This is a genomic window from Bradyrhizobium sp. (genome assembly GCF_004799445.1).
In the GTDB taxonomy this organism is placed as follows: domain Bacteria; phylum Pseudomonadota; class Alphaproteobacteria; order Rhizobiales; family Xanthobacteraceae; genus Bradyrhizobium.
The window spans coordinates 1-57,671 of record NZ_SSNA01000099.1 but is presented as its reverse complement, the minus strand read 5'-3'; the positions used below and the strand labels follow the sequence as shown (position 1 = coordinate 57,671).

The window sequence follows — 57,671 nt, the reverse complement described above, 5'->3', positions numbered from 1 at the left end:
CAGCGTTTTGCCTTTCTCGGGCGCGGTCTGCTTCCGCTCGGCAATTTCTTCTCGGCATTGCCGCTGGTAGGTGTCGCGCCCATCATGGTGATGTGGTTCGGCTTTGACTGGCCATCGAAGGCCGCCGTCGTCGCGCTCGTGACATTCTTCCCGATGTTGGTGAATACGCTGGCCGGATTGTCCGCGGCCGGGCATATGGAGCGCGATCTGATGCGGTCCTACGGAGCCGACCATCGGCAGACGCTGAAAAAGCTTTATTTGCCAGCGGCACTGCCTTTCATCTTCAACGCCTTGAAGATCAATGCCACGCTGGCATTGATCGGCGCGATCGTGGCCGAATTCTTCGGAACGCCGACGCAGGGCATCGGCTTTCGCATCTCGACGGAGGCGGGGCGAATGGCGATCGACATGGTGTGGGCGGAAATCGCCCTCGCGGCGATCGCGGGAATGGCCTTTTACGGACTTGTCGCGCTCGCCGAGCGCGCGACCACTTTTTGGCATCCATCCTATCGAACCTGACTCGGCGGGTTCTTAAAGCTTCGGAGTATTATCGCATGAAAAAAGTATGGGCACTCGCGACAGGCATGACGATGGGCTTGTCGTTGGCGACCGCGCAAGCGGCGGACACGGTCACCATCCAGCTGAAATGGGTCGCGCAGGCCCAGTTCGCGGGTTACTTCGTGGCCAAGGAAAAGGGCTTCTACAAGGATGCCGGGCTCGACGTCACGATCAAGCCGGGTGGTCCGGACGTCGCGCCGCCACAGGTGATCGCCGGCGGCGGCGCCGACGTGGTGGTTGACTGGATGCCCTCGGCATTGGCATCGCGCGAAAAGGGCGTGCCGCTGGTCAACATCTCGCAGACCTTCAAGAAGTCCGGACTCGAGCTGACCTGCCGCGCCGAAACCGGCATCAAGAAGCCCACCGATTTCAAGGGCAAGACCATCGGTGTCTGGTACGGCGGCAATGAATATCCCTTCTTGTCCTGGATGTCGAAGCTGGGCATCAAGACCGACGGTTCTGCCGGCGGCATCAAGATCATCAAGCAGGGCTTCAATGTCGATCCGCTGCTGCAGAAGCAGGCCGATTGCGTTTCGACGATGACCTACAACGAGTATTGGCAGGTGATCGACGGCGGCTACAAGCCGAGCCAGCTGGTGGTCTTCAAATATGAGGACGAGGGCGTCGCGACCCTGGAAGACGGCCTCTATGTGCTGGAAAAGAACCTCAAGGACCCGGCGTTCGTGGCCAAGATGGCGAAGTTCGTCAAGGCCTCGATGAAGGGCTGGGACTACGCCAAGAACCATGTTGACGAGGCGGTGAAGATCATCCTGGCTGGCGACTCCACCGGTGCAAAAACCGCAAAGGACCAGACGCGGATGATGACGGAAGTCGGCAAGCTGCTTGGCGCCACCGACGGCAAGCTGGACGTCAAGGATTACGACCGAACGGTTGCGACCTTGATGTCAGGCGGATCGGATCCCGTCATCACCAAGAAGCCGGAAGGCGCCTACAGCTTCGCAGTCTATGACGCCATGAAGTAATCAAAACCGAAGTATTGATACCAGGCGGGCGGCCGGCCAAGTCCGGCCGCCCACAGGTCGGCAAGAATCGCTGGCGACAGTTGCGTGGACCTCGTGGAGATCGCCTATCGGGAACGCACTGCCGCAGCGTCGGCGGTGAGTTAGACCGAGCATGCATCCCGATAATCGAAGCAGAACCTATTTTGTCGTCGTAAGCCGGCGTGGGAGCGGCGCAAATCCCTTTGGCTGGGAGATCCAGCGCCGAAAACAGGCCATGGGCGTGAAGGTTTCGGGCGCCGGCTATCGCTCGCACCGGGCGGCCCCGGGAGGCTGGGAACAGCGCGCTGGACAAACTCCTGAACGATCTTTCCAGAGAGGCCGAGACAAACGGCTGACCCGGCGATCGCCGCGTTTGCCGGCGATGGCTAGTTTGCCGGCCGCGCGGGTGTCGGGCCATCCTGCGGTTGCAGCAAAGACAACTCCCCGGTCGGGGTCCATCCGCCGCCCAGTGCCTGAAACAGGCTGCTGGCCGCGAGCAACTTGGTCAGCCGCACCTGCGCCAGCGTGTTCTCGGCGATGAGAAGCGTTTGCTGGGTCTGCAGCACCGTAATGAGATTGACCGTGCCGGCGCGCAACTGGGTTTCGGATACCTCAAAAGCCTTGCGGGAATTGGCCACGGCTTCGATCTGGAGGCGCTCCTGCAAGGTGGATTGCGAGAGCGCAACGAGCGCCTTTTCGACGTCAGCGAAGGCCGACAGCACCGCCTTGCGATAGGCCTGCAGATTTTGCAGTTGCACGCCTTTCGCCTGCTTCAGTTGGCTCTCCAGCAGGAAGCCATCGAACAGCGGCTGGGTCAGCCCCGCGGACAATGTATAGAACCATGCGCCCGGTCCAAACAGGGATGCGAGCGCCGCGCTCTGGACGCCGGTTTGGGCCGTCAACTGTATCTGGGGGAAGAACGCGGCGCGCGCCGCTTCGACGCTGAAATTGGAAGACGCAAGCAGCGCTTCGGCCTGACGGATGTCTGGCCTTTGGTTGAGCAGCTCTGAGGGCATCCCCGGCGTGACGCGGGGAATCGCAATCTGCGTCATCGTTCCGCCCTTCACCATGAAATTCGCCGGTGCTCGTGCGACCAGCAGGGCAAGGGCCGCGATGTTCTGCCTCAAGATGATCTCAAGAGGGGGAATGGCGGCGCGCTCGGTCGACACCAGTGCTTCCTGTTGCGACAGGTCGAGCTGCGATGCGGTGCCGCCGGCAAACTGCTGCTTGATCAGTGCAAGAATCCGCTCGGCCGCAGCGAGGTTCCGGCGCGCGACGCGCAGCTCATCCTGTGCGGCGAGAATCTGGAAATAGGTGTTGGCGACGGTCGCGATCGTTGTGAGCGTCACGACTTCGCGATTGTACCGGGCCGAGGTTGCATTCTCCTCGGCAGCATAGAGCGTAGCGCGGTTCTTGCCCCAGAAATCGATCATGTAACTTGCGGTAAGCCCAAGGCTGTACTGCGAGAACGTCGTCGAAAAGCCACTGCCGCCACCAAAATTGGAGGACACGCTGCGGATCTGCTCAGCCGTTGACGTTCCGGTGGCCGACGGCAGCAGGGGGGCCCCCGCGACGCCCACCTGGGCGTCGGCCTGCACGATCTGGGCAATCGCCACCGCGACGTCGAGATTGTAGATTTGCGCCGCGTCCATCAGCGCGGTCAGCTCGCTGGAGCGGAAGCCGCGCCACCAATCCAGTGCCGGAACATGGGCGTCGGGCGCACCGCGGCCTGCTTCGCGATACCCTGCGGGCACCTCGAGGTTGAGGTCGGGCCGTTCGGTCCCAAGGATGCAGCCGGACAGCGCCGGAGCGAGCAAAAGCGCGAAGACAGCCATGCACGCCCGGTGGCCAAGCCGCGCCGGGGCGACCGAATTCGGCGCCACCTTGCGCGTGGGTTCCCGAAATGCGAATTCACGCAAGCTACGTTCGAGAACCTTACCGATCATGGGTGTGACTACTGCCATCTACTCGCCCGGTTGCAGCGTGGCATCAGGCGCCAGCGGTGTTGTACCGCCGCCCCGGAGACGTCGGCTCCATGACCGGAACCGGTCCATATACAGGTAGATGACCGGCGTTGAATAGAGCGTCAGCACCTGGCTCAGAATGAGTCCACCGACAATTGCGATACCCAGCGGCTGTCGAAGCTCGCCGCCATCGCCGATGCCGATGGCAAGGGGCAGGGCGCCGAGCATGGCCGCCATGGTCGTCATCATGATCGGCCGGAAGCGGAGCATGCAAGCTTCGTGGATGGCATCAAGCGGGCTGAGCCCACGTCTGCGCTCCGCGTCGAGCGCAAAATCGATCATCATGATGGCGTTCTTTTTTACGATTCCGATCAGCAGAATGACCCCAATCAGCGCCATAATACTGAATTCGGTGTTGAACGCCATCAAGGCGAGAAGCGCGCCCACCCCGGCGGACGGCAATGTGGACAAGATCGTCAGGGGATGGACGTAGCTTTCGTACAGCACGCCGAGCACGATGTAGATCGTGACCAGAGCCGCCAGGATGAGATAGGGCTGATTGCTGAGCGAATCCTGAAACGCCTTCGCGGTACCCTGGAACGTCCCGCGAACTGTTGCGGGAACGCCGATCCGGTTCATGGCGGCCTCGACCGAGGCGACGGCCGTGCTGAGCGATCCGCCTGGCGGCAAGTTGAACGAAATGGTGTTGGCGACCAGCAGGCCTTGATGATTGACAGCGAGCGGGGTCGCCCCCCGCGTGAAATGCGCGACAGCCGACAGCGGTATCATGGTTTCCTGGTTTGTGCTGACCGCCGAGCCGGTGGAGGCCACTCCCTTGCCGGTGGCGCCAATCGAATTGGTCGCGAGATTTCGGGCGGCCTGGGCGTTGGCGGAGGTGGCCGAGGCTGACTTTGCCGACGTCGCGACGGTTCCCGCCACCGCATTGGTTGCCTGCGACCCGCCGACCGCGGCGCCGGATGTGCTGACGTAAACGTCCTTCAGCGTTTCCGGATTTTGCCAGTATTGCGGCGCGACCTCCATGATCACATGATATTGGTTGCGGGCTACATAGATGGTCGATACCTGGCGCTGGCCGAACGCGTCATAGAGCGTGTTGTCGATCTGGCTGACGGTGATCCCCAATTGAGCGGCAGCGTCCCGGTCAATGACTAGATCGGACTCGAGCCCCTTGTTTTGCTGGTCGCTGTTGACGTCCGTGAGGTTCGGATCGCCCTGCAGCGCGGCCGCGATCTTCGGCGACCATTCGTTGAGTTCCTCAAAGGTGGGGCCCTGCAACGTGAATTGATACTGCGCATTGCTGGCCCGGCCACCGACGCGGATATCCTGCACGGCCTGCAGAAACAGGGTTGCGCCCGGAACAACCGCCATTTCACGCCGCAACCGCCCGATGACTCCGTCCGCGGAGATCTGGCGTTCGCCGAGCGGCTTCAGCGAAACGAACATGAAACCGGAATTGGTTTGACCCCCGCCGGTGAACCCGACGACGGTTTCGACCGCGGGATCGTTCTTGATGATGGTGACGAATTGCGTCAGCTTTTGCTGCATCAGCTGGAACGAGATGCTCTGGTCCGCCTGGATCGAGCCGACCAGACGCCCGGTGTCCTGCTGCGGGAAGAAGCCCTTGGGGATGACGCCATAGAGATAGAAATTGAGACCCAGCACCGTGGCGAGAATCAGCATCATCGAGCCGGGATGCTGGAGCGCGATGGTCAGGGTCCGCCGGTAGGCGTTCAGCATTGCCTCGAAGAAGCGTTCGCTGGCGCGATAAAGCCGTCCATGCCTCTCGCCGCTATCGCTGCGGAGCAGCACGGCGCACATCATCGGCGTGGTCGCCAGCGAAATCGCGAGCGAAATCATGATCGATATCGAGATCACCATCGCAAATTCGCGGAACAGGCGACCGACGATGCCGCCCATCAGCAGGATCGGAATGAAGACGGCGATCAGCGAGATGCTCATCGAAAGCACGGTGAAGCCGACCTCGTTGGCCCCCTTCAGCGATGCTTCCAGCGGGGTCATGCCGTTCTCGATATAGCGGGTGATGTTCTCGAGAACGACGATGGCATCGTCGACGACGAATCCGGTCGCAACCGTGAGCGCCATGAGCGACAGATTGTCGAGACTGTAGCCCATCAAATACATCACGGCGAATGTCGCGATCAGCGATACCGAAACGGCCACAACCGGCACCAGCGTCGCGCGCAGGTTTCGCAGGAACGCGAAAACCACGACGATCACCAGCAGCACGGCCAGTATCAGGGTCCGTTCGACGTCGCGCAACGAGGTGCGAATGGTCGTCGAACGGTCGACTGCCACAGTGACGTCGATGGCGGGTGAAATCGACGCCCTGAGCTGAGGCATCAGCGCCTTTACCAGATCAACGGTGCTGATGATGTTCGCGCCCGGCTGTCTGTAGAGGATGATCAGCACGGCCGGCTTTCCGTTCGACAGCCCGGCGTTTCGCAGGTTCTCGACCGAATCGGTTACATCGCCGACATCCGAGAGATGGACCGGCGCGCCATTTCGATAGGCGAGGATCAGGGATTTGTAGTCGTCGGCCTTGTTGGCCTGGTCGTTGGCATAGATCTGGTAACGCTGACCTGCGACGTCGATTCCGCCCTTCGGGCTGTGCGCATTGGCGCTGGCGAGCGCGGCCCGCACGTCCTCCAGACCAATGCCGTATTTGTAAAGCGCCTGCGGAATGAGTTCGGCTCTCACCGCGGGCAGCGAGCTGCCGCCGACCACGACTTCGCCGATCCCCTCGACCTGCGACAGCTTCTGCGCCAGGACGGTCGATGCCGCGTCATAGAGATCGCCGCGGGTCTTGGTGTCGGAAGTCAGGGTCAGGACCATGATCGGCGCGTCGGCGGGATTGACCTTGCGGTAGGTCGGATTGGTTCGCAGGCTGGTCGGAAGGTCGGCGCGCGCCGCGTTGATGGCGGCCTGCACGTCGCGCGCCGCGCCGTTGATGTCGCGGTTGAGGCCGAACTGCAGGGTGATGCGGGCGGCTCCCACCGTGCTCGACGAGGTCATCTCGGTGACGTCGGCGATCTGCCCGAGGTGACGCTCAAGCGGGCTGGCGACGGTGGTCGCGACATCCTGGGGGCTCGCGCCCGGCAGGGTCGCCTGTACCGAAATGGTCGGAAAATCGACCTGCGGCAGCGGCGAGACCGGCAGCTTGAAGAACGCCACGGCGCCCGCCGCCGCTAGACCGAAGGTCAGCAACGTCGTTGCGATCGGCCGGCGGATGAAGGGCGTTGACGGGCCCATGGCTCAGGTCAATTCGTTCGCGGGGCCGGCTTCGCCCGACGGTCCTGCAAACCGCGTCGCCAGCCGATCGAACCAGAGATAGATCACCGGCGTCGTAAACAGGGTCAGCAATTGGCTGACCAGAAGGCCGCCGACGATGGAAATCCCGAGGGGGTGCCGCAATTCGGAACCCGCACCCGTTCCGAGCATCAGCGGCAATGCGCCCAGCACGGCCGCCATTGTCGTCATCAGGATCGGCCGGAACCGCAGCAGGCAGGCCTGGTAGATCGCCTCCCGCGGCGGTTTGCCCTCCTGGCGCTCGGCGTCGAGCGCGAAGTCGATCATCATGATCGCGTTTTTCTTCACGATGCCGATCAGAAGGATAATTCCGATGATGGCGACGATGGTGAGCTCGTCGCCGGCGGCCATCAGCGCCAGCAGCGCGCCGATTCCGGCGGATGGCAGCGTCGAAAGGATGGTGAGGGGATGGATGAAGCTCTCATAGAGAACGCCGAGCACGATATAGACGGTGACGATCGCCGCCAGGATCAGGAAAAGCTGATTTGACAGGGAGGACTGGAACGCCAGCGCGGCGCCCTGAAAGCTGCTGATCACGCTGAGCGGCAGGCCGATCTCGGCCTGCGCCTGCTTGATAGCCGTCACCGCCTCGCCGAGGGAAGCGCCCGGCGCCAGGTTGAAGGAAACTGTGGATGCGGGAAACTGCCCGAGATGCGAGACCTGCAGCGGCGCGGTTTCCTCGCGAAACTTGGCCATGACGGCCAGCGGCACCAGCGTGCTGCCGACGGAGGAAGGAAGATAAATATCCGACAGCGATTGCAGGGATTTTTGCAGGCTCGGATCGGCCTCGAGGATGACGCGGTACTGGTTCGAATTGGTGAAGATGGTGGAGACGATGCGCTGGCCATAGGAGTCGTAGAGCGCATTGTCGATTGTCGCCGGCGTAATCCCGAAACGCGCGGCCTGATCGCGATCGATTTCAACGTAGATCGATAGCCCCTGATTGGAGATATCGCTGGCGACGTCTCCAAGCTGCGGAAGCTGCCTCAGTTTGTCGACCAGTTTGGGGGTCCATTCGGCAAGCTGGACCGGATCTGCGTCCTGGAGGATGAACTGGTATTGCGTCTTGCTGACGGTGCCCTCGATCGTCAGATCCTGAACCGGCTGCATGTAGAGCGTGACGCCTGTCAGCGCTGCGGTGCTGTTCTGAATGCGCCGCATGACGGTCGCTATGTCGGACTTGCGGGCGTCACGTGGTTTGAGATTGATCAGGATCCGGCCGCTGTTGAGGGTGGTATTTGTTCCGTCCACGCCGATAAAGGAAGAAAGACTTTCGACATCGGGATCCTTGAGGATGGTGCTGGCGAGTTGCTGCTGGCGTTCCGCCATCGCCGCGTAGGAGACGGATTGCGGCGCCTCGGAGATCGCCTGGATGACGCCGGTATCCTGAAGCGGAAAGAAGCCCTTCGGAATGACCACGTAGAGCAGAGCGGTCAGGACGAACGTGCCGAGCGCGATCATCAGTACGAAGGTCTGACGGTCGAGCACCCAGTTGAGCATGCGGCCGTAAATCTCGATGATCCGGTCGAACCCTTCGCGGCTGTAACGCTGAAAGGCGTTTTCGTGCGCCTCCGTCTCGGGCTTGAGCAGCTTGGCGCAGGCCATCGGCACCAGCGTCAGTGAGACCACCGCCGAGATCAGAATGGTGACCGAAAGCGTAATGGCGAATTCCCTGAACAGCCGGCCGACCACATCTCCCATGAAGAGGAGGGGGATCAGCACCGCAATCAGCGACACCGTCAGCGAGATGATGGTGAAGCCGATCTGTTCGGAGCCGCGAAGTGCTGCCTGCAACGGGGTGTCGCCCTCTTCGAGGTAGCGCGAGATGTTCTCGATCACGACGATGGCGTCATCGACCACGAAGCCGGTGGCGATGGTCAGGGCCATCAGCGAGAGATTGTTGAGGCTGAAGCCGAACAGATACATGGCGCCGAGCGTGCCGACCAGCGACAGCGGAACCGAGAGGCTCGGGATCAAGGTGGCCCGCGCATTGCGCAGGAACACGAAGATCACCAGCACCACCAGGATCACCGCGAGCGTCAGCTCAAACTCCACATCCTGCACCGAAGCGCGGATGGTGATGGTTCGGTCGGTCAGAATGTTGACGTCGATCGCGGCCGGCAGCGAGGCCTGCAGTTGCGGCAGCAGCGCCTTGATGCCCTCGACCACCGAGATGACGTTGGCGCCGGGCTGCCGCTGGATATTCAGGATGATCGCCGGCGTTTCGTTCATCCAGGCGCCGAGCTTGTCGTTCTGCGCGCCATCGACGACCTCGCCGACGTCGCTGAGCCGTACCGGCGAGCCATTCTTGTAGGCGACGATCAATGTCTTGTAGTCGTTGGCGTTCCTGATCTGGTCATTGGCGTTGATGGTGTAGGCGCGCATCGAGCCATCGAAGTTTCCCTTTGGCGTATTGATGTTGGCGTTGCCAAGGGTGGTGCGCAGATCGTCGATATTGAGTCCGTAGGCGGCCAGTTTGCGGATATCGGCGCGAACGCGTACCGCCGGTCTTTGGCCGCCGCTGAGGCTGACGAGCCCGACGCCGGGAAGCTGGGAGATCTTCTGTGCCAGACGGGTGTCAACGAAATCCTCGACCTGCGTCAGCGGCATCGTTTTCGAGGTCAGTCCCAGGGTCAGGATCGGCGCATCGGCCGGGTTCACCTTGGCATAAATCGGCGGCGCCGGCAGGTCGGCGGGAAGCAGATTGCCTGCGGCATTGATCGCGGCCTGCACCTCCTGTTCCGCCACGTCGAGGGAAATCGTCAGCCCGAACTGCAGGGTAATGACGGACGCTCCCGCCGAACTCACCGAGCTCATCTGGTTGAGATTCGGCATTTGCCCGAACTGCACCTCCAGCGGAGCGGTGATGGACGATGTCATCACGTCCGGACTGGCGCCGGGATAGAAAGTCTGGACCTGGATGGTCGGGTAGTCCACCTCCGGCAGTGCGGCGACCGGCAGGAACCTGAACGCCAGCATGCCGGACAGCATGATGGCGATCATCAGCAAGGTAGTTGCCACCGGCCGTAAAATGAACGGCTGCGACGGGCTCATCGTTTCTGTCCGCTTTCGGAACGCCGCTTCTTGGCGCCCGACTTATCCGCGTCTGAAGGCTGACTTGGGACAGTCTCCGAGCGCACGTTGATCTTGGCGCCGTCACGCAGTTTGTCGGCGCCATCGATCACGATGCGCTCGCCCGGCGTCAAGCCGGAGCGAACCTCGACACGATCGCCATCGGTCACACCGAGCTGGATCGGGCGCACCGATACCGTGCTGTCGGCATTGACGAGGTAGACGAACGTGCCCGGCACGCCGCGCTGGATACCTGCCGTCGAGATCGTCGTAACGTCCTTGTGGGTGTCCAGCAGCAGCCGGATGTTGACGAACTGATTTGGGTAGAGTGTTTCGGTTTCGTTCGAAAACTGCGCCCTTAGCTTGATCGTTCCGGTGGTCTGATCGATCTGGCTGTCGAAGGTCTGGAGCGTGCCGTCGGCGATCTTGGTGGCGCCGCTGCGATCATAGGCGGCTGCGGGCAGTGCGGCGCCAGCCTGGATGCGCTTCGAAATGGCCTGGAGGTTATCCTCGGGCACCGTGAACAGGACGCTGATCGGCTTCAACTGCGTGATGACAACCAGGCCGCTGGCGTCACCGGGCGTCACATAGTTGCCCTGGTCGACCTGGCGTAGCCCGACGCGGCCGTCCAGCGGCGATACGATTCGGCAATATTGCAGATTCACCTCGGCGGACTTCACCGCTGCGCGGTCGGCTTCGACCGTTCCCTGGTCCTGCGCGACCAGGGCGATTTGGGTGTCCAGCGTCTGATGCGGCACGGCGTTCTGCGCCGCCAATCCCTGGTAGCGGGTCAGATCGACCTGTGCGCCTTTCAGCATCGCCTCGTCGCGCGCGAGTTGCCCCTTGGCTTGCGCCAGGGTCGCTTCATAGGGCCGGGAATCGATTTCGGCGAGCAGATCGCCTTTCTTGACTTCATCGCCTTCCTTGAAGACGACTTTCATCAAATAGCCGCTGATCTGGGTCCTGATGGTGACAGTCGCGAGCGAGCTCACGGTGCCGAGGGCATTGAGGTTGATCCCGATATCGCCCTTGCCGACAACCTCGGGCACGATTGACATCGGCGCGGCATTCCGGCCGCCGCCGGCCTGCTGTGGCGCACTGCCTTGCCTGCTCCACCAGACGATGCCGGCGAGAATCAGCAGAGCCAGGATGGAGGACAGAACCAGCCGTCGGCGGGATCGGGGCTTGGCAATCTGTGAAGGCCCAATGGAGGGCGCTTCCTTGAGAGATTTTATCGGTTGGTTCATGAACCTGCCATCGGATGGGTGTTTTGTGCGGTCGCAGCGATTTCCCGCAATGTGTCGTCAGCGCTGGCACCGAGGTTCTCGGCGAACCGCATTTGAACGCCTCCGCCTGAAGTTGTCGCATTAACAATCGGAAAGGATTGCACTTTTCGGTTCAGACCAAGGCTGCCAGCCAATCCGCAAACCTCCCGGAGCGCTTCATCGCCGGGGGCGATCAAAAGGCGTATTTGAGCCAACATCGCGTATTTTGAACCTATCCAACGTCCGCCACAAGGCCGCGCCGGAGCGCAGATTCGGGGTCTTGGGGCCGAGGTATTGGCTCCAGTGAGGGTGGGAACGGTTCGGAGGGCTTGGGCGGGATGTGGACCCATGGACTCCCGTCGGGCGGGCCGAACGACAAGAGTCGGGCGAGACCGGGTCAAATTCTCGCCGCACCGGCAGGAACGGCGTCGGCGGCCACCAGGATGGAGTTCGGCAATGGTCGAAGCCGGGAATGGCCGAACGTCAGGCCGCTACGTCCCATAATCGCGACGAGCCCCTGATCAGGACCTTGCGTCCCTTCGGCGTAATGACCGGCATGTTGTCGCTCACCGCCGCGAGGCCGAGTGCGACGAGATCATTGAGCACGAATCGATTCAGCGCAGAAAGTCGCGATGTCGGCGCACGAAGCCCCTTAAGCGTTTCCCATTGGTCCGGCGTGAGGTTGAAGTCGATTTCGTCGTTCATGCTGCCTCAAAGAGGTTGGCTTATCGCGGATTTCTTACAAAGCCGGCGTGAACGCGGTGCGACCACAATGCGTCGAGATTTCGGTCACCGCACAACTATTCTTGAATCGCCAGGCGCAAAAAATAATCAGTAACGCGGCTGTCACATCAACGTGTCAATGGACGGTATCGATCACCCCGAATCAGACGGCACGATATTTGATGTCGCTGGCCGAACGGATGAACGTCCTGAAAGTCACGGTGCTGCCAAAGCCGCCCGGCAGCGGCGCCAGGCTGAAGGGCCTGGGTATCGTCCTCAGCATTGCCATCGCCGCGGCCGCCATTTATGCGCTGACGCACACGCTCAGGAACGTCGACTACAACGACGTGTTCGAGGTTATCCGGCACACCAATGCCGGCCTCATCGCGCTGGCCGCGATGCTGGTGGTCACTTCATACGGTAGCTTGACGCTCTATGACCTGTTGGCGCTTCGCACGATCGGCCGCAGCGACGTTCCGTATCGGATCGCGGCTCTGGCGAGTTTCACCAGCTATCCGATCGCGCACGGCGTAGGTGCGGTTTCGCTGGTTTCACCCATCATCCGTTATCGAATCTATTCGCACCATGGCCTTGGCGCGTTCGATGTGGCGAACATCTGCTTTCTGACCGGGCTCACCTTCTGGCTGGGCAATCTAACGACCCTCGGATTCGGCCTGCTTTGTGCCCCCGACGCCATCAGCGTGATCGACTTCCTGCCGCCGCAGGTCAATCGATGCCTGGCAGCCGCGCTGCTTCTCGGGGTGGTCGGTTTCCTCGCCTGGTGCTGGTTTTCTCCCAGGACACTCGGGACAAGACGCTGGCCGGTGCGGCTTCCCTCCGGACCGATAGTGCTGCTGCAGATCGTGATCGGGATTTTCGATCTCGGCGCGGCGGCGCTTGCCATGTATGTGCTGATTCCGGCCGGACCGAATATCGGGATTCTCCCGATCATGGCCGTCTTCATTGCCGCCACTTTATTGGGCTTCGCGAGCCACGCGCCGGCGGGAATCGGTGTATTCGATGCAACAATTCTGATCGGGCTTGGCGGCGACGACAAGGAGCCGTTGATTGCGGCGCTTCTCATGTTCCGGCTGTTGTATCATTTCCTCCCTTTTGTGATCGCGCTCGGTCTGTTCGGCGGCGTGGAAGGGTGGCGAAGTTTGCGCGCGAGGCGAAATTTGTAGATTTTTATTTTGACGCGTTTTCTTTGCGCGAACCGGTATCCACTTCGCTCGAAAACGCTATAAAGTCGCTGCGGCGTCTCATACCGGCGAATTGAGCTTGAGCCCCACCATCCCGGCGACGATCAGCGTCAGGCAGATGATTCGAACGGGATCGGTGGGCTCGCTGAAGATCACCATTCCGACAATGATGCTGCCGGCGGCACCGATCCCCGTCCATATCGCATACGCCGTTCCAAACGGCAGTGACCGCAATGCAAGCGCCATCAGGGCGAAGCTGAGCAGGATCGCGACCACGGTTGCGGCGGTGGGCCAGAACCGGGTGAGACCGTCGGAATATTTCAAACCAAATGCCCAGGCGATCTCAAGAAATCCGGCTGCAATTAATGCGAGCCACGGGCTCACGGTGTCCCCGGCTCCGCCGGAAATGTCAGCACGCCGTACTGGGCATAATCACGGAACGGGCGTTCGAACCTCAGTTGGGCGCCGGAGCGATCGGCCATTGCCGACAACACCTGCTCGAGATCGTCGCGCGGCGTAACGTCGAACATCGCAAGCCATCGCCGCAGCAGCAGGCGGGCAATTCCCGGCCATTGCCGTTGACGGCCGAAATCGACGACGTGCAGACGGCCGCCAGGCTTGAGATGAACAGCGGCCGCGCCGAGCACGCGGCGCCAGTCGGGGATCATCGAAAGGCTATAGGAAATCATCACGTGGCCGAACTGGGGGATGCCTAACGAGCGCTGCGGATCAAACGCCGATCCATCGCCATGCGCGACGCGAACGCGGCGGTTGAGGCCGGCACGCGAGATGGCTGCGATGGCGGTAGTCAGCATTTCGGTCGAGACATCAATGCCGAAAAATCGTGCATCGGGGTAAATCCGGGCCGCCAACACCAGGTTTCTGCCGGTTCCACAGCCGATTTCCAGCACGCTCGCGCCGGCCTCCGGCCGCAGGCGCGATATCATCTGGTCACGGCCGAGCAGGTAGTAGCGCCGCGTTCCGTCGTAGATGTGCCGCTGCCGGCGGTACATCCGGTTCATGCGGCGCGTTGCTTCGACCGGCCACGAGGAATCTGCGCCGATATCCTGGAAATACGCAGGCATCCATGCACCTCATCTCGCTTGTGATCGCTCACTCCATGCGATGTTCGCGCGACAGGGGTGTGACAATGGATAGGCAACACAGGGGCCCGCAAAAATACCGGCAGGCGGCTCAATCCCCACCGATGTTGACATCCGCCTTCTGTCGCAAAACTGCAGCGAGCCCGCGATACGTTTGTCAGATTGTTGATTCGGGGGATGGATGAACACGCAGCTCATCGCGGATGCAGTCCGCAACAGCAGAGGCGAGGCTGAAGCAACGGTCTGGGACAGGCTTTTCGCGTTCTGGTTTCGCCGCCTGGTCTATACCCAGATCTGGGAGGACCCGGTCGCCGATCTGGCGGCGTTGCGATTGCCGCTGGGATCGACCATCGTCACCATCTCGTCCGGCGGGTGCAACGCGCTGTCGTATCTCACCGCGCAACCGGCTCAGGTCTACGCGGTCGACCTCAATGAAGCGCACCTTTCGCTGCTCAAGCTCAAGCTTGCCGGTATTCGTGCCTGCTCCAGCTATGCCGAATTCTGGCAGTTTTTCGGCGAGGCTGCCTCGCTTTCCAACACCGGACTCTATCGGGAGCGGCTGCGGCCGATGCTTGACGGGGAGGCGCGCGCTTACTGGGACAAGCGCAACGTCATTGGACGTCCGCGGTATGCCTATTTTACAGACGGGTTCTATCGCCATGGCATGCTCGGCCGCTTCATCGGCCTTGCCCATTTGCTGGCGAAATTCGCCGGGATCGATCTTGCGGCGCTGTTGAACGGCAAGCCGGACGCGCCCGAGCGCATTGAGGCGCTGAACCGTCTGGATCGCCTGTTTCACGGGTCACTGGCCCGGCTGATCACGGGCACCCCGGCCTTGCTGTTCAGCCTCGGCATTCCGCCGCAGCAGCGGGCTCTGCTGGGCGGCGGCGCGCCGCTCAACGAGGTGCTGCACCAACGGCTGCTGCGCCTGATCAACGGTCACCCCAACGAGACGAATTATTTTGCCTGGCAGGCGCTGCATCGCGGCTACCCCGGTCCCGGCGATCGCTGCCTGCCGCCTTATTTGCAGGCTTGCCAGTTTGAGCGCATGCGCAACGGTGCCGGATTGATCATTCCGGTCCACGCCAATTTACGGCTGTTCCTGGAAAGCCTCCCGGCGCGGGAGGTCGATGCCGTCATTCTGCTGGACTCGCAGGATTGGATGGCGCCGGAGGAGATCCGCTCGCTGTGGAACGCGATCGATCGCACCGGCAGCGACAACGTTCGCGTGATCTTTCGCACCGCCGGCGTCGAATCTCCGCTGGAGAACGCAGAGCTCGCGTCATTGCGGCAGATCTGGCGTCGTGACGAGGAGCGAAGCGCGGTCGGCTTTGCGCAGGATCGATCGGGAATTTATGGCGGCTTCCACTGCTACGGAAGGCGTTGACCGCGCCTCTTGCGGGCACGGTGGCCGCCCGCCCTTTATTTCGCGCCGGCTCCAAGCCATGCTGCGATCAGCGCCCGCTCTTCACCGGTCATCTCGGTTACATTGCCCGGCGGCATCGCGCTCGACCACGCCGCGTTACGCCCGATCAGGCGGGCGTTGCGGCGGATATGATCGGATTGGTCGAGCAGGATTCCTCTTGGTGCGGTGACGATCGATTGCCAAACCGGCTCCGCGCCGTGGCACATACTGCAGCGTGACTGAACGATCTCTTCAACGTTGGCGAAGGTCGGTGCGATCGACAGCGAGCCGGTCTTGATGTCCCGCGGACCGGCCGCGGAAAGCAACGCGATGGCGATCATGCCGGCACCGGCGACCCCCCACACCCACCACGGCGATTTTCGGTCCGCATGCCGCTCATTGAAGAAATGCCGGATGATCGGACCGAGCGCCAGCACGATCGCAACGATCAGCCAGTTGTAGCGTGTGGCGAACAGCAGCGGATAGTGATTGCTGATCATCAGCACGATCACCGGCAAGGTCAGGTAATTGTTGTGAACCGATCGCTGCTTGCCTTGCATGCCGAGGTTCGGGTCGGGCGTCTGACCGGCAAGCAGGGCCGCGACGACCTTCTTCTGGTTTGGAATGATCACCACGAATACGTTGGCGACCATGATGGTCCCGACGATCGCTCCGATCTGATTGAACGCGCCGCGGCCGCTCAGGACGTGGGTGAATGCATAGGTGAGGACGACAAGGAACACGTAACCGCCCAGCGCAAAGGGCAGTTCGTGCCGCGCCAACCCCGATCTGCACGCGCCCTCATAGAGCAGCCATGCCAGGACCAGGCTGCCCAGGCTAAACATTCCAGCCTGCAGGGGAGTGAGGTTCAGGATCGATTTGTCGACCAGGAATAATTCCGCGTCGAGATAGTAGACGACGACCATCAGAGCGAAGCCGGACAACCACGTGGTATAGGCTTCCCATTTGAACCAGGTCAGCTCGTCGGGCATTTTGGACGGCGCGACCAGAAACTTCACGATCCGATAAAAGCCGCCGCCATGGACCTGCCAGGCATCGCCGTAAGCCCCCTCGGGCAGATCGCTGCGCTTTTTCAGGCTAAGGTCGAGGTGAATGAAATAGAATGAACTGCCGATCCAGCCGACGGCCGCCACCACGTGCAGCCAACGCAAGATCAGGCTTGCCCATTCCGTCAGTATCGATTCCCACATCATTGTTGTTTTGCTCTCGAATACTGCGCCAGTGAATGCCGATACGTCATCAAAACAAGAAACCTCGATGGATCAATCGAAAAAATGCTCACCAACGATAAAAGCCCGGCCCTTGACATACAATATAATAGTGTCTCCGTTCTGGCCGTGATCCAATATGCGGTGTCGATGACGAATTGAGCACGATGCAAACCGAACGTGCAATGGTTACGCGGCGCGACCTGCTCGCTTTGATCGGAGCGGTGTCAGGCAGCGCGGCGATGTATCATGCGATGACGAGTCTCGGGTTTGCGTCGGACTCTGGATACAAAGGTCCGATCAGGCTCGAGGGCGACCCGAGGGGCGCCTCCGTGCTCATCCTCGGCGCCGGACTTGCCGGCATGACGGCGGCGCTGGAGTTGCGCAAGGCGGGATACGACGTCCGGGTGCTGGAGTTCAACAGCCGGGCAGGCGGCCGCAACTGGACGCTGCGGGGCGGGGATTCGTTCACGGAACTCGGCGGCTTCCGGCAGACCTGCGAGTTCGAACAAGGTCTCTATATCAATCCCGGGCCATGGCGGATTCCCTATCACCACCGTGCGCTTCTCGATTACTGCAAGCGCCTCGGTGTCACGCTCGAGCCGTTCATCCAGCTTAATCACAACGCATACCTGCATGCCGCCGGGGCTTTTGCCGGCGTTCCGCAGCGCATCCGCGACATCAAGACGGATTTCCAGGGCCAGGTTTCCGAATTGCTCGCCAAGGCCACCCAGCAGGGCAGGCTTGACGAAGCCGTGTCGAAGGAAGACCGCGAAATCCTGATGCAGGCGCTGCGAAGTTGGGGCGCGCTCGACGGCGACTATGCCTACAAGGCCAACCTCATTTCCGGTGACTTTCGCGGCTATGCCCGAGCGCCAGGCGGCGGCCTTGGCGCCGAGCCGGTCCCGGGCGAACCCGTCGATCTCTCGGAAATCCTCAAATCGCGGCTCTGGCGCTATCTGCAGAATTTCGCGCTGCATACCTTCCAGGCCACGATGTTTCAGCCGGTCGGTGGCATGGACATGATCGGCAAGGCATTTGCCAGGGAGGTCGGCGACCTCATTCGCTACGGCGCGAAGGTGACCCGGATTCAGCAGGACGACCGCGGCGTCACCGTGACCTACACCGATCCCGATGCGCCGGCGACACCCCGGCAGGCCAAAGCGGATTGGTGCGTCTGCACGATTCCGCTCTCGATCTTGAGCCAGCTTCCGATCGACGTGGGCCGCCGCATGAAAGCCGCCATCGACGCGGTGCCCTATTCGGCATCCGTCAAGATCGGCCTGCAGTTCAAGCGCCGTTTCTGGGAAGAGGATGAGGCGATCTACGGCGGCATCAGTTACACCGACTTGCCCGTCCGGCAAATCGCCTATCCAAACACCGGATTCAATGGCGCCGGCAAGGGCGTGCTTCTGGGCGCCTATCTGTTCGACGGTCCCAACGCCTATGAATTCACGTCAATGTCGCCGGTCGAGCGCGTCGCGCGCGCCGTCGAATTCGGCGCGCGCATTCATCCGCAATACCGGACCGAATACGACAACGGCATCGCGGTTGCGTGGCATCGGGTGCCGTTTGCGTTGGGCTGCGCCGGCCGCTGGACCGACGAGGCGCGGGCGCAACATTATGACAACCTTTGCCAGATCGATGGCAGGATCGTTCTGGCGGGCGAGCACGCCTCCTACATTCCGGCATGGCAGGAGGGAGCCATTTTGTCGTCGCTGGATGCCATCACCCGGTTGCACGATCGCGTGGTCAAGCAATAGACGCTGTCTTCAGCGTGGGAATGGCGGGAGCAGTTCAAATGACGCGGGAAAACACCAGCTTTCGTGCAGGCTTCGCCGTCGCGATGTCGGCGGCGTCCTTGCTGCTGTCGTTCCCCGCATACGCACAAGGCAGCGGGCCTTCAGTGCCAGAACCGGCTCTCAGCGCAGGCTTCAGATTCGCCGAGAACAGCGGCGAGGAATTATTCGCCAACATCTGCCAGGGCTGCCACATGTCCGACGGCAAGGGCGCGACCGGCGCCGGAACATATCCATCGCTCGCCGGCAACAGCAATCTCGAAGCCGGCGGATATCCCGTCAGCATTGTGGTCAACGGGCAGCGCGGAATGCCGCCATTCGGGGCGATGATGAGCGACGATCAGGTGGCCGCCGTTGTGAATTATGTGCGGACGCATTTCGGCAATCGCTACCTGGATGCGGTGACATCAGAGGACGTGCGCGCGGTCCGCCGCTAAAGAAAAACGCGCAGCATGGAAAAGCCGGAAGCGGGCGTCGGCAACGATGCCAAATCGGATGGCTGAGCCGCAACCGAGCCTGGTCGGATCTCTTGCCAGCGAAGGGATTACCTGTCTGAATTCCTGTGGCGTCAGCGGCTTTGTCGGGAGAGCAGGATGTTCGGAGCCATCGGACCTGGAAGCCTCACTTCGCGGAACGGCGTTTGGATCGCATTCCTGGCCGGCTGGATTTCGATCTTGCCGGCGCTGCCGCGCCCGGCGGCCGCGGAAGGGTTAAGCCCGCAACAGCAGCTTGCCTTCGACATCTACAAGGAGCTGATCGAGATCAACACCGTGACCGCGACCGGCGACACCGCGCGCGCCGCCGAAGCGATGGCGGCGCGGCTGCGGGCAGCCGGCTTTGCCGACGCGGACGTTCACGCGTTCTCGCCGGCGCCGCGCAAGGGCAATCTGGTCGCCCGGTTGCGTGGTTCCGGCGCGCGCAAACCGATCCTGCTGCTGGCGCATCTCGACGTGGTGCCGGCCAACCGCGAGGACTGGTCGGTCGATCCGTTCAAGTTGACCGAGAAGGACGGCTATTTCTATGCGCGCGGCAGCGGCGACGACAAATACATGGCGACCGCATTCATCACCAATCTCATCCGCTACAGGCAGGAAGGCTACAAGCCCGATCGCGATATCATCGTCGCGCTGGAGACCGACGAGGAAATCCTCGACCGCGATGCGCTGGGCATTCAATGGCTGCTCAAGAACCATCGCGACCTGATCGACGCGGAGTTTGCGCTGAATGAGGGCGGCGGCGTCGGCCTGAAGGACGGCAAGGCGATCAGGAACAGCGTCCAGACCAGCGAGAAGGTCTCGCTGAGCTATCAGCTTGAGGTAAGGAACAAGGGCGGCCACAGCTCGGTCCCGACCAGGGACAATGCGATCTATCGTCTGGCGGAGGGGCTGGTGCGGCTCTCCAAATTCAGCTTTCCATTGAAGCTCAACGAAACCACGCGGGCTTATTTTGAGCGCACCGCGCAATTCGAGGGCGAGCAGACCGCGGCCGATATTCGCGCGGCGTTGTCAGACAAGCCCGATCCGGCGGCGATGTCGTTTGTCCGATTGGCGGCCAATCCGGTCTATAACGCCCAGCTGCGCACCACCTGCGTCGCGACGATGCTCGATGGCGGCCATGCGGTCAACGCGTTGCCGCAATTGGCGAGCGCGAAGGTCAATTGCCGGATCATGCCGGGCGAGCCGGTCGAGGAGGTCAAGGCGACGCTGGAGCGCGTGCTCGCGGACGACCAGATCACCGTCACGCAGCTCGATCGGCCGGTGTTGAGTGCGCCGTCCGCGCTGCATGAGGAGATCATGGGATCGATCGGGAAATTGTCGCAGGAATTCTGGCCCGGCGCTGTCGTGCTTCCGACCATGAGCGCGGGCGCCACCGACGGGAGTTATCTGCGCAACGCCGGCATTCCGACCTACGGCCATTCCGGACTTGCCGGCGATATCAACGACATCCGCAGCCATGGAAAGGACGAGCGGGTTCTCGTGAAATCGTTCTATGAAGGCGAGGAATATCTGTACCGGCTGGTCAAGTTGTTGTCCGGCGGCGGTGCGTAGCAGCAGCCGACGCGCTTGAATCGCAGGCCGGATAGAGAAAGTCCTGCCATTGAACCGGACGAGCCGCCGCTAACCCGCCAGTTCCGAATAGGGCGTGGCCGGCACCTGGGCCTCGATGGCCTTTTCCTCCTCGATGACTTTCGGCTTGCGCAGCCAGACATAGATCTGGGCAGCGACCAGCACGACGCAGATGAGAAGGAAGAACGCGCTGATCGGGCGCTCGATAAAGGTCATCAGGTCGCCGCGGGAGATCAACAGGCTGCGCCGGAAGTTCTCCTCGAAGCGCGGCCCGAGCACGAAGCCGAGCAGGATTGGAGCGGGGTGGAAATCCAGACGCAGTAGGATGTAACCCACGACGCCGATCACCAGCGTCTCGCCGACCTGGAACATGTCGTTGCTGGCGGCGTAGACCCCGATGCAGACGAAGAACATCGCGCTCGGATAGAGATAGCGGTAGGGAATGCTCAGGAGCTTCACCCAAAGGCCGATCATCGGCACGTTGAGAATGACCAGAAGGATATTGCCGATCCAGAAGCTCGCGATCAGTCCCCAGAAGATATCCGCGTGCTGGCTGATCAGCTGCGGGCCGGGAACGATGCCGTGAATGATGAGCGCGCCCAACAGCAACGCCATCACCGTGTCGCCGGGAATGCCGAGACTCATGGTCGGGATGAAGTCGCCCTGCACCGAGGAATGCGTCGAGGCCTCGGGGCAGGCGACGCCCTCGATCGCACCGTGACCGAAACGCTCCGGCGTCTTTGATATCTTCTTCTCGGTGGCATAGGACACAAAGGAGGCGATGGTCGGACCGGTGCCGGGGATCAGCGCGCAGAGGCTGCCGATAAAGGTGCCCCGGATCATCGGCCAGAACGCCAGTTTGAGGTCTGCCTTCGACGGAAACATGTCGGAGATTCCGACCTTGGCGTATTTCATGTCGACGGCTTCGGTATTGTTGATGCTGTTCATGAACTCGGCGATACCGAACATGCCGAGCGCCAGCGCGATGATCTCGACGCCGTCGAACAATTCAGTAATACCGAACGTAAAGCGCGGCTGCCCGGTCTCGATGTCGGATCCGACGATGCCGACCAGGAGGCCGAGAACGGTCATCGCGATGCCCTTGAGCGGCGAGCCCTTGGCCAGAGTCGATCCGGCAAGCAATCCCACCAGCATCAGCGAACATACCTCGGCGGGCCCGAATTCGAGCGCCATCTTGACCAGGAACGGCGCAAGGAAAATCATCTCGGTGATGCCGAACGAGGCGCCGATGAAGGCGGCGATGATGGTGATGCCCAACGCCGTTCCGCCCTTGCCCTGCTTGGTCAGCGGAAACCCATCCAGACACGTCACGGCGTGAGGCGGATGACACGGCAAGTTCAGCAGGATCGAGCAGATCGCGCCGCCATACTGGGCGCCATAGTAGACGCCGGAAAGCATCAGGATCGCAGGCACCGGCTGCATCCCGAAGGTCAGCGGAAGCAGAATCGAAATCGTTGCGACGGGCCCCATGCCCGGCAATACGCCGACCAGGTTGCCGACCAAGACGCCGAGGAAACAATACATCAGGTTGTGCGGCTCAAGCGCGACGCCAAAGCCGTACCAGAGATCGGTAATCGCGGTTGAGATCACAGGTTCACCCCGCGCAGCAGCTGAAACGGAATGTTCAGCAGATAATGGAACAGCAGCACGCCGAACACGGTGACACCACCCGCCAGGACGAGCGATGATTTATAGGTGGCGGTCTTGTCTCCCAGCGCGCAGACAAAGACGCAGGCGAACACTGCCGGGATCATGCCGCCATAATGCCCCAGGATGATGAACAGGACGGGACCTGCGAGAATGCAGAACCAGCCGAACCATTGCGGGTTGGGCGGCAGGAATTTTTTGTCGTCGGGTTCGGACGACCCCAGCGCGGTGCCGGCGATCAAAATGCCAAGGAATGCCAGGACCACACCGAGCACGACCGGCATGAAGCCAGGGCCCATTCTGGCCAGGGTGCCGAATTTATAACCAGAGCCGGTCACCGCGGCTCCCACTCCGAGCAGAAGCATCAGGCCGCCGGCATAGTAATCACGCTTCAAGGTGAACTTCTCCAACAACAGCGTTTCTCCGGATCGTTTTTTGGGTTGCCGACCCTACCCCGTAGTGACGAGGCCTGTCGATATGGCCCAATTGCACTTTTGTAACGGGGGACGGACCGCCATTTGCGGAAACCCTATCCCAGTTTATCGGGCGATAAAATCGGCAAATTTGGCGCAGCCGGCTATCCATGCGCCATCCAAGCCAGGCAGCGATGTGATGGAGCCTCGAGCCGTTTCGAATGGCAGGCTGAAGTGAACATGGTGGGTGGGCGGCGTGGCTAATCTTGTGGCAAAGCCGGGTGCGCCCAGGATCCATTACCGGGAATTACCAACGGCCCTGCCATCTACCTGAAGGAGAGGCGCGGACGCTTGGTGATTGGCGCGAAAACGCGAGGCAGATCAATTCCGATACGAGATATCGACCCGATCGAGCTTCCGTAGCAGCGCCGGCCAGGCCAGTTCGCCATTGCGGTTGGGCAGCTCCGGCCGCGGCTTCATCTTTTCGAAGGTCTTTTCCAGCACGTCCTGTGGCGGGAAAGTCAGCTTGGTATTGCAGGACAGCGCCATCACCTGCACCTCGCAGGCGCGCTCCATGCGAAACAGCAGGTTGAATGTCGCAGGAATGGTCCGCCCGACGACCAGCAGTCCGTGGTTGCGCAGGATCATTGCTTCGTGGTTGCCAAGGTCGCGCACCAGCCGCTCGCGCTCGCCGATATCGTCGGCGATGCCCTCGAAATCATGATAGGCGATGTGGAGAAACCGCATCGACGTCTGCGCCAGCGGAAGCAGTCCGCATTCCATGGCCGAGACCGCCATGCCGGCCGGAGTGTGGGTATGCGCCACGCAGTCGACATCGCCCCTCGCCATGTGGATCGCGCTGTGAATCACAAAGCCGGCGGCGTTGACGCCATAGTCCGTGGCATTGAACAGCGTGTTGCCGTCGAGGTCGACCTTGATCAGGCTCGAGGCATCGATTTCCTCGTACAGCATCCCATACGGATTGATCAGGAAGTGGTCATGCGAGCCGGGGACGCGGCAGGAAATGTGGTTGGCGATCATCTCGGTCATGCCGTACATCGCGGTGAGGCGGTAGCAGGCGGCGAGATCGACACGGGTTTGCCATTCCTCCGCGCTGACCTGTTCGCGGACCGATTTGACGACCTTGATGGCGGGAGAGTTCACGGGGGGCATGGCGTTTCTCCGACAGAACGGTTCATTCAAAGCGCGTTCTAGACAAAATACGTGCAATTGACGGCGCCGCAAGTCGGATCAGGCAATCCTGCGGAGCAGCGCCGAAAACAAGAGCCGGTCGCCGCGGACGACCGACCGTGGCGTCGAACGCGACCGTCACTGACCCGCGGGCGCTGCCGGCGTTGACGGTGCAGATCGCGAGAAGGACATCCCGAATATTCCGCTGCGCTGCACTTCCGGCTCGGGCGGCGGCGCGACTTCAGCCTGTGGAGGCGGTGGCGGCGGTGCCGGAAGATTGTCGCACTTCATCGAGTAGACCAGTTGGCCGTCCGCCGTGCGGCCGATTGGCGCACAATTGTCGACGCGCGCGGTCACATTCTTGGGCGTCAGTTTCGTTTGAGCCCATGCCGGGGATGAGATCAAAAGAATTGCAAATACCAGCTTCTTCATCGGGGTCTCTCGCGAAACATGCGCTGTTCGGCCTCTATTGAACCGGATCGGCCTGGGGATGTCTATCGTGGTTATTTGGCGTCGAGGAGCAAGAAAGCCACGCAGACAGTTATGGCCATTTTCCGGTGCGAGCAACCAGTCCGCGCCGGAAGCGGGTTCCCAATCGGCCTTTGCTGGGAACCGGAAATGGCCCTAGAATTGGGCAGCCGGCTGGAATGTTCCTTGCTTTTGGCTGGTTCGACGGCCAGCCGCGGTCTACGTCTTCAAAGAATCCGACAAATGCAATCACAGGTATCATGAATGAGCCAACTCATTGTCCGCGCCGGCGACTTCACGTTCCAGGCCCGTTTCGAAGAACAACTTGCACCCAAGACCTGCGCGGCTTTCCGTCGGGCGATGCCGTTCGATAGTCAGGCTATCCACGTACGCTGGAGCGGCGAGGGGGTCTGGATGCCGCTCGGCGATCTCGATTTCGGCGTCAGCTATGAGAACCACACCAGCTATCCCGCGCCCGGTCAGATCATTCTCTATCCCGGCGGCATCAGCGAGACCGAGATTCTGCTGGCCTATGGCGGCGTGCACTTCGCCAGCAAGATGGGCCAGCTCGCGGGCAATCATTTCATCACCCTGACCTCGGGCCTCGAGAATCTGCCGGCGCTCGGCAAGACCGTGCTTTGGAAGGGCGCGCAGAAAATCCGCTTCGAGGAAGTCTAGATGGCCGAGGCCGGATATCCGAGGGATCTCCATGGCTACGGCCGCAATCCGCCCAACCCGCACTGGCCCGGCAATGCGCGCGTCGCCGTGCAGTTCGTGGTGAATTTCGAGGAAGGCGGCGAAAACAACATTCTGCACGGTGACCGCGCCTCGGAGGCGTTCCTCTCGGACGTGCTGGGTGCGCAACCCTGGCCGGGACAGCGCCACGCCAATATCGAATCGATGTTCGAATACGGCTCGCGCGCGGGGTTCTGGCGGCTGTGGCGGATTTTCACCGAGCGCAAACTGCCGACGACGGTATTCGGCGTGGCGACAGCCCTGAAACGAAATCCGAAAATTGTCGCGGCGATGAAGGAAGCCGGCTGGGACATCGCCAGCCACAGCCTGAAGTGGGTCGAGCACAAGGACATGTCCGAAGCGGAGGAGCGGGTCGAGATCGCGGACGCGATCCGTGTCCATACCGAGGTGACCGGACAACGCCCGCTCGGCTGGTACACCGGGCGGACATCGATCAACACCGTGAAGCTGGTGATGGAAGCCGGCGGTTTCCTCTATTCCTGCGACTCCTACGCCGACGATCTGCCGTACTGGATCAAGGGGCCGGCCGGGCCGCATTTGATCATTCCCTACAGCCTCGACGTCAACGACATGCGTTTCGTCAATGCGCAGGGCTTTGGTGACGGCGACCAGTTCTTTGGTTATCTCAAGGACAGCTTTGATGTGCTTTACGCGGAAGGCGAAACGTCGCCCAGGATGATGTCGGTGGGGCTGCACTGCCGGGTCGTCGGGCGTCCGGGCCGCGCGGCATCCTTGATGCGGTTTCTCGACTACATCACGGGTCATGAGCGGGTCTGGGTGCCGACCCGGCTGCAGATCGCCCAGCACTGGCACGCCAATCTTTCGCATCTCGCCGCCAGCGCGCCGCACGTCGGATAGTCAGAACAGATGTCCCAGAAATCGCTTTCCGATCTCAACGCCTGCAGCAAGGACGACTTTGTCGGGGCACTTGCGAATATCTTTGAGTATTCGCCGTGGATCGCCGAGCAGGCCGCGTCCGCACGGCCGTTCGCCGGTGTGAACCAGTTGTTCGCGGCGATGAAGGCCGCGGTCGATCATGCGACGCCGGCGCTTCGGCTGGCGTTGATCAAGGCGCATCCCGATCTCGCCAACAAGACCCAGCGCGCCGCAGGCCTTACCGCCGAATCCAGCGCCGAGCAGAACAGCGCCGGGCTGGATCGGTTGTCGGACGCCGAATATGAAGCGTTCGAGCGGGTCAACAACGCCTACCGCGCGAGGTTCGGGTTTCCCTATATCGTCTGCGTTCGCCGCCACACCAAGGATTCGATCCTGCGTGATTTCGAGCGCCGGCTGCCGAACGATGCCGACACGGAAATACGGAAATCTCTCGAAGAGATATGCAGGATTGCGGCGCTGCGCGTCGATCAGCTCGTGATCTCGGACGACCGACTAAAAGTGCATGGCCGCCTGTCGACCCACGTGCTCGATACCCACAGCGGCAGGCCGGCGGCCGGGATCACAGTCGAACTGGTCGAGCTATCGGAGCTTGGCGCGAACCGCGTCGTCACCCGCGCCATCACCAACGCGGACGGCCGAACCGATCCACCGTTGATCGGCGGGCGGCCGGCGCCGATCGGCAGATACGAATTGGTGTTCAGTGTCGGCAAGTATTTTGCGGAGCGGCAGGTGCCAATGTCGGATCCGCCGTTCCTCGATCAAATTCCGCTGCGGTTTTCGGTCAGCGAGCCCGAGGGCCATCTCCACGTACCGCTCCTGGTCACGCCCTGGAGCTACGCGACCTATCGGGGAAGCTAAAATCGTAGGGTGGGCAGAGCAGCGTGCCCACCCTTGAGAATTGGCGTTGCAGATCCATGGTGGGCACGGCGCAGATCGCCTTTGCCCACCCTACAGTTTCTGGAATTCTGCTGTCACGCTGACGTCTCACACATGCTGCGCCGACGAAGCCGTCGCCACCGCATCCGCCTCCGCGGCAGCCTTGCTGCCGACGCCGTTGAAAAATGCATTGAGCGTGACGGCAACCAGCGCGCAGAGCAGGATGCCGGATTCCAGCAGCGGCTGCAGATCGTGCGGCAGGTTGCGGAAGAAATTCGGCGCGGCGAGCGGGATCATGCCGAAACCGACCGAGATCGCGACCACGAACAGGTTGTAGCGATTGTTCTTGAAGTCGACATTGGTGAGGATTCTGGCGCCGGTGGCGGCGACCATTCCGAACATCACAAGGCCGGCGCCGCCGAGCACCACCAGCGGGACTGCTTCGACAAGGGCCGCCATCTTCGGCAGCAGGCCCAGCAGTAGCATGATGACGCCGCCCGTCACGGTCACCCAGCGCGAGCGCACCCCGGTGACGCTGACGAGGCCGACATTCTGCGAGAACGACGTATAGGGAAAGGTGTTGAACAAGCCGCCGAGCAACGTGCCGACGCCGTCGGCACGCAATCCGCGCGTCAGCGCGTCGCGATCGATGGCCTTGCCGGTGATCTCGCCCAGCGCCAGAAACATGCCGAGCGATTCGATCATCACCACGATCATCACGATGCACATGGTGATGATCGGTACCAGGTGGAATTGCGGCATTCCGAAATGAAGCGGAACCACGATGTCACCCCATGGCGCCGCTGCGACCTTCTCGAAATGCATGACGCCAAGCACGCTGGCCAGGATCGCACCGGCGATGATGCCGAGCAGCACCGAGACGTTGGCGAGGAAGCCGCTGCCCCATTTGATCAGGCCGAGAATGACCAGCAGCACGAATAGCGCGATGCCCAGCCCCTGCAACTGGCCGTAGCCCGGATTTGGAAACGCGTAGGAAACGCCTTCAATCACTTTGGTGAAGGTGGGTATTCCGCCACCGGCCCAGTTGATACCGACCCGCATCAGCGAGATGCCGATCACCATGATGATCGTCCCGGTCACGACCGGTGGAAACAGCGGCAACAGCCGGCTGATGAAAGGTGCGGCAACGATGCCGAAGATTCCGGCAGCGATGACCGAGCCATAGATTCCGAGCAAGCCGATCTCGGGCGCCGCGGCCATCGACAGCATGGGGCCAACGGAAGCGAAGGTGACGCCCATCATCACCGGGAGGCGGATACCGACGCCTGGAAAGCCGATGCACTGCACCAGCGTGGCGAGTCCGCAGGCGAACAGATCCGCGCTGATCAGGAACGCGACATCCTCGGGCGGCAGCTTCAGCGCCCGGCCGATGATCAGGGGGACCGCGACCGCGCCGGCATACATCACCAGCACGTGCTGCAACCCGAGCGCCAGCAGGCGAGGGGTTGGCAGGATTTGATCTACCGGGTGGATTTCGGTGGTCATGGACTGTCCTCGGCGTGGGCCTGTTGCCCGCTCATAACAAACCAATACAAGGCCCATGCCAAGCGGCAAGTCCACGAGTCGGCGCTGGCCGTGGCGCGCGGCGGTTAGCCAAACTTCTCCTGCAACGGCGGCCACAGCCGGTCCGGCTTGAACGGCACGGCGGTGAAGCGGATGCCGGTGGCGTCTGCAAGGGCGTTGCCGAGCGCGGCCGCCACGGGATTATAGGGACTCTCGCTCATCGATTTTGCGCCCATCGGACCCAGCGTATCGGCAGTATCGGCGAAGAATACCTCGGTGCGCGGAAGGTCGGCGAAGGAAGGCAGGTGGTAGTCGCGAAATCTGGGATTGCTGACGCGGCCGCCATCGTCGATCACCATTTCCTCGTACAGCGTTGCGCCAAGCGACTGCGCGACGCCGCCCTCGACTTGGCCACGGCACTGCATCGGATTGGCGACCCGCCCGGCGTCCGCGGCGTGCACGCTTTTCAGTATCCTGATTTCGCCGGTGCCCTTGTTGACGGCGATGCGAAAGCCCTGGACATTGAACGCGACCGACCGCGGCGTACCTTGCGAGCTGCCATTCGCGCTCAGGGTTTGGCCGCGCGCGCGCGCGGCTTGCCCGATCCGGCCGAACGGCAGCCGCTGCTTGCCGCAAACCACGGAATCGTTTTCGAGAATGCATGTGTCGGGGTCGGTTTTGGTCGCAGTGGAAGCAAACATCTTGAGATCTTCGGCCAGGTTTTCGGCCGCGGCCTGCGTCGCGCGTCCGGCGACGGAAGTTCCGGTACTGCCGTAGGCGCCGGTATCGTGTCCCCCATGCGCCGTGTCGGATTGCAGCAGACGGATCTGGTCGACGGTGGTTGCCAAAGCGGTGGCGGCGATTTGGCGATGCACCGTCGAGGTGCCGTTGCCGAACTCCGCCGTTCCGACGGTCAGCTCGAACCCGCCATCCTCGCGCAGCGAAATCCTGGCATCCGCGATATGCCCGTCCGGCGGAACGGTATCGATCATGGTGAGCGCGATGCCGTCGCCGATCAGCCAGTCCGCGGAGAGGTCGATCGTCGGCCCCTCGGCCTGCATCGCGCGCTCGACCCAATCGAGGCACTGGTCAAGTCCGTAACTGCCGTAGATGATGTCGTTGTGGCCGGAACCCGGGGGCGACAGCATCGGGTCGCCCGGCTTCACGATGTTGCGCCGGCGAATCTCGAATGGACTGATGCCCAGACCTCTGGCTAGCTCATCGATCGCGGCTTCCACGGCGAGCAGCGTTTGCGGCAGGCCGTAGCCCCGAAAGGCGCCGGCCGGCACGGTGTTGGTGTAGGCGACGACGGCGTCGACCTTCTTGTTCGGACAGTTATAGACGCCGATCGACTCGCCGCAGGCATGTAACAGCACCGGGCTCGCGTGATTGCCATAGGCGCCGGTGTTGGAGAGCACGTCGAGCTGCAGTGCCGTCAGTTTTCCGCAGGCGTCGGCACCGGCCTTCACGGTGATGCGCATCGGATGCCGCGTCGAGGTCGCGATGAATTGCTCCTCGCGCGTGAACTCGAGCTTGACCGGCCGCCCGGTCTTGAGCGCGGCAAGCGCAAGAACATCCTCGACGAACATTTCCTGCTTGCCGCCGAAGCCGCCACCGACGCGTTCACAGAATACCCGGACCTGGTCGGGCGGCAGATCAAAGATTTCAGTGAGCGCGCGGCGCGTCAGGAAGGGTGTTTGGGTGCTGGAACGAACGTGCAGGACGCCGCCGGCATCGACCCAGGCGAGACCGCCATGGGTTTCGAGCGCGGCGTGCTGGACGCGTTGGGTCGTGAAGGTGCCCTCGTAGGTCACGGCCGAGCGGGCGAGAGCGCTCGCGACGTCGCCGAACTCGCCATGACTCTCCGCCACGATATTGCGCTGCGCGTTGGCAACGCGTTGCTCCAGCGTCTTGCCGTCGTGAATCAAGGGTGCGCCGGGCGCAATCGCCTGTGCCGGATCGACCACGGCCGGCAGGATTTCGTATTCGACCTTGAGGCGGCGGCAGCCTTCTTCCGCGGCTGCCTCGGACTCGGCGACCACGGCGGCTACCTTTTGGCCGATGAAGCGGACGACCTCATCGAACACCCGGGTATCGTCCGGGTCCATCCAGGCCCGCTCGTGCCGCGCGGTCGAGAACAGCCGATCCGGCGCGTCTTCGAAGCTCAGCACCGAATGCACGCCAGGGACGCTCAACGCCGCGGTCTTGTCGATGAAGCAAATCCTTGCATGTGGATGCGGCGAGCGCAGCAGCTTGATGTGAAGCAGGCCCTCCATCGCGGTGTCGAAGGTGTAGCGCGCCGCGCCCCGCACCACCTGCGGTCCAGCGGGGGCGGGCAGGCTGCGGCCGAAAGCGGCGCCCGCGGCGGCCTCCTCGATGTTGGTCTTGCCGTTGAGCGCGTCCTCGATCGCGCGATAGCCGGTGCAGCGGCAGAGATTGCCCTTGAGCGATGCGCCGAGATCCTGCCGTTGCGCCTGATTCAATGACGCACAGGTCAGAATCATCCCCGCAGTGCAGAAGCCGCACTGAAACGCCTGCGCATCGAGAAACGCCTGCTGCATCGGGTGCGTTCCGCCGGCGGGCGCGAGGCCTTCGATGGTCGTGACCGCGCGGCCATTGGCGCGGAAGGCGGGGACCAGGCAGGAATGCACCGGTTCGCCATCGATCAGGACGGTACAGGCGCCGCAGTCGCCGGCGTCGCATCCCTTCTTGACGCCGAAATGCCCGAGGTCGCGAAGAAATGTTCGCAGGCATTGTGCGGCGCGCGGGGTTTGCGAAAAATCCTTGCCGTTGATCTGAAAGGTCATGGCTATACCAGGCCCTGCAGTTCGGCGCGGATTTCCTCGGCCAGGCGCAGCGTCATGTGCTTGCGCCAGGCCGGCTTGCCATGCACATCGTCATGATAGAGACCGTCGGCAATGCGGTGGCGCAGCGCCTCGCGCAATTCACCGGCACCGGGGATTTTCGAAAACGAAAGCTGCACCGGCCGCACCGTCGATGCCGTCACGGTCAGCGTCAAGGCGCCTTCGCCGCCGATGCTGCCGATCAATAGCGCCGCGGAACGTCCGACCGGCGTCAGCGATATCTGGCGAAACGCGGTGCGCCGCTGCAGCGCCGCGAGTGGAATTGCGATCTGTCGCAGCAGGTCGCCCCGCGCAAGCACGTTGCGCTGATTGCCCGTGACGAAGTCGACGACGCTGGCGCGTTGTTCGCCACCTCCGGCCGTCCAGACCGTGCAGACGCCGTCGAGCGCCGCCGTCAGCGAAATCATCGGGCCGGCCGGCAACGACATGCAGAGGTTGCCGCCGACGGTGGCGGTCTTCCATATCTTGAAGGAAGCCAGAAACGCGCGGCAGCATTGATTGATCAGGGGTGCTGCGAGCCATTCCGGCGGGCAGGCCAGCGCATCAAGTTGCGCGACCGTGCAGGTCGCCGCGATCGTCAAGCCGGTGTCGGAGATCGTCAGCGCCGGCCATTTGAAATCGGCAAGATCGATCAGCCGTGTCAGGTGGACCTGGGGTTCCGAGAACAGCCAGGTCCCGCCCGCGAGCCAAGCATCGCCTGCCGTCCAAACGGGCAGCTGCTCGCGCTGTCGCGGGTGAGCCACTTCTTTGATGGTGTTCAGATCCATGGATAGGCTAGCGCTTTCAACGAGATGCATCTTTCTGTAAGAGTCCTGCAAGACCGAAGCCAACTCTTCCACCGGCGAGCTGGTCTTTGAATTGCAGGAACATCGCGGCTGGCCGCTTCACTATTGGGATCAGAGAGAGAAGGCGTGGGGATGTTGGAGCCAAAGCGGGCGATTTGGATCAAGGATCCGCTGGCCATCCTCGCCGATGGCGCCGAGCGCGGCATAGTCGTGCAGAACGGCAAGATCGCGGAACTGGTGCCGAGGGGCGGCCAGCCGAAGACCTCGGCGGCGTTCTTTGAGGCGGGCGACCATGTGGTGCTGCCCGGGCTGATCAACACCCATCACCATTTCTACCAGACGCTGACCCGCGCGCTGCCGGCGGCGCTCGATCGCGAATTGTTTCCATGGCTGCAGGCGCTTTATCCGGTGTGGGCCCGGCTGACGCCGCAAGCGCTCGATCTCGGCGTCACCGTGGCGATGTCGGAGCTGTTGCTGTCGGGCTGCACCACGACGACCGACCATCATTATGTTTTTCCGGCCGGACTAGAGGACGCCGTCGATATCGAGGTCGCGGTCGCAAGGCGGCTCAGGTTGCGCGTGCTGCTGACCCGGGGCTCGATGAACAGGTCGCAGCGCGACGGCGGATTGCCGCCGGATAACGTGGTGCAGGACGAGGATACCATCCTCGCCGACAGCGAGCGCGTGGTGGCAAGGCATCATCAGCGCGGCGAGGACGCGATGGTGCAGATCGCGCTGGCGCCGTGCTCGCCGTTTTCGGTGACGACGTCGCTGATGCGCGCGACCGCTGATCTGGCCGACCGGCTCGACGTCCGCCTGCATACCCATCTGGCGGAGACCGAAGACGAGAACAAATTCTGCGAGCAGATGCATGGCTGCCGGCCGCTTGACTATCTGGAGCAATGCGGCTGGCTGAACGCGCGAACATGGCTGGCTCATGGCATTCATTTCAATGCTCCGGAAATGAAGCGGTTGGGGAAGGCGGGAACCGCGATCAGCCATTGCGCCTGCAGCAACCAGGTTCTGGCATCCGGATGTTGTCCGGTTTGCGAGATGGAGGAGGCGGGGGTTGCGATCGGTCTTGGCGTCGATGGCTCGGCCTCAAACGATGAGTCCAACCTGATGCAGGAAGTCCGCGCCGCGTTCCTGCTGCAGCGGGCGCGCTACGGCGTCGGGCGCGTCAGCCACAAGGACGCGCTCCGCTGGGCCACCAGGGGATCGGCGGCGTGCGTTGGACGCCCGGAGCTCGGCGACATCGCGGTGGGCAAGGCCGCGGATCTGGCGCTGTTCAAGCTCGACGAGCTGCGTTTTTCCGGCCACGGCGACCCGCTGGCAGCGCTGGTCCTGTGCGGCGCCCATCGCGCGGACCGGGTGATGGTCGGCGGCAAATGGGTGGTGTCGGATGGCGCCATCCCCGGGCTCGACGTGCCCGATCTGATCCGCCGCCACAGCGCCGCCGCGTACGCGATGCAGGTCGGGTAACATCCATTCGCTGCAATGAAAAAGGGTCCGGGCGTTGCCGCCCGGACCCGGAAATCTCGCAAGATGCCCGGCCTTACTTGCCGGGGATCTTGTCGTCGATGCCTTTGACGTAGAAGTTCATGCCGAGCACCTGGCCGTCGTCGAGATGGTCGCCGCCCTTGCACTCAACGGTCTTGCCGGTCTGGTCCACGATCGGACATTTGAACGGGAACAGCTTGCCGGCGATGATGGCGGCTTCGGTGTCCATCGCCATCTTCTTCACATCGTCGGGCATGTTGGTGTAGGGCGCCATCACGACCATTTTCGATTTCAGCCCGCCCCAGACGTTATCCGTGGTCCACTTGCCGTCGAGTTCGGCCTTGACCCGGTCGATGTAATACGGCGCCCAGTTGTCGATGATCGACGTCAACTGCGTCTTCGGGCCGAACTTGATCATTTCGGAGTCCTGGCCGAACGCCAGCTTGCCGCGCTCGGAGGCGATCTGCATCGCCGCCGGTGAGTCGGTGTGCTGCATGATCACGTCGGCGCCCTGATCGAGCAGCGCCTTGGCGGCGTCGGCTTCCTTGCCAGGATCGAACCACGTGTTCGCCCAGATGATCTTGACCTTGATGTTGGGATTGACCGTCTGCGCGCCGAGTATCGTGGCGTTGATGCCCATGATGACTTCCGGAATCGGGAACGACGCGATGTAGCCGAGCACGCCGGCCTTCGACATCTTGCCGGCGATGATGCCCTGGATGTAGCGGCCCTCGTAGAACCGGCCATTGTAGATGCCCATGTTCTTGTCGCTCTTGAAGCCGGTGGCGTGCTCGAAATGCACGTCGGGATATTTCTTCGCCACCTTCAGCGTCGGATCCATGTATCCGAACGAGGTCGTGAAGATCAGCTTGTTGCCGGCGCGAACCAGCTGTTCGATCGAACGTTCGGCATCCGGACCCTCGCTGACGTTCTCGAGATAGGTAGTCTCGATCTTGTCACCGAATTCCTTGACCAGCGCCTGGCGTGCAACTTCATGCTGGTAGGTCCAGCCGAAATCTCCCACTGGGCCGAGATAAATGAAGCCTACTTTGAGCTTGTCTGCGGCGGAGGCGCCGGACAGGCTTGCTGCAGCAGCGATCATGACTGCTGTCGCCGCGATGAGAATTTTTCTCATGGGTTTCTCCTGACTACTTAAGGGGTGGACTGACTGTCCCGCTGCGCGCGCGCCCCATCGCACGCGCCTCGGTTATTTATCGATCCGGCACGAATACGGTTCCCAGGGCCGCGGGCGCGGTCGAGCCGCCGGTTCGCGCGCGCGAAATCAGAACAAGGACGATGACGGTCGCAAGGTAAGGCAACGCCGACATGAATTGCGAGGGTATGCCAAGACTAAAGGCTTGCGCGTGTAATTGAAGGATTGTGACCGCGCCGAACAAATAAGCGCCGATCACCAGCCGCCCCGGCCGCCATGACGCGAACACCACGAGCGCCAGCGCGATCCAGCCGCGGCCCGCGGTCATGCCCGGGATGAAGAATGGCGTATAGGCCAACGGCAAATAGGCTCCGCCGAGCCCCGCGCACGCGCCGCCGAACATCACGGCGAACAGGCGTATCCGAAGCACGGGATAACCCAGCGCATGAGCCGAGACGTGATTGTCGCCGGCGGCCCGCAGCACCAGCCCCGCGCGCGTGCGATAGAGAAACAGCCAGACGCCGATCACCAGCGCAAGCGACAAATAAACGAAAGCGTCCTCGCCGAACAGGATACGCCCCACCAGCGGAATGTCGGTGAGGCCTGGAATATGGAGATGCGGCGCCGGGGTAATTCGCTCGCCCACGAAGCCGGCGCCGATCAAGCCGGAAAGTCCGACACCGAGGATGGTGAGCGCAAGGCCGGTGGCGACCTGATTGACGGCGAGGCCAAGCGTCATCAAGGCAAAAATCAGCGACAGCAAGGTGCCCGCGGCGATCCCGCAGATGGCGCCCACGGTGGTGGAACCGCTGAGCCAGGCGCCGCCGAATCCGCACGCCGCTCCCACGATCATCATGCCCTCGACGCCGAGGTTGAGCACGCCGGAGCGTTCGGTAACGAGTTCGCCGGTGGCCGCAAGCAACAGCGGCGTCGATGCCGCGAGCACCGACAGGATGATCGCTTCAAGCAGTTCCACGGTGCACCTGCCGCGAAGGGAAAATAAGCCTGAACCGGTAGAGAATGAGCGAGTCGCAGGCGAGCACGTAGAACAGCAGGATGCCTTGGAAGACCTTTGTGACATCCAGGGGTATTTTCATCGCGATCTGGGCCTGTTCGCCGCCAATGAAGGTCAATGCGAGAAAAAGACCTGCAATTAATATTCCAACTGGGTTCAGCCGCCCGAGGAATGCGACGATGATCGCGGTAAAGCCGTAACCGGGTGAAAAGCCCGGCTGAAGGTGCCCGACGGGTCCGGCAACCTCGATGATTCCGGCAAGTCCGGCCAGCGCGCCTGAGATCGCGAAGGTGAGGAGGACCAGCTGATTGGAGTTGAAACCGCCGAAGCGCGCCGCGCGCGGCGCCGCCCCGACAACGCGGATTTCAAAGCCCTTGATGGTGCGGCCGAGCAGCACCGCCGCAGCGGCCACGACCACGAGCGCGATGATCGCGCCAAGGTGTAGGCGACCACCCTGGATCAGGATCGGCATGGTGGCGACGGGATCGAACTCCGCCGTGGTTGGAAAGTTGAATCCGGCCGGATCGCGCCACGGACCGCGCACCAGGTAATCGAGAAAGAGGTCCGCGACATAGACCAGCATCAGACTGGTCAAGATCTCGCTGGCGCCGAACCGGACCCTGCAGATCGCGGGAATCAGCGCGTATAGCGCACCCCCCGCGGCTGCCAGCAGCAACATGGCGGGTAAGACCCACGGCCCGGCATCGGTGCCATGGGTTTCAACCGCGAGCCAGCTGCCGGCGACTGCGCCGATCAGAAACTGTCCTTCGGCGCCGATATTCCAGACATTGGCGAGATAGCAGAGCGACAGTCCGATGGCGATCATGACCAGCGGCGCCGCCTTCACGGCGATCTCCTGCAGCGAATAGCTGTCGGTCAGGGGATCGATGAAGTAGACGCCAAGCGCTGAAATCGGATTCTTGCCAAGAATGGCAAACAGGATGCTCATGGTCACGATCGTCAATCCGATCGCGATCAGCGGCGAAACGAGGGCGATGATGTTGGATCGCTCGGCCCGCTTTTCAAGCACCAACTGCATGAGCCGTTTCCTTCTCCGCCAGACTGCTGCCGCCCATCAACAGGCCGAGCTTCTCGCGGCTGGCATCGGCGGTCGCCAGAGGTTCCGAAAGGCGGCCGTGGAACATCACCGCTATGCGGTCGGCGATTTCGATCAACTCATCGAGGTCCTGGCTCGTCACCAGGATGGCGGCGCCGCCCGCGGCGAGGTCGAGCAGGGCCTGGCGGATTACCGCGGCTGCGCCCGCGTCGACGCCCCAGGTCGGCTGGTTCACCACGAGGACGGCGGGGTTGCGGAGGATTTCGCGGCCGACGACGAACTTTTGCAGATTGCCGCCCGACAGGCTCGCTGCCTCCGGATCGCGCTTGGCCTTGCGGACGTCGAAGGCTTCGGTCGCGCGATCGACCGTCTTGAGCGTCGCGGCGGTGTTGATGAAGCCGCGCTGCACCATGCCGCTGGCGGCATGGCCGGTCAGCAGGGCGTTTTCGGAAAGCTTCATCCGTGGCGCCGTGCCATGGCCGAGCCGTTCTTCCGGCACGAAGGCCGCGCCAAGCTTGCGTCGCTGGGTGATGGAAAGATGTCCCGCCGCCTGGCCGTCGATCACCACGGTGCCGGGGTCCATGGATTGTCGCTCACCCGAAAGCGCCGCGAAAAGCTCATCCTGTCCGTTGCCGGCCACGCCTGCGATGCCCAAGATTTCACCACCCTTCAACTCGAGCGAAATATGCTGGAGTTTGACGCCATGGGGATCGTCCGGCTCCATGCCGAGATCGTTGACGACGAGGCGCGGCACCGTGGTCTTCCGGCCCGCGGCTGCTTTGACCTCCTTGATGTCGGCGCCGACCATCATTCGGGCCAACGAGGCCGCCGTCTCCGCTCGCGGGTTGCAGGTCGAGACCTTCTTGCCGCCGCGCAGGATGGTGGCGGTATCGCAAAGCCGTTTCACCTCTTCCAGCTTGTGGCTGATGTAGAGGATCGCGCGGCCCTCGGCCTTCAGGCGCTGCAGCACGACGAACAATTGATCGGCTTCCTGCGGGGTCAGCACCGCCGTCGGCTCGTCCAGGATCAGGAATTTCGGATTCTGCATCAGCGCCCGGACGATCTCGATGCGCTGGCGCTCACCCACCGAGAGTTGCCAGACCTCGCGCCTGGGGTCGAGCGGAAGGCCGTAGACATTGGACACCTGCTCCAGTCGCGCCGACATGTCCTTGAAGGATTCCTTGCCGTCGAGGCCGAGCGCCACGTTCTCGGCGACGGTGAGATTGTCGAACAGCGAGAAATGCTGGAACACCATGCCGATGCCGCGCGCACGCGCTTCCGAGGGCCCGGACAGCACCATCTTCTCGCCCTGCCAGCGCATCTCGCCGTCGCTCGGCTGGATCAATCCGTAGATGGTCTTGACCAGCGTCGATTTGCCCGCGCCATTCTCGCCGAGAAGAGCATGGATCTGCTGCGGCCAGATTTCGATATCGATCGAGTCGTTCGCGAGAAAATCGCCGTAGCGCTTGGTCAGCCCGATCGTCTGGAGCAGGGGCGTTCCGCCCGAGTGCGGGCCAGTTGGCGTCGGGTCTAACATTCATTTTCACGCATGCGAGGGACGGCTGCCTCAATAGTGGGCTAGTTTAGACTTCAGCGTAAGTGGAGAAAAAGCGCCAGCGTTTGCCCAACTGTTTGGCAGGCGCCCCCCATGATTCTCTCCCCCGCCTTCATTCCGACTGGCACCGGCTTGGAGGCTCATTGCGTGCTTTGCGGACCGAAACCGGCGAAATCACTGTTGCAAAATTGTGACGCTTCCAACCAAATCGGAACCGCCATCGCGGCCTGCCACGAACATGAGCGGCACCGTCGGGTCACCAGGGATGCCCGCGAGAGGCTTGCTTGGGTCGGCGGTTGCCGCCGTCCCATGGCGGCGGGATAGTCAAAAAATATAATATAAACAGGGGTATCCGTCCGTGGGTCATAGGCCTCTTCCTCGTCCATAGGTGGCAAGGTTCTACGGCTGCAGTGTCTGATGTGCATACGATCTTGGCCCTGCTGATGAAACTTGCGGCAGGCGCTGGAAAAACTTGAGGCTTCTCAGGATTAACGAACGGAGCAAAGGTCACCTCAAGGACCTCGATCAATTCGATCGTTAACTTCTGGGGGTAATCCAATATGTCCTATCGTAACCAAGTAATTGCAGCGGCGTTGCTGTCATTTGCCACTCTGGCTCCAGCGAGCTTCGCCAGCGCTGCGGATTTGCCCTACAAGGTCAAGGCAAAGCCGGTTCCTGACGTGCCCTTCTTCTTGGTGATCGATAACCGGGTCACCTACTCCTACATCTTCCAGGGTACCGATCCCGGTGCGTTCAGCACCAAGCCGACCGGTGGCTTCGACGGCAAGACCGCGAAGTCGGTCTATTCGTTCACCCATTTCGACGTGTGGGCTTACGGCACCAACTTCTTCGGCATCAATATGTTCAAGTCGGACCACAACGATCCGGCTGGGCCTTGCACGAATGCCGGCGTGATTACGAACCCCGTTGGTTTTGGCAACACTCCTGCGAGCTGCGCTGGCGCGACCGAATTCTTCGGCCTGATCCGCAGCACGTTCGGCTGGAACGAGTTGTTCAATACCAAGGCCTTCACCATGGGGCCGCTGCATAACATTTCGTTCGAAGTCGGTGCTGAAGGCGAAACGGAAAATAGCTATCTGGCACCCAACAAGCGCGCCTTCGAAGCTGGTCTGCAGTTCGCCTTCGATCTTCCTTACAAGGGTTACTTCAACGTAGCGCCCTTGGCCTACAAGGAAATCAACCACAATGCGTTCCTGCAGTGCGGTGGCTTCGGTGTCCCCGGTGCCTGCAGCGTGGACGGTGGTACGAACTTCAACGTCACCTGGGCAGTTGAAATCAACTACTACATGGATCTCAACTTCCTGCCGCCGGAAATGCAGTATTTCGCCATCAGCGGCCGTGCCGGCTTCTACGGACCGAAAGGAAACCAGAACCAGCCGCTCGGTCTTGCCAGCGGGGGAACCCCGACCAAGACCGAAATCAACAGCGAGCCGATCCGTCTGACCTTCGACGCCAGCAAGGCGATCTGGGGTGCGAAGTATTCCCAGTTCGTTACCACCTGGGTTGCCTATCGCTACTGGCAGAACAAGTTCGGCCTCGATCACAATGCCGCTCCGGGCGTCTGCACCGTGAATGGCGTCAGCACCAACAGCTGCACCGAATCGACGCTTTATGCCGGTGTCACCGTAAAGTTCTAACTGCCTGATAATTCAAGAAACGATGGCGCCGCGATGAACTCGCGGCGCCATTTTCGTTTCCAGGATACACATTCTCCGCGGCGCAAGCCTGTAGGTCGCGGTCGAACCGGCGGACCGAGGCTCTCGGTTTTCGTGTTTTCGCCAGACGACGCGGCAACCCGCCCGCATCAAATGCGGATCGGACCTTCGCTCTCGGAAACGCCTTATTTGTCCCAGACGCCGGCGTGCAGTGCTGCCGCCTCGTCCTCGAGCAGCGGCCCGACGACCTCGGTCGTGCGCTGTCCGCGCCTGAACACTTCGCGGCACGGCAGATCGAGTGTCGGGTTCTCCGGGTGATTGCCGGTGACGGCGCGCAGGCGACGTTCGCTCAAGCCGTAGACCACGCGGCCAATGCCTGCCCAGTAGATCGCGCCGGCGCACATCGCGCAGGGTTCGGCGGATGAATACAGCGTGGCATTCCGCAGCACGTCCGCGCCAAGCGTCGTGCAGGCCTGCGTCGCCAGCAACCGTTCGGCATGGCCGGTTCCGTCATGCGCCGGCATGTAACCGTTTTCGGTCTCGATCAGAACGTTGCGGTTCTGGTCGACCAGGATCGCGCCAAACGGATGGTTGCCGCGGGTCATGGCGCGGCGGGCGACATCGAACGAGCGCCGCAGAAAATGTTCGTCGAGTTCGAGGGGCGTCATATCAAGGCCCTGGCCGGTTCAGTGCTGCATCCTTCGAGACGGCGCGGAGTTTATCATCGGGCGCGCGTTCGCGCGACCCGTTGGCGCCTCCTAAAGACAAGGCTTTGGATCCTCATGGTGAGGAGCGCGGCAACGCCGTGCGTCTCCGGACGATGCTTCGCATCGCCTTGAGAACCACGAGGCCATGAGATACGCGAACGAAATTCAACTCCGAAGTTTCCCTCTGTCCGCGACCGCTTGTGCCATCATGCAGACAGCGGCCGTGATAGACAAGCAAGCCAGCAGGTCAATGTCCCGCCATGTGCCGCCCGATATCCGTGAGGTCGGCTTCGCTGGCGCGGGCCTCATAGACGAATTGGCCGTGAAACATCACCACCAGACGATCCGACAGTTCGAGCAGCTCGTCGAGGTCTTCGCTCACCAGCAACACCGCGGCGCCGCGGTTTCTCGCGGCCATGATCTCCGCGTGAATCTGCGCGACCGCGGCAAAATCCAGCCCGAAGCACGGATTGGCGGCGATCAGCACTTCGACCTCGCCGCCGAGTTCGCGCGCCAGCACGGTGCGCTGCACGTTGCCGCCGGAAAGCGCCGAGATCGGGGTGTCCGGGGTGCGGGTCTTGATCTTGTAGAGGCCGATTTTCTTCTCGGCGTCGCTGCGGAAGGCCGCGCGGTTGAGCCACCAGCCGCCGCTTGCAAACGGCGCGCGGTCGAATTCGCGAAAGGCGATATTGTCGGCGACGCTCATGCCTCCGACACAGGCGTTCTTCAGCGGCTCCTCCGGCAGCAGCGACATCTTGTGCCGGCGCATTTCCTCGCGGGTGGCGTGATAGGGGTCGCCAATGACGCGGATTGCGCCGCTCTCCGCCTGGCGCTGGCCGGCAAGCACCTCGACCAGCTGCCGCTGGCCGTTGCCGGATACGCCGGCAATGCCGACGATCTCTCCGCCCCGCACCGCCAGCGATACGTCGTGAACCGCAACCGCGCCGGCATCGTCCAGCGCGTTGAGTTTATCGAGTTCAAGCCGAACGTCGCCCACTTCCCCGACCCGGGGCGGCTGAAGCGTCAATTCCTCGGCGCCGATCATCATCCGGGCCATGCTGTCAGGCGTGAGGTCGGCCACCTTGCCGTGGCCCGCCAGTTTGCCGCGGCGAAGAATCGTCACCTCGTCGGCGAACGCCATCACTTCACGGAACTTGTGGGTGATCATCAGGATGGTCAGGCCGTCATCGACGACCATGGCCCGCAGCATGCCCAGCACCTCGTCGGCTTCACCCGGCGTCAGCACCGATGTCGGCTCGTCGAGAATCAGAAACCGCCGCTTCAAATAGAGCTGCTTGAGGATTTCGCATTTTTGCCGCTCGCCGGCGGAGATGTCGGAAACCCTGGCGTTGAGCGGGACCTTGAACGGCATCCGTCCCAGAAAGGCTTCCAGCTCCTGTTTCTCCCGGGCCCAGTTCACCACCGCGGGAACGTCGTCGCGCGCCAGCACCAGATTCTCCGCTACCGTCATCGCGGGCACCAGGGTGAAATGCTGGTACACCATGCCAAGGCCGAGCGCATGGGCGTCCTTCGGATTGCCGATCGCCTGTTCGCGGCCGCCGACCAGGACATCGCCCTCGGTCGGGTGGTAATAGCCCATGATGCATTTGACGAGCGTGCTCTTGCCGGCGCCGTTTTCGCCAAGCAGCGCATGGAACGAGCCGGGACGCACTTTCAGTTCGACGTTGTCCAAGGCGACGAAGTCGCCAAACCGCATCGTCATGGCGACGGCATCGACGCCAAGGGGCCCGCTCGGCAGCGGCGCTTCGCCGATAATCATGACAGGGCGCCGATCAGCGCGGCGGAAGTGGCGACGGCGCCGAACACGCCGCCCTGCATCTTGACCATCTTCAGCGCGTGGTCGTGATTGCTCTTGTCGGTGGCGGCACAGCAGTCCTCGATCAGGACGCATTCGAAGCCGCGGTCGTTTGCCTCCCGCATGGTGGTGTGGACGCAGACATCGGTGGTGATGCCGGTGAGCACGATGTTCTCGATGCCGCGCAGCCGCAGCATCAGCTCCAGATCGGTGGCGCAGAACGATCCCTTGCCGGGCTTGTCGATGATGGGCTCGCCCGGCAGCGGCGCCAGGTCGGGAATGATTTCCCAGCCGGCCTCGCCGCGGACCAGCACGCGCCCGCACGGGCCGGGGTCGCCGATCCCGGCGCCGATCTGCCGCGACCGCCACTGCTTGTTCGCGGGCAGATCGGTGAGATCGGGGCGGTGACCCTCGCGGGTATGGATGATGTGGAAGCCCTGGGCGCGCATGACGGCAAGCAGCCGCTTGATCGGCTCGATCGGCGCGCGCGTCAGTGACAGGTCGTATCCCATCTTGTCGACGTAGCCGCCGACCCCGCAGAAATCGGTCTGCATGTCGATGACGATGAGCGCGGTATTCTCCGGCCGCAGGTCGCCGTTATAGGGCCACGCATAGGGTTCGGACTTCAGATAACGTTCGGCCATGTCTTTAGCCTCGTTGGTCGATAGCGGTTCATCGGGTGATCGAAAGTTCGGCCGGAGCCCCGGTCAGGGTGCGTTTCGGCGAGCAGGTGATGATCATGATCGCGAGCGTCAGAATGTAGGGGGCGGCGTTGAACAGGTGATATCCCGAGGTCACGCCGACCGACTGCAGCGCCGGCCCGAGCGCGGCCGCGCCGCCAAAGGCGAGCGATGCCCACATGCACAGCATTGGATCCCATCGCGCGAAGATCACCAGCGCGACCGCGGTGACACCCTGTCCGCTGGAGAGGCCCTCGTTCCAGCTGCCGGGATAGAACAGTGACAGAAATGAGCCGCCAATCCCGGCGAGAAAGCCGCCGACCATGGTGGCGCGCAAGCGGATGGCCAGAACGGAATATCCCATGGCGCGCGCCGCATCCGAACTTTCGCCGGCGGTGCGGATCAGCAAGCCCCAACGTGTCGTCCGAAAGGCCCAGTACAGGATCGGCGCCAGCGCGATGCCGATCAGAAACAGCACGTTGATTCGCAGCGCGGCGCGAACCTGGGCTATGTCGCTCCACCATCCGAAATCGATCGCGGGCAGCCGCGGCGCCGTCGGCTCGATCAGCGGCTTTCCGAGGTAGAAGGCAAGGCCGGTCCCGAACAGCATCAGTGCGATGCCGACGGCGATGTCGTTGACCCGTGGCAGCGAGCAGATTCCGGCGTGAAGCGCGCCCAACAGCGCGCCGGTGACGCCGGCGGCAAGCACACCGAGCCAGGGCGACCCCGTGACATAGGAAATGCCGTAAGCGCTCATCGCGCCCATCACCAGCGTTCCCTCGAGGCCGAGGTTGATGCGCCCCGAACGCTCGGTGATGCATTCGCCGAGGCTGACGAACAGAAACGGCGTGGAGACGCGGATGGCGCCGCCAAACACCGCCAGAGGCACGGTCCAGAGTCCGATCGTTCCGTCAGCCATGTCAGGATTTCCCTTTCAGGAAGCCGATTCGTCCGTAAAGCGCGTCGCTCGCAAGAACGAAGACGAAGATAATGCCCTGCAGCACCTGGACCGAGGCGTCGGGCAATCCGAGCCGGCGCTGCAACAGCCCGCCGCTGGCGCCGATTCCACCGAGCAGAATGGCGACCGGAATGACGGCCAGCGGGTTTTGCCGGGCCAGGAAGGCGACAAGGATGCCGGTAAAGCCGTAGCCCGCGGCGAGATTGGCATTGGTGCGGCCCTGCACCGCGGCGACTTCGACCATCCCGGCAAGGCCGGCCGACGCGCCGGCCAGAAAGCAGACGGTCATGATCAGCTTGCCGACGCCAAGGCCCACGATCCTGGCGGCGCGGATGTTGCCGCCGGCGACCCGCGCGGCGAAGCCGAACACGGTGTGATAGATCAGGATGTAGGATGCGACGGCGGCGACGATGCCGAACACCAGTCCCCAGTGCACGTCGGTGCCGGGGATCGATCCCAGCATATTGGCCGCGCCGATCTCCCGCGTCGACGGCTTGTTGAGGCTGGTGGGATCGCGCATCAGGCCCTCGACCAGATGGTTGAGGATCGCCAGCGCAATGTAAACCAGCAGCAGGCTCGAAATCGTTTCATTGACGCCGCGGTACTGGCGAAGCCCGCCCGACAGCATGATCCAAAGTCCGCCAGCGATCATGCCGGTGGCAGCCATCGCCAGTTGCACCGCCAGCGGCGGCGCCGACTGCATCGTCAGCGCCGCGCTGGTCGAGGCCAGCGCGCCGATCAGAAGCGCGCCTTCGCCGCCGATGATGACCATGCCGAGTTGCGCGGGCAGGGCGGTGCATAGCGCGGTCAGTATCAAGGGCGCGGCGCGCGTCAGCGTGTTCTGCCATGAGAACCAGGTGCCGAACGCGCCCTGGTACATATAGAAATAGAGGTCGAGCGGGCTCTTGCCGAACAGCGCGACGAACATCCCGAACACCCCGAGCGCGCCGACCAGCGCCGCGCCCGGAATCAGGATGTATTCGATGGTCCCGCCGTAACGCTGCAGAAACCCCGGATCCGCGGCCGGGGAAATCGCCACCGCTTCGGCAGGACCAGCAACTTCTGACGTCACGAAGTCGCTCCGATGACGCCTTCCACCAGGTAGTCCATCTTTTCCAGTTCGGTATCCCTCTGGCCGCGCTCGGTTCCAGCGCCGATCACGGTCTTGCCCTTGTTGTCCACGATCGGGCCCTTGAAGATGGTGTAGGTGCCCGCGGTGAGCTTGGCCTTGATATCGTCGGCGTGTTTGCGGGCTTCCGCCGAGACCGCCTCGCCATAGGGCGAGACCTTGACGATCTCTTCCTTCAGGCCGCCGCGATAGAAATTCGGGATGGCCTCTCCGGCGGCGATCATTTTCACGAACTTCGGATAGAGCGCTTCCCAGTTCCATTCAGCGCCGGTGAGATACGCTTTCGGTGCCAGCGGGGACTGGTTGACGTGATAGCCGCACACCATCGCGCCGCGCCGCGCCGCGTTTTCGACCATGGTCTTCGGCCCGTCGACGTGGCAGGTCAGGACATCGACCCCCTGATCGATCAGGCTGTTGGTTGCTTCGGCTTCCTTGACCGGCATCGACCAGTCGCCGGTGAAGATCACCTGGGTAGTGGCCTTGGGGTTGGCGAGCTTGGCGCCGAGTGTGAAGGCATTGATATTGCGCAGCACCTGCGGGATCGGCTTGGCGGCGACAAAGCCGAGCTTGCCGCTCTTGGTCGAGTAGCCGGCGACGATGCCGGAGATATATTGGGCCTCGTCGATATAGCCGAAGTAACTGCCGGCGTTCTTCGGATCCTTGTCGGTCCACAGGCCGCCGGCGTGCTCGAAGCGTATCTTCGGGAACTTGTTGGCCATCTTGATCACGTGCGGATTGTAATATCCGAACGAGGTCGGGAACAGCAGCGTCGCGCCGTCGAGATTGATCATCGACTCCATCGTCTTTTCGACGGCGTCGGTTTCCGGGACCTTTTCCTCCTCGACCACCTTGAGGCCGGGCATCTTCTTCAGCGCCGCGGCGCCTTGCGCGTGCGCCTGGTTGTAGCCGTAGTCGTCGCGCGACCCGACATAGATGAAGCCGATCGTGGTATCCGCCGCGAAGGCGGTTCGCCCGCCGAAGGCCGTGCCGAGCGTCAGCGCCGCGCTTCCCTGCAAGAGATGTCGTCGTGAAATCCTGCCAAAATCCATGTGCCTGCTCCCTTTGGCGGACGCACCGCCGCTAATACGCGGCTTCGCCGATCCGGCGGAGCCCGACAGGCCATGTCGCAATCTTCATGCCAGAGCTTTTTTGCTATGCAATCCAAAACAATCGATTGAAATTGTTAGAATATTTTGGTTTCTCGATTTCGGTTTAAAACTTGGGCAGGCGATAGCATGACTAAAAATTAGGCGACATTTTTTGATTGTATGCAATGGAGTTAAGCAATCCTTAACCCGGATCGGTCGGCTCGCGGTTGGACCGCAGTGGTGCCTCCGATCATTTGCCGGCTGATCAATCGGGCATAGGCTGCTACCAGTTTCGGATCACCCCCGGATTTGCCGGTCCGCTGGCACTGGATTTGTATCGACCGGTCGAAAGCCCATGCAAGCCGGCTTTGGCCCCATCATCGGAAAAACATGAGCGAGATGAATGCGGAAACCGCCGGGCGACAAACCCTATCCCTCGGCGGCGAGATCGTCGGCCGGATCAACCGGCTTGGGACGATTTCCGAAACGCCGGAACATCTCGCGCGCATCTTCCTGACAGCAGAGCATCGCGCCGCGGCTGAGCTGATCCTGAGCTGGATGCGTGAGGCGGGAATGCGCGCGCATCTCGACGCGATCGGTAATGTCTGCGGCCGTTACGAAGGCGAACGGCCGGGTATGCCGTGCCTGATGCTGGGCTCGCATTACGACACCGTGCGCGATGCCGGCAAATGGGACGGCCCGCTCGGCTTGATCACGGCGATCTCCTGTGTCGCCGATCTGCACAAAAGAGGCCGCCGATTGGCGTTCGCCATCGAGGTGATCGGATTCGCCGACGAAGAGGGGGTTCGGTTTGCCTCGACGCTGCTGGGCAGCCGGGCGGTCGCGGGAACGTTCAACGAGAGCGTGCTCGCCTCGAAGGACAGCGCCGGGATGTCGATGCGCGATGCGCTCATTCAGTTCGGTCTCGATCCCGACCATATCGGCGCGGCGGCAAGGATCCGCAGCGAGCTGCTGGCCTATATCGAACTTCACATCGAGCAGGGACCGGTATTGGAAGCGCAGAACCTGCCGGTCGGGTTGGTGAGCGCCATCTCGGGCGCGACCCGTCTGGCGGCAAAACTGACCGGCATGGCCGGTCATGCCGGAACGGTGCCGATGGCGCTGCGGCGCGATGCGCTGGCGGGCGCCGCGGAATGCATCTGCAAGATCGAGGAGGTATGCCGCACCGATGACGGCGGATTGGTCGGCACGGTCGGTTATATCCACGCCATGCCCGGAGCGACCAACGTGATCCCGGGGCAGGTTCACTTTACCATCGATCTTCGCGCGCCCACGGACACCCACCGCAAGCGTGCGGTGACCGATATCGTCCGGCATATCGAAGCGATTGCAAAACGCCGCAAGCTCCCGCTGCAGCTCGACGTGACCCATGAAAATCGTACCGTGCCATGTGCGCCGTGGCTGAAGGCGCAGGTGGCGGCTGCGGTGGCGGCGGAAGGCTATCCGGTGTTCGAACTGCCAAGCGGCGCCGGGCATGACGGCATGGCGATGGTCGACATTGCCGACGTCGGCATGCTGTTCGTGCGATGCCGCGGCGGCATCAGCCACCATCCGGACGAGCATGTCGAGCTGGCCGATGCCGATGCTGGGGCGCGCGTGCTGCTGCGGCTGATCGAAAATTTCCGGCCGCGGCGCGCGGCGGAATAATTTGGATGCGAGCATGATGAAGGTCAGCGCGCGGTCGCAGACCTTCGCCGCCTCTTGCGAACACCCGACTGCATCGGTCGAATGTCCGAATTCGGAACCGGAACAATTAGAGATTTCCGCGTTGAGCTCAAAGCGGTCCGAGAGTTCCGCATACGCGGCGGATCGCGCGACAGTTCCATCAGAAAAATTCCGCACGGTCCGTCAGATTCGAATCGACGCAATTACCTGCTGACCGGTTCAAGCAGCACGCATCATGACATCAGTGTGGCGCGCGGCGGCGATCTCGTGCTGCGAAGCTTTCTGGTTGTGTCACGCAATCAAAAAATGGCTGTCATCGTCGCAGAATAACAATGCGCCCGTTGCCGTGACTTTTAAAATCCAACAGGAGAATGCTATGCAAAAAACAGCGCTTACGCGCCGATTTGGCTTGCTCGGAGTTTCCCTGGCGGCCCTTGCGCTTTCGCAAGGTGCTCGCGCGGAGGACGCGATCAATTCCATCAAGACCGCGTCACCGATCAAGCATGTCATCATTATCGTCGGCGAAAATCGCAGCTTCGATCACCTGTTTGCCACCTACATGCCGAAGTCGCGCGACGAGCGGGTGTTGAACCTGTTGTCCGAACACATCGTCAAGGCCGACGGCACGCCCGACGAAAATTTCGACAGGGCGCATCAGTTTCAGATTACCTCGGCGCCGAATGGCGGAAAGTATTTCATAAGCGCAGGATCGGCCAACAAGGCACTGTATTCGGTGCTGCCTGCGCCTGACCTCGGCGGCGTGCAAAACCCGCCGGCTGCCGCTCTTCTCGGCATACCCGGTGGCGATCCGGGATTACCCGCCGCCGACCAGTTCTTGTTCGGAACCGGCGGCACCGGTCTGCCAAACAGTCTCGGCCCGGATATCCGAATCACCAACGTCAACACATTGCCGCCCGGGCCATTCCAGCTCACCGGCCCAACCATGCCCTATGACGCCTATACTGCCGATACCATCCACCAGTTCTTCCAGATGTACCAGCAGGTGGATTGCGCGATCGACCGTGAGCACGTCACGCGAAACAATCCGACCGGCTGCCTGCACGATCTGCAATCGTTCGTCACCACGACCTACGCGACCGCGCCCGGTGCCACACCGCACGATGCCGGACAGACGATGGCGTTTTTCAACATGCAGAAGGGCGATGTGCCCTATCTGAAATCCCTCGCCGACCAATACACCATGAGCGACAATTATCATCAGCCGGTGTTGGGCGGCACCGGGCCGGACAGCGTGCCGCTCGGCTTTGCCGATCAGGTGTTTTTCGGAGACGGCAGCGGCCATGCGACGACTCCACCGGCCAGCAGCATCTATAATCCCGATCCGGAACCCAATACGCTAAACCAGTACACCACGCGCAAGCAGTGGTTCAATTGCTCCGATCCGACGCAGCCCGGGATCAAGCCGATCCTGGATTACCTCGGCAAGCTGCCCTACACGGTCCAGACCAAGTGCGATCCGGGTCACTATTACAATGCGGTCAACATCAACCCGGCCTGGACGCCGCAGGGCACGCCAAGCCCGGCCGGTGCTATTCCACCGGTCACCATGACCAGCATCGGCGATCTCCTGAGCGCGAAGAACATCCCGTGGAAGTATTATGGCGGCAGCTACAATGCTTCCGGGACGGGTGCTCCGCTCGACGGAATCTATTGCAACATCTGCAACCCGTTTGAATATCAGCTGAACTACCCGGCGATGCGCGCCGCGCATATGCGCGATGTCACCGATCTGTTCAATGATCTCAAGAACGGCACGTTGCCGGCGGTGTCCTACGCCAAACCCGACGGCACCATGGACGGCCATCCGGCATCATCGAAGTTCGATCTGTTCGAAGCCTTCGCCAAGAACATCATCGAGCTTGCCCAAAGCAACAGGGAACTGTGGGAGAGCACGGCGATCTTCGTCACGGTGGACGAGGGTGGCGGATTCTATGACTCCGGCTTCATCCAGCCCGTCGATTTCTTCGGTACCGGGCCGCGCATTCCGATGATTGCGGTCTCGCCGTTCTCGCGCGGCGGTCACATCACCCACGTTTATGGCGAACATTCTTCCTTCGTGAAGTTCGTCGAGCGGAATTGGTATCTCGGCAAGCTCAGCGCGCGTAGCCGCGATAATCTGCCCAATCCGCGCGCCCACGACGACAATGTCTATGTTCCCGTCAACATGCCGGCCATCGGAGATCTCTTCGACATGTTCGATTTCGACAGGGATCACGATCGGGACGATCGGGATTCCCGCTAGTCGATCGACGACGACAGACCAAACGCGATTGGGGCCGGCATGTCGGCTGCCGGCCCCAATTGATTGAGCGATATGATCGCAACAGCGCCGAGGCGGACGTCAGCCTGCCGGCGCCATCGACACTGCTGTCTTCACGTCCTAGCCCGCCGTCACGTCCACCAGCTCTTCGCCATCGAGCACGCGCACGGCCTTGGCACGGTCCAGATCGCCTTCCCAGGCGGCGACGACGACGGTGGCGACGCAGTTGCCGATCAGGTTGCCGAGCGCGCGCGCCATGCCGATGAACCAGTCAACCGACAGCACCAGCACCAGCCCGATCGCGGGGATGCTCGGCACCGCATTCAGCGTGGCGGCGAGAATCACGATGGCGGAGCCGGGAACGCCGTGGGCGCCCTTCGAGGTGATCAGGGACACGCCGAGCACCAGCAGGAGATCGCCGAACGACAGCGGCGTGTTGGTCGCCTGCGCGATGAAGACGACCGCCAGCGTCAGGTAGATCGAGAACGCATCGAGGTTGAAGGAATAGCCGGTCGGAATCACAAGCCCGACCACCGAATCCTTCACGCCAAGCCGCTCAAGCTTGCGCATGATCTGCGGCAGCACCGCATCCGACGACGCGGTGGCCAGCACGATGGTCAATTCCTCGCGCAGATAGGCCAGGAATTTGAGAATGTTCAGCCCGGCGAGCGCCATCACGGTGCCAAGCACGCCGAGGACGAAGATCGCGACCGAGACGTAGAACAGCGCTACCAGCGACACCAGTTGCTTGAGCGAGCCGACGCCATATTGCCCGACGGTATAGGCGACGGCGCCGAGCACGCCGAGCGGCGCCACGCGCACGATCAGCCCCATCGTCCGGAACAGTACGGTCGATACGGCGTCGATCAGCGAGGTGATCTTCTCGCCCTTTTCGCCGCCGACCAAAGCAACGCTGGTGCCGAACAGGATCGCGAAAAACAGCACCTGCAGCACGTCGTTGCGCGACAGCGCGTCGAACGATGTCGTCGGTATGATGTTCATCAGGAAGCTGCCGATCCCGCCGCCCTTCAGCTTGTGGGCGTTGTCGGCATAGGTGTTGAGCGCCTTGGCATCAAGGGTCGATGGATCGATGTTCATGCCGTGGCCGGGGCCGAACAAATAGGCGAGCAACAGCCCGACGACCAAGGCCACCGTGGTCATCACCTCGAAATAGACCAGCGCCTTGACGCCGACCCGCCCGACCTTCTTGAGGTCGCCGGCGCCCGCGATACCGTGCACGACGACGCAGAACACGATCGGCGCGACGATCATCGAAATCAGCTTCAAAAACGCGTCGCTGAAAATCTTCAGGCTGACGGCAAACTCGGGAACCGCCATTCCGAGCACGATCCCCAGCAGCAGGGCCGCAAGGACCTGGACAAACAACGATGTATAAAGCGGCTTTCGCGCAACCGGCGCCGCGGCAGTGATGGTCGTCATCGAACGCTCCCCCTCGATCCAAGGCATCCCCAACAAGGCATCCCCAACAGGTATCCCAAGCAGCAAATTCCGCGCCAGAAATCCCGCAAGCAAGCAAATCCGAATTTTCGCAACAACAACAGGGCCATTTTTCAGGCCATAGGCGGCGGCCGCAGGTCGCGCAATCCGGGTTTTCGGCGAACCCCTGCGCCGCTGCGGATGCTGTGATGCATGCCGCGTCACGCTCAACGAATGAGCAAATGCACGTCGCAAAAGCTGCGCACGGCGAATGAGAGATAGCCGGTCAAAAATATAACTGACTGAAAATAAGGAGGATTCTCGAGCGCCGCGTCGCCATGCGGCATTGTACACAATGGCACGGGCTTTGCTTGGCTCACTTCGGGAGTTCTCTCGCCAGGGGTGCAGGTTATGGCGAACTCAAAGCAGCTGCCAGTTGGCACAGTCGCCGCGGAACCCGAGCCGATCAACCTCGATTGGTCGGTTACAGCGCTCGTCATCATCGACATGCAGCGCGATTTCATGGAGCCGGGCGGTTTCGGAGAAACGCTGGGCAACGACGTCTCGCAGCTGGCACGGGCGGTGAAGCCGATCGCATCCGTGCTGGCCGCGGCGCGCGATCTCGGAATACTCGTCGTGCACACCCGCGAGGGCCATTTGCCCGATCTGTCGGACGCGCCGCCGGCCAAGATCGAGCGCGGCGCGCCAAGTCTTCGCATCGGCGATCCCGGTCCGATGGGACGGATCCTGATCCGCGGCGAGGCCGGTCACGACATCATTCCCGAACTGTACCCGCTCGACAGCGAGGTCATCATCGACAAGCCCGGGAAGGGCGCGTTCTACGCCACCGAGCTCGGCGATATCCTGCAGAAATACGGCATCGAGAATTTGCTGGTGTGCGGCGTGACCACCGAGGTTTGCGTCAACACCACTGTGCGCGAGGCCAATGACCGCGGCTATCGCTGCGTGGTGCTGGCCGATGGCTGTGCATCCTATTTCCCTGAATTCCACGAGATGGGCCTGAAGATGATCAAGGCCCAGGGTGGCATCTTCGGCTGGGTCAGCGACTCAGCCGCAGTCCTTCAAGCAATGACACCGGAGACTTCAAACATATTGGCAGCAGGAGCATCACGATGAGCACGAGCATTTCTGCCGGAAAGTCCGACTTCAAGCCGGCGTTGTGGACGCCGGGCGACTGGAATGCCTTTTTCGGTTTCGGCACCAACATCCTGGTCAACATGCTGGTGCTGACGGGGCTATTGCGTTTCGTGCTGAAGATGCCTGACTCGCTGGTGTTCGGACGCATCCTGCCGGCGCTCGGCCTGATGATGTGCCTGTCGACCTTTTATTACGCCTTTCTCGCCTATCGGCTGGCGCAGAAGACCGGCCGCACCGACGTCTGCGCGCTGCCGTCCGGCGTCAGCGTGCCCCACATGTTCATCGTCACCTTTGTGATCATGCTGCCGATCACGATCAAGACCGGCGATCCGATGAAAGGCTGGGCGGCCGGCCTGGTCTGGGTATTCTTCCAGAGCTTCATCCTGATGATCGGTGGTTTCATCGCGCCGTACATCCGGAAAATTACCCCGCGCGCGGCCCTGCTCGGCACGCTGGCCGGCGTGTCCGTGACCTTCATCTCGATGCGGCCGGCGCTGGAAATGTACATGACGCCGCAGATCGGCCTGGTCTGCTTCGCGATCATCCTGGTGAGCTGGTTCGGCGGCGTGAAGTATCCAAAGGGAATTCCCGCCGGCCTCGTCGCCATCGCGGTCGGCATGATCATCGCCTGGGGATCCAACCTGTTCGGTCTTAATTTCGGCGGGCTGAGCGTCAAGGGCCTCGGCGATGCGTTCGCGAGCTTCGGCTTTTCGGTGCCGCTGCCCGCCGTCGGCGAGGTATTCTCGGGCTTCGAATTCCTCGGCATCATTCTGGTGACCGCGATCCCGTTCGGTATCTACGATCTCGTCGAGGCGATGGACAACGTCGAAAGCGCCGAAGCCGCCGGCGACGAATATCCGACCACGCGGGTTCTGACCGCCGACGGCGTCGTCAGTCTGATCGGCTGCCTGATGGGAAATCCCTTCATCAACGCCGTCTATATCGGTCATCCCGGATGGAAGGCGATGGGCGGCCGGATCGGCTATTCGGCAGCGACCGGGGTCATGGTCATCGTGCTGGCGTGGTTCGGCATCATCTCGGTGCTGCTGGCGCTGGTGCCGGTGGTCGCGATCTCGCCGATCCTGCTTTATATCGGCATGCTGATCGGCGCGCAGGCGTTCCAGACCACGCCGATCAAGCACGCGCCGGCGATCGTGCTGGCCTTGACGCCGCATCTCGCCGCATGGGCCAAGCTTCAGATCGACACCATGCTCGGTGCGACCGTGAATGCGGCACAAGCGGTCGGCGGTCTTGCCGCCGACAAGGTGGGTGCGGTCAAGACCGCCGCGATCGCCTCATTGCCGCAGCAGGGCGTGCTCTATCACGGGCTGGAGGTGATGGGCGGCGGCTCGATTCTCGCCGGTCTCGTGCTTGGTGCGATCGGCGTTTTCGTCATCGAACGCGATTTCGTCAAGGCGTCGGCCTTTGCCTTCTCCGGCGCGGTGCTGACCTATTTCGGCTTCATGCATGGTGAGGCGGTCGGCATCGGCGGCGGAATGGGTGTGACGCCCGGCGTCGCTTTGGCCTACGCGGTGGTCGCGGCCGGATTCTTCGCCGTGGGCAAGTTCAGCGCCAGCGCTTCCTATGTTCCGCAACACGATTTGGGGCTCGCGGCGCCTGCCGAATGACAACGGGCCAGATCATGATGCGATTAGGTTGAATCGCATCATGATCCCATCTTTTTGTTTGAGCATGATCTTTGCGCAACGCTCCGCGTTTGTCGCGAGGGAAAACCGGTTCCCACTTTTTCCGGATCATGCTCAACAGCGCAACCTGAGTTGCGCTTCCCGTTATTTCTGAATTCCCTGCTTCTGCGTGTCACCATTGATGGCTTGCGCCCAAATTGGGCGCATGGTAATTCTTGAGCATGCGAGTCATTTCCCGGCGTACTTTGCGAGAGTTCGTCGAGGGACGGAGAGGGTACAAGGACCACGCGGCTTTGAAGGCCGCCCTGGACGCTTGGTTCGACGAAGTTAAGAAGGCGCGATGGACCAGCGCAGCGGATGTGAAGCGGAGCTACGCGACGGCTAGCATCGTCTCGGCCGACCGGATTGTGTTCAATGTGAAAGGCAACGACTATCGGTTGGTCGTAGCCACCGACTTCGACAAGGGTATCGTGTGGATCAAGTGGATCGGCACGCACAAAGACTACGACAAGATCGATGTGAAAGGCGTGCAGCATGGCGGGTGAGGTAAAGCCGATCCGGACGAAGCGGGATTATGAAGCCGCGCTCAAGGAAGTTGAGCGCCTCTGGGGCGCCAAGTTGGGAACGCGCGACGGCGACCGATTGGATGTGCTCGCAACGCTCATCGATGCCTATGAGGCTGAGCACTATCCGATGGACCCGCCTGATCCCATAGAGGCAATCAAATTCCGCATGGAGCAGCAAGGCCTCACCCGGCGGGACCTAGAGGAGATCATTGGCACCCGCACCCGCATCGCCGAGGTTTTAAACAGAAAACGAGGACTGTCGGTGGGAATGATCCGACGTTTGCACGAGCGCCTCGGTATCTCGGCAGAAGTGCTGATCCGGCCGAGCCGAAAAAACGCGGCGTGAGCGGCGCCCTGAACTGTCAGGGCTCAGCCCAGGCGTCCGGAACCGTCAAGTTCTCGCGGCGCGAAAATGGCGGTATTCAGCGCCAATAGCGTATTCTGAAGTGGCGCGCCACGGCCGATGAAGATGGGCAATATTCGGTCGCCGTGGCGCTATGATGTGGTGGCCTACCACGCGTTCCATTTGGAAAATCTGCGATGGCCTACGACTTTCCACTGCCACTCGCCAGTGGTTCACCGACTCCAGCGATCCCTTCCACCGCGCTCCCGCAGCAATCACGTATGACCGCGAGACCAATCGGATGGTGCTGCAGGACAGCCGCGTATGGATCGCGGGTCTGAGCGACGAAGGCGGCGCCAGTTCCTGGCTGGCGGCCGTCATGAAGGAACTCGTCCAGCCAGACAAGGAAGAACTCGAGAAACTTCAACAGTTCGTCGACGGCGTTTTGTGGGGCGGGCTGCAATCCAAGGATGGACCTCACCCATACGGAGTTCGTAAGAGTCTCTTCTATTACCAACCTGACGAGATGCCCGCCAACTACTACGACAGCAACTTTGACTGGAAATCCTGGACAAGCTGGAATAAGCAAGCCTCGGAGGCGGTTGATCGTTCTTATGACTATCCACACGTGGCGGCGGCGTATTGGGTACTCTATCGCCTGGCTCGCGATCGCCAAGGGTTGGTCACCAACCATCCCTGGGATTGGTACCTGAATCATGCCTACGAGACTTCGATAGCGATGACCAGTTATGCCAAGGACCTGGCGGTGTTTGGTCAGATGGAGGGTTCCATCTTTGTGGAGATACTGGCCGATCTCAAGCGCGAAGGCATGAATACGCAAGCCGAGGCTCTGGAAAGCAAGATGCGAGAACGCGCCGACCGATGGAGGAAGGAAGCCTACCCGTTCGGCAGCGAAATGCCGTGGGATTCCACCGGACAAGAAGAGGTCTACGCGTGGACGAAGTATTTTGGTTATCTCGACAAAGCCGAGGTCACGCTTGACGCAATTCTCGGGTACGATCCGGCAATTCCCCACTGGGGCTATAACGGCAGCGCACGCCGATACTGGGATTTCATTTTTGCCGCTAAAGACCGGCGACTGGAGCGACAACTGCACCATTACGGTTCTGGACTGAACGCCATCCCGTTGCTAGCCGAATACCGTGAACACCCGGAGGACTTCCATCTATTGCGGGTTGGCTACGGCGGAACAATGGGCGGGCTTACTGACATTGACCAGGAGGGATTTGCCTCAGCAGCTTTCCACGGATTCCCTGACATGCTTAAGTCCGATCCCTTCAGCGGCGACTACGGTCCCAACTTCTTTGGACACGCCTGGAACACTGCCACTTATATCGTGAATCACCCTGAATTTGGCTGGATAGCGTTTGGCGGGAACGTCAAAAGGAAAGGCAAAGTGGTCGCCGTCACTCCGCACGACTCGTTCCGCGCACGGGTCTACATAGCCTCACTGGGACTATGGCTGACGCTGGATGCGGGTAAATTTGAAAGTATCGAGGTGAATCCCGTCACTGGCGTGGTGCGAGTGGGACTGGCTGGAGCCACGGAGGCCACTCCGAAAGGACTGTTGCGAATCGAGCAGCCGGCCAAGGTGAGCGGTGTCGGCAGCTATCGCCCAGCGGCACCTTTGCAGTCTCAGCGCGGAGCCTACGTTGTACCGCTCCAGAAAGAAACGACTTGGCTCGCACTAAACGCTGGCCGTTGATTTCGCGGCAAAGAGTTGGTGGCTCTGTGGTGGTGCCAGCAAAACTTGGAAAACGTTTGCTAAGTTGCCGCAACTGAGGCCCTAGGTCTCCCCGTACGCTATGGTAAGTGTTGAGCCCCAATGAAGACCACGGCTTGTACCCGTGATAGGTGAGTAAACGTTTGCTACAATTGTACCCTTAGAGTGCACCCGGTGCGCTGCGAAAGGTTCCCTGCCTATGAACGTCCGATTTCTCCTGGCCTGCCTGGTGGTGGCCGGCCTTTCATTACAGGTTGCGCACGCTCAGCAGCCCCCTGCTTCGCCGCAGGCCTTGGAGA

Annotated in this window: 46 protein-coding genes (1 of these 46 running past the window's edge); 20 read left to right on the top strand and 26 right to left on the bottom strand. The window is 61.9% G+C overall.

Annotated features, from left to right (window positions below):
- Window positions 1-519, top strand: partial view of an ABC transporter permease gene (locus E8A46_RS13255; RefSeq protein WP_291561265.1) — the 3' portion only. The gene continues 606 nt to the left of window position 1, outside the view; 519 of the gene's 1,125 nt are visible here — the last part of the coding sequence; its start codon lies off the left edge, out of view; it ends in the stop codon at window positions 517-519.
- A gap of 35 nt (window positions 520-554) precedes the next feature.
- Window positions 555-1,541: an ABC transporter substrate-binding protein gene (locus E8A46_RS13250; protein ID WP_291561263.1), complete on the top strand. Its 987-nt coding sequence runs from the start codon at window positions 555-557 to the stop codon at window positions 1,539-1,541.
- A gap of 404 nt (window positions 1,542-1,945) precedes the next feature.
- On the opposite strand, the gene E8A46_RS13245 is transcribed toward E8A46_RS13250, so the two are convergent.
- The 5 genes from E8A46_RS13245 to E8A46_RS13225 all read right to left on the bottom strand — a co-directional run bounded on the left by E8A46_RS13245 (window position 1,946) and on the right by E8A46_RS13225 (window position 11,913).
- The gene (locus E8A46_RS13245; RefSeq protein ID WP_291561261.1) at window positions 1,946-3,523 is read right to left on the bottom strand and encodes an efflux transporter outer membrane subunit; all 1,578 of its coding nucleotides are present in this window, start codon (window positions 3,521-3,523) and stop codon (window positions 1,946-1,948) included.
- Window positions 3,524-6,814, bottom strand: coding sequence for an efflux RND transporter permease subunit (locus E8A46_RS13240; protein ID WP_291561258.1), 3,291 nt, complete (start codon window positions 6,812-6,814; stop codon window positions 3,524-3,526).
- A 3-nt stretch (window positions 6,815-6,817) separates the two neighbouring features.
- Window positions 6,818-9,925 carry an MdtB/MuxB family multidrug efflux RND transporter permease subunit gene (locus E8A46_RS13235; RefSeq protein WP_291561257.1) on the bottom strand — a complete coding sequence of 1,036 codons (3,108 nt, stop codon included), beginning with the start codon at window positions 9,923-9,925 and terminating at the stop codon, window positions 6,818-6,820.
- A complete protein-coding gene (locus E8A46_RS13230; protein ID WP_291561255.1) occupies window positions 9,922-11,190 on the bottom strand; it encodes an efflux RND transporter periplasmic adaptor subunit in 1,269 nt (422 codons plus the stop codon). The genes E8A46_RS13235 and E8A46_RS13230 overlap by 4 nt, the downstream gene beginning before the upstream one ends.
- Window positions 11,191-11,691: 501 nt before the next feature.
- Window positions 11,692-11,913, bottom strand: coding sequence for a hypothetical protein (locus E8A46_RS13225; RefSeq protein WP_291561253.1), 222 nt, complete (start codon window positions 11,911-11,913; stop codon window positions 11,692-11,694).
- A 200-nt stretch (window positions 11,914-12,113) separates the two neighbouring features.
- On the opposite strand from E8A46_RS13225, the gene E8A46_RS13220 reads away from it, so the two are divergent.
- Window positions 12,114-13,115 (top strand): YbhN family protein, encoded by a 1,002-nt coding sequence (locus E8A46_RS13220; RefSeq protein ID WP_291561251.1) that lies wholly within the window; start codon window positions 12,114-12,116, stop codon window positions 13,113-13,115.
- Window positions 13,116-13,193: 78 nt separating this feature from the next.
- Here the strand turns inward: E8A46_RS13220 and E8A46_RS13215 are convergent, their stop codons facing one another.
- Both E8A46_RS13215 and E8A46_RS13210 read right to left on the bottom strand, forming a co-directional pair.
- Window positions 13,194-13,517, bottom strand: a complete 324-nt coding sequence (locus E8A46_RS13215) for a multidrug efflux SMR transporter (RefSeq protein ID WP_291561250.1) — start codon at window positions 13,515-13,517, stop codon at window positions 13,194-13,196.
- On the bottom strand, window positions 13,514-14,218 hold the full coding sequence (locus E8A46_RS13210; protein WP_291561248.1) for a class I SAM-dependent methyltransferase: 705 nt from the start codon (window positions 14,216-14,218) through the stop codon (window positions 13,514-13,516). The genes E8A46_RS13215 and E8A46_RS13210 overlap by 4 nt, the downstream gene beginning before the upstream one ends.
- Window positions 14,219-14,417: 199 nt before the next feature.
- Between E8A46_RS13210 and E8A46_RS13205 the strand changes: the two genes are divergently transcribed.
- Entirely contained in the window at window positions 14,418-15,623 is a 1,206-nt protein-coding gene (locus tag E8A46_RS13205) for a BtaA family protein (RefSeq protein ID WP_291561246.1), read from the top strand.
- A gap of 35 nt (window positions 15,624-15,658) precedes the next feature.
- Here the strand turns inward: E8A46_RS13205 and E8A46_RS13200 are convergent, their stop codons facing one another.
- Window positions 15,659-16,852 (bottom strand): urate hydroxylase PuuD, encoded by a 1,194-nt coding sequence (locus E8A46_RS13200; RefSeq protein WP_291561372.1) that lies wholly within the window; start codon window positions 16,850-16,852, stop codon window positions 15,659-15,661.
- Between the two features lie 203 nt (window positions 16,853-17,055).
- On the opposite strand from E8A46_RS13200, the gene E8A46_RS13195 reads away from it, so the two are divergent.
- From E8A46_RS13195 to E8A46_RS13185, 3 genes are all read left to right on the top strand, one after another.
- Window positions 17,056-18,633: a flavin monoamine oxidase family protein gene (locus E8A46_RS13195; RefSeq protein WP_291561244.1), complete on the top strand. Its 1,578-nt coding sequence runs from the start codon at window positions 17,056-17,058 to the stop codon at window positions 18,631-18,633.
- Between the two features lie 38 nt (window positions 18,634-18,671).
- On the top strand, window positions 18,672-19,106 hold the full coding sequence (locus E8A46_RS13190) for a cytochrome c (protein WP_291561242.1): 435 nt from the start codon (window positions 18,672-18,674) through the stop codon (window positions 19,104-19,106).
- Between the two features lie 156 nt (window positions 19,107-19,262).
- Window positions 19,263-20,717, top strand: a complete 1,455-nt coding sequence (locus E8A46_RS13185; protein WP_291561240.1) for a M20/M25/M40 family metallo-hydrolase — start codon at window positions 19,263-19,265, stop codon at window positions 20,715-20,717.
- Between the two features lie 69 nt (window positions 20,718-20,786).
- On the opposite strand, the gene E8A46_RS13180 is transcribed toward E8A46_RS13185, so the two are convergent.
- From E8A46_RS13180 to E8A46_RS13165, 4 genes are all read right to left on the bottom strand, one after another.
- A complete protein-coding gene (locus E8A46_RS13180) occupies window positions 20,787-22,346 on the bottom strand; it encodes a tripartite tricarboxylate transporter permease (protein ID WP_291561238.1) in 1,560 nt (519 codons plus the stop codon).
- A complete protein-coding gene (locus E8A46_RS13175) occupies window positions 22,343-22,813 on the bottom strand; it encodes a tripartite tricarboxylate transporter TctB family protein (protein ID WP_291561236.1) in 471 nt (156 codons plus the stop codon). The genes E8A46_RS13180 and E8A46_RS13175 overlap by 4 nt, the downstream gene beginning before the upstream one ends.
- 384 nt (window positions 22,814-23,197) lie before the next feature.
- Window positions 23,198-23,989: a class II aldolase/adducin family protein gene (locus E8A46_RS13170; RefSeq protein WP_291561234.1), complete on the bottom strand. Its 792-nt coding sequence runs from the start codon at window positions 23,987-23,989 to the stop codon at window positions 23,198-23,200.
- Between the two features lie 156 nt (window positions 23,990-24,145).
- On the bottom strand, window positions 24,146-24,439 hold the full coding sequence (locus E8A46_RS13165; RefSeq protein WP_291561232.1) for a hypothetical protein: 294 nt from the start codon (window positions 24,437-24,439) through the stop codon (window positions 24,146-24,148).
- Window positions 24,440-24,739: 300 nt separating this feature from the next.
- On the opposite strand from E8A46_RS13165, the gene E8A46_RS13160 reads away from it, so the two are divergent.
- Genes E8A46_RS13160 through uraD form a run of 3 tightly spaced genes read left to right on the top strand, consistent with a single transcriptional unit; the run spans window position 24,740 to window position 26,986 of the window.
- On the top strand, window positions 24,740-25,153 hold the full coding sequence (locus tag E8A46_RS13160; protein ID WP_291561230.1) for a DUF3830 family protein: 414 nt from the start codon (window positions 24,740-24,742) through the stop codon (window positions 25,151-25,153).
- Window positions 25,154-26,089: an allantoinase PuuE gene (gene puuE / locus E8A46_RS13155; protein WP_291561228.1), complete on the top strand. Its 936-nt coding sequence runs from the start codon at window positions 25,154-25,156 to the stop codon at window positions 26,087-26,089.
- Between the two features lie 9 nt (window positions 26,090-26,098).
- Window positions 26,099-26,986, top strand: a complete 888-nt coding sequence (gene uraD / locus E8A46_RS13150) for a 2-oxo-4-hydroxy-4-carboxy-5-ureidoimidazoline decarboxylase (RefSeq protein ID WP_291561226.1) — start codon at window positions 26,099-26,101, stop codon at window positions 26,984-26,986.
- 126 nt (window positions 26,987-27,112) lie between these two features.
- On the opposite strand, the gene E8A46_RS13145 is transcribed toward uraD, so the two are convergent.
- The 3 genes from E8A46_RS13145 to E8A46_RS13135 form a co-directional block, all read right to left on the bottom strand.
- Window positions 27,113-28,510 (bottom strand): nucleobase:cation symporter-2 family protein, encoded by a 1,398-nt coding sequence (locus E8A46_RS13145; RefSeq protein WP_291561224.1) that lies wholly within the window; start codon window positions 28,508-28,510, stop codon window positions 27,113-27,115.
- Window positions 28,511-28,614: 104 nt separating this feature from the next.
- Entirely contained in the window at window positions 28,615-31,335 is a 2,721-nt protein-coding gene (locus E8A46_RS13140) for a molybdopterin cofactor-binding domain-containing protein (protein WP_291561222.1), read from the bottom strand.
- A 2-nt stretch (window positions 31,336-31,337) separates the two neighbouring features.
- Window positions 31,338-32,159 (bottom strand): FAD binding domain-containing protein, encoded by an 822-nt coding sequence (locus E8A46_RS13135; protein ID WP_291561220.1) that lies wholly within the window; start codon window positions 32,157-32,159, stop codon window positions 31,338-31,340.
- 153 nt (window positions 32,160-32,312) lie between these two features.
- Between E8A46_RS13135 and E8A46_RS13130 the strand changes: the two genes are divergently transcribed.
- On the top strand, window positions 32,313-33,659 hold the full coding sequence (locus E8A46_RS13130) for an 8-oxoguanine deaminase (protein ID WP_291561370.1): 1,347 nt from the start codon (window positions 32,313-32,315) through the stop codon (window positions 33,657-33,659).
- 73 nt (window positions 33,660-33,732) lie between these two features.
- Here E8A46_RS13130 and E8A46_RS13125 read toward each other — a convergent pair whose 3' ends face one another.
- The 4 genes from E8A46_RS13125 to E8A46_RS13110 form a co-directional block, all read right to left on the bottom strand.
- Entirely contained in the window at window positions 33,733-34,812 is a 1,080-nt protein-coding gene (locus E8A46_RS13125) for a BMP family ABC transporter substrate-binding protein (protein ID WP_291561218.1), read from the bottom strand.
- A 76-nt stretch (window positions 34,813-34,888) separates the two neighbouring features.
- Window positions 34,889-35,806 carry an ABC transporter permease gene (locus E8A46_RS13120; protein WP_291561217.1) on the bottom strand — a complete coding sequence of 306 codons (918 nt, stop codon included), beginning with the start codon at window positions 35,804-35,806 and terminating at the stop codon, window positions 34,889-34,891.
- Window positions 35,793-36,884 carry an ABC transporter permease gene (locus E8A46_RS13115; RefSeq protein ID WP_291561215.1) on the bottom strand — a complete coding sequence of 364 codons (1,092 nt, stop codon included), beginning with the start codon at window positions 36,882-36,884 and terminating at the stop codon, window positions 35,793-35,795. The genes E8A46_RS13120 and E8A46_RS13115 overlap by 14 nt, the downstream gene beginning before the upstream one ends.
- Complete coding sequence (locus E8A46_RS13110) at window positions 36,868-38,439, bottom strand: ABC transporter ATP-binding protein (RefSeq protein ID WP_291561213.1); 1,572 nt, start codon at window positions 38,437-38,439, stop codon at window positions 36,868-36,870. Before E8A46_RS13110 ends, E8A46_RS13115 begins: the two co-directional genes overlap by 17 nt.
- A 578-nt stretch (window positions 38,440-39,017) precedes the next feature.
- On the opposite strand from E8A46_RS13110, the gene E8A46_RS13105 reads away from it, so the two are divergent.
- On the top strand, window positions 39,018-40,115 hold the full coding sequence (locus E8A46_RS13105; protein WP_291561211.1) for a hypothetical protein: 1,098 nt from the start codon (window positions 39,018-39,020) through the stop codon (window positions 40,113-40,115).
- Window positions 40,116-40,318: 203 nt separating this feature from the next.
- Here the strand turns inward: E8A46_RS13105 and E8A46_RS13100 are convergent, their stop codons facing one another.
- The 6 genes from E8A46_RS13100 to E8A46_RS13075 form a co-directional block, all read right to left on the bottom strand.
- Window positions 40,319-40,801 carry a nucleoside deaminase gene (locus tag E8A46_RS13100; RefSeq protein ID WP_291561209.1) on the bottom strand — a complete coding sequence of 161 codons (483 nt, stop codon included), beginning with the start codon at window positions 40,799-40,801 and terminating at the stop codon, window positions 40,319-40,321.
- 286 nt (window positions 40,802-41,087) lie between these two features.
- Window positions 41,088-42,620, bottom strand: a complete 1,533-nt coding sequence (locus E8A46_RS13095; RefSeq protein WP_291561208.1) for an ABC transporter ATP-binding protein — start codon at window positions 42,618-42,620, stop codon at window positions 41,088-41,090.
- Complete coding sequence (locus tag E8A46_RS13090; RefSeq protein ID WP_291561206.1) at window positions 42,617-43,300, bottom strand: isochorismatase family cysteine hydrolase; 684 nt, start codon at window positions 43,298-43,300, stop codon at window positions 42,617-42,619. The genes E8A46_RS13095 and E8A46_RS13090 overlap by 4 nt, the downstream gene beginning before the upstream one ends.
- Before the next feature lie 28 nt (window positions 43,301-43,328).
- Window positions 43,329-44,255: an ABC transporter permease gene (locus tag E8A46_RS13085; RefSeq protein ID WP_291561203.1), complete on the bottom strand. Its 927-nt coding sequence runs from the start codon at window positions 44,253-44,255 to the stop codon at window positions 43,329-43,331.
- Between the two features lies 1 nt (window position 44,256).
- On the bottom strand, window positions 44,257-45,366 hold the full coding sequence (locus tag E8A46_RS13080) for an ABC transporter permease (RefSeq protein WP_291561201.1): 1,110 nt from the start codon (window positions 45,364-45,366) through the stop codon (window positions 44,257-44,259).
- On the bottom strand, window positions 45,363-46,472 hold the full coding sequence (locus E8A46_RS13075; protein ID WP_291561200.1) for a BMP family ABC transporter substrate-binding protein: 1,110 nt from the start codon (window positions 46,470-46,472) through the stop codon (window positions 45,363-45,365). The genes E8A46_RS13080 and E8A46_RS13075 overlap by 4 nt, the downstream gene beginning before the upstream one ends.
- 438 nt (window positions 46,473-46,910) lie before the next feature.
- Between E8A46_RS13075 and E8A46_RS13070 the strand changes: the two genes are divergently transcribed.
- The 3 genes from E8A46_RS13070 to E8A46_RS13060 all read left to right on the top strand — a co-directional run bounded on the left by E8A46_RS13070 (window position 46,911) and on the right by E8A46_RS13060 (window position 50,460).
- Window positions 46,911-48,179 carry an allantoate amidohydrolase gene (locus E8A46_RS13070; protein WP_291561368.1) on the top strand — a complete coding sequence of 423 codons (1,269 nt, stop codon included), beginning with the start codon at window positions 46,911-46,913 and terminating at the stop codon, window positions 48,177-48,179.
- A gap of 81 nt (window positions 48,180-48,260) precedes the next feature.
- Window positions 48,261-48,527 carry a hypothetical protein gene (locus E8A46_RS13065; RefSeq protein WP_291561199.1) on the top strand — a complete coding sequence of 89 codons (267 nt, stop codon included), beginning with the start codon at window positions 48,261-48,263 and terminating at the stop codon, window positions 48,525-48,527.
- Between the two features lie 46 nt (window positions 48,528-48,573).
- Window positions 48,574-50,460, top strand: coding sequence for an alkaline phosphatase family protein (locus E8A46_RS13060; RefSeq protein WP_291561198.1), 1,887 nt, complete (start codon window positions 48,574-48,576; stop codon window positions 50,458-50,460).
- A gap of 138 nt (window positions 50,461-50,598) precedes the next feature.
- Here the strand turns inward: E8A46_RS13060 and E8A46_RS13055 are convergent, their stop codons facing one another.
- Entirely contained in the window at window positions 50,599-51,918 is a 1,320-nt protein-coding gene (locus tag E8A46_RS13055) for a dicarboxylate/amino acid:cation symporter (RefSeq protein WP_291561197.1), read from the bottom strand.
- A 408-nt stretch (window positions 51,919-52,326) separates the two neighbouring features.
- Here E8A46_RS13055 and E8A46_RS13050 point away from each other — a divergent pair, with 408 nt between their 5' ends.
- The 5 genes from E8A46_RS13050 (at window position 52,327) to E8A46_RS13030 (ending at window position 57,354) form a co-directional block, all read left to right on the top strand.
- On the top strand, window positions 52,327-53,052 hold the full coding sequence (locus E8A46_RS13050) for an isochorismatase family cysteine hydrolase (RefSeq protein ID WP_291561196.1): 726 nt from the start codon (window positions 52,327-52,329) through the stop codon (window positions 53,050-53,052).
- Entirely contained in the window at window positions 53,049-54,701 is a 1,653-nt protein-coding gene (locus E8A46_RS13045) for a regulator (protein WP_291561195.1), read from the top strand. The genes E8A46_RS13050 and E8A46_RS13045 overlap by 4 nt, the downstream gene beginning before the upstream one ends.
- 311 nt (window positions 54,702-55,012) lie before the next feature.
- Window positions 55,013-55,264, top strand: coding sequence for a type II toxin-antitoxin system HigB family toxin (locus tag E8A46_RS13040; protein ID WP_291561194.1), 252 nt, complete (start codon window positions 55,013-55,015; stop codon window positions 55,262-55,264).
- Window positions 55,254-55,631, top strand: coding sequence for a helix-turn-helix domain-containing protein (locus E8A46_RS13035; protein ID WP_291561191.1), 378 nt, complete (start codon window positions 55,254-55,256; stop codon window positions 55,629-55,631). Before E8A46_RS13040 ends, E8A46_RS13035 begins: the two co-directional genes overlap by 11 nt.
- 151 nt (window positions 55,632-55,782) lie before the next feature.
- Window positions 55,783-57,354 carry a DUF5695 domain-containing protein gene (locus E8A46_RS13030; RefSeq protein ID WP_363251677.1) on the top strand — a complete coding sequence of 524 codons (1,572 nt, stop codon included), beginning with the start codon at window positions 55,783-55,785 and terminating at the stop codon, window positions 57,352-57,354.
- Window positions 57,355-57,671 lie beyond the last annotated feature (317 nt).

Coding starts and splice junctions, on each gene's coding strand:
- E8A46_RS13075 (WP_291561200.1), bottom strand. CDS start 46,472: ATGGATTTTGGCAGGATTTCACGACGACATCTCTTGCAGGGAAGCGCG.
- E8A46_RS13070 (WP_291561368.1), top strand. CDS start 46,911: ATGAATGCGGAAACCGCCGGGCGACAAACCCTATCCCTCGGCGGCGAG.
- uraD (WP_291561226.1), top strand. CDS start 26,099: ATGTCCCAGAAATCGCTTTCCGATCTCAACGCCTGCAGCAAGGACGAC.
- E8A46_RS13105 (WP_291561211.1), top strand. CDS start 39,018: ATGTCCTATCGTAACCAAGTAATTGCAGCGGCGTTGCTGTCATTTGCC.
- E8A46_RS13140 (WP_291561222.1), bottom strand. CDS start 31,335: ATGACCTTTCAGATCAACGGCAAGGATTTTTCGCAAACCCCGCGCGCC.
- E8A46_RS13200 (WP_291561372.1), bottom strand. CDS start 16,852: ATGTGGGAATCGATACTGACGGAATGGGCAAGCCTGATCTTGCGTTGG.
- E8A46_RS13210 (WP_291561248.1), bottom strand. CDS start 14,218: ATGCCTGCGTATTTCCAGGATATCGGCGCAGATTCCTCGTGGCCGGTC.
- E8A46_RS13225 (WP_291561253.1), bottom strand. CDS start 11,913: ATGAACGACGAAATCGACTTCAACCTCACGCCGGACCAATGGGAAACG.
- E8A46_RS13190 (WP_291561242.1), top strand. CDS start 18,672: ATGACGCGGGAAAACACCAGCTTTCGTGCAGGCTTCGCCGTCGCGATG.
- E8A46_RS13095 (WP_291561208.1), bottom strand. CDS start 42,620: ATGATTATCGGCGAAGCGCCGCTGCCGAGCGGGCCCCTTGGCGTCGAT.
- E8A46_RS13235 (WP_291561257.1), bottom strand. CDS start 9,925: ATGAGCCCGTCGCAGCCGTTCATTTTACGGCCGGTGGCAACTACCTTG.
- E8A46_RS13115 (WP_291561215.1), bottom strand. CDS start 36,884: ATGCAGTTGGTGCTTGAAAAGCGGGCCGAGCGATCCAACATCATCGCC.
- E8A46_RS13055 (WP_291561197.1), bottom strand. CDS start 51,918: ATGACGACCATCACTGCCGCGGCGCCGGTTGCGCGAAAGCCGCTTTAT.
- E8A46_RS13100 (WP_291561209.1), bottom strand. CDS start 40,801: ATGACGCCCCTCGAACTCGACGAACATTTTCTGCGGCGCTCGTTCGAT.
- E8A46_RS13035 (WP_291561191.1), top strand. CDS start 55,254: ATGGCGGGTGAGGTAAAGCCGATCCGGACGAAGCGGGATTATGAAGCC.
- E8A46_RS13250 (WP_291561263.1), top strand. CDS start 555: ATGAAAAAAGTATGGGCACTCGCGACAGGCATGACGATGGGCTTGTCG.
- puuE (WP_291561228.1), top strand. CDS start 25,154: ATGGCCGAGGCCGGATATCCGAGGGATCTCCATGGCTACGGCCGCAAT.
- E8A46_RS13030 (WP_363251677.1), top strand. CDS start 55,783: ATGATGTGGTGGCCTACCACGCGTTCCATTTGGAAAATCTGCGATGGC.
- E8A46_RS13090 (WP_291561206.1), bottom strand. CDS start 43,300: ATGGCCGAACGTTATCTGAAGTCCGAACCCTATGCGTGGCCCTATAAC.
- E8A46_RS13230 (WP_291561255.1), bottom strand. CDS start 11,190: ATGAACCAACCGATAAAATCTCTCAAGGAAGCGCCCTCCATTGGGCCT.
- E8A46_RS13085 (WP_291561203.1), bottom strand. CDS start 44,255: ATGGCTGACGGAACGATCGGACTCTGGACCGTGCCTCTGGCGGTGTTT.
- E8A46_RS13050 (WP_291561196.1), top strand. CDS start 52,327: ATGGCGAACTCAAAGCAGCTGCCAGTTGGCACAGTCGCCGCGGAACCC.
- E8A46_RS13165 (WP_291561232.1), bottom strand. CDS start 24,439: ATGAAGAAGCTGGTATTTGCAATTCTTTTGATCTCATCCCCGGCATGG.
- E8A46_RS13205 (WP_291561246.1), top strand. CDS start 14,418: ATGAACACGCAGCTCATCGCGGATGCAGTCCGCAACAGCAGAGGCGAG.
- E8A46_RS13045 (WP_291561195.1), top strand. CDS start 53,049: ATGAGCACGAGCATTTCTGCCGGAAAGTCCGACTTCAAGCCGGCGTTG.
- E8A46_RS13170 (WP_291561234.1), bottom strand. CDS start 23,989: ATGCCCCCCGTGAACTCTCCCGCCATCAAGGTCGTCAAATCGGTCCGC.
- E8A46_RS13060 (WP_291561198.1), top strand. CDS start 48,574: ATGCAAAAAACAGCGCTTACGCGCCGATTTGGCTTGCTCGGAGTTTCC.
- E8A46_RS13065 (WP_291561199.1), top strand. CDS start 48,261: ATGTCCGAATTCGGAACCGGAACAATTAGAGATTTCCGCGTTGAGCTC.
- E8A46_RS13240 (WP_291561258.1), bottom strand. CDS start 6,814: ATGGGCCCGTCAACGCCCTTCATCCGCCGGCCGATCGCAACGACGTTG.
- E8A46_RS13125 (WP_291561218.1), bottom strand. CDS start 34,812: ATGAGAAAAATTCTCATCGCGGCGACAGCAGTCATGATCGCTGCTGCA.
- E8A46_RS13195 (WP_291561244.1), top strand. CDS start 17,056: ATGGTTACGCGGCGCGACCTGCTCGCTTTGATCGGAGCGGTGTCAGGC.
- E8A46_RS13245 (WP_291561261.1), bottom strand. CDS start 3,523: ATGGCAGTAGTCACACCCATGATCGGTAAGGTTCTCGAACGTAGCTTG.
- E8A46_RS13110 (WP_291561213.1), bottom strand. CDS start 38,439: ATGTTAGACCCGACGCCAACTGGCCCGCACTCGGGCGGAACGCCCCTG.
- E8A46_RS13135 (WP_291561220.1), bottom strand. CDS start 32,159: ATGGATCTGAACACCATCAAAGAAGTGGCTCACCCGCGACAGCGCGAG.
- E8A46_RS13160 (WP_291561230.1), top strand. CDS start 24,740: ATGAGCCAACTCATTGTCCGCGCCGGCGACTTCACGTTCCAGGCCCGT.
- E8A46_RS13220 (WP_291561251.1), top strand. CDS start 12,114: ATGTCGCTGGCCGAACGGATGAACGTCCTGAAAGTCACGGTGCTGCCA.
- E8A46_RS13145 (WP_291561224.1), bottom strand. CDS start 28,510: ATGACCACCGAAATCCACCCGGTAGATCAAATCCTGCCAACCCCTCGC.
- E8A46_RS13185 (WP_291561240.1), top strand. CDS start 19,263: ATGTTCGGAGCCATCGGACCTGGAAGCCTCACTTCGCGGAACGGCGTT.